General features: G+C 51.9%; 43 protein-coding genes (2 of these 43 running past the window's edge). 32 read left to right on the forward strand and 11 right to left on the reverse strand.

The features are described 5' to 3' along the window. The 6 genes in view from JHJ32_RS08935 to JHJ32_RS08960 are tightly spaced (at most 30 nt apart) and all read left to right on the forward strand, a layout consistent with a single transcriptional unit that may run on beyond the window. Positions 1-804, forward strand: the 3' portion of a protein-coding gene (locus JHJ32_RS08935) for an FAD-dependent oxidoreductase (RefSeq protein ID WP_200120751.1). It extends 996 nt beyond the left edge of the window; only the last 804 of its 1,800 coding nucleotides appear in the window; the start codon falls outside the window, past its left edge; it ends in the stop codon at positions 802-804. Positions 805-834: 30 nt separating this feature from the next. Then, the gene (locus tag JHJ32_RS08940; RefSeq protein ID WP_200120752.1) at positions 835-3,093 is read left to right on the forward strand and encodes a TIM-barrel domain-containing protein; all 2,259 of its coding nucleotides are present in this window, start codon (positions 835-837) and stop codon (positions 3,091-3,093) included. After that, positions 3,093-5,693, forward strand: a complete 2,601-nt coding sequence (locus JHJ32_RS08945) for a beta-L-arabinofuranosidase domain-containing protein (protein ID WP_233632570.1) — start codon at positions 3,093-3,095, stop codon at positions 5,691-5,693. Before JHJ32_RS08940 ends, JHJ32_RS08945 begins: the two co-directional genes overlap by 1 nt. Positions 5,694-5,710: 17 nt before the next feature. Beyond that, positions 5,711-7,750, forward strand: coding sequence for a glycoside hydrolase family 2 protein (locus tag JHJ32_RS08950; RefSeq protein WP_200120754.1), 2,040 nt, complete (start codon positions 5,711-5,713; stop codon positions 7,748-7,750). A gap of 21 nt (positions 7,751-7,771) precedes the next feature. Next, positions 7,772-10,063 (forward strand): FAD-dependent oxidoreductase, encoded by a 2,292-nt coding sequence (locus JHJ32_RS08955; protein WP_200120755.1) that lies wholly within the window; start codon positions 7,772-7,774, stop codon positions 10,061-10,063. After that, positions 10,060-11,709, forward strand: a complete 1,650-nt coding sequence (locus JHJ32_RS08960) for a sodium:solute symporter family protein (RefSeq protein WP_200120756.1) — start codon at positions 10,060-10,062, stop codon at positions 11,707-11,709. The genes JHJ32_RS08955 and JHJ32_RS08960 overlap by 4 nt, the downstream gene beginning before the upstream one ends. A 16-nt stretch (positions 11,710-11,725) precedes the next feature. Here JHJ32_RS08960 and JHJ32_RS08965 read toward each other — a convergent pair whose 3' ends face one another. After that, positions 11,726-12,106: a co-chaperone GroES family protein gene (locus JHJ32_RS08965; RefSeq protein WP_200120757.1), complete on the reverse strand. Its 381-nt coding sequence runs from the start codon at positions 12,104-12,106 to the stop codon at positions 11,726-11,728. Between the two features lie 107 nt (positions 12,107-12,213). Here JHJ32_RS08965 and JHJ32_RS23170 point away from each other — a divergent pair, with 107 nt between their 5' ends. The 10 genes from JHJ32_RS23170 (at position 12,214) to JHJ32_RS09015 (ending at position 26,382) form a co-directional block, all read left to right on the forward strand. Continuing rightward, positions 12,214-12,372, forward strand: coding sequence for an Rpn family recombination-promoting nuclease/putative transposase (locus JHJ32_RS23170; protein ID WP_370584493.1), 159 nt, complete (start codon positions 12,214-12,216; stop codon positions 12,370-12,372). 61 nt (positions 12,373-12,433) lie between these two features. Further along, positions 12,434-12,988, forward strand: coding sequence for a sigma-70 family RNA polymerase sigma factor (locus tag JHJ32_RS08975; protein WP_079715238.1), 555 nt, complete (start codon positions 12,434-12,436; stop codon positions 12,986-12,988). A 122-nt stretch (positions 12,989-13,110) separates the two neighbouring features. Next, positions 13,111-14,295: a FecR family protein gene (locus JHJ32_RS08980; RefSeq protein ID WP_200120758.1), complete on the forward strand. Its 1,185-nt coding sequence runs from the start codon at positions 13,111-13,113 to the stop codon at positions 14,293-14,295. Between the two features lie 198 nt (positions 14,296-14,493). Continuing rightward, positions 14,494-17,844, forward strand: a complete 3,351-nt coding sequence (locus JHJ32_RS08985) for a TonB-dependent receptor (RefSeq protein ID WP_200120759.1) — start codon at positions 14,494-14,496, stop codon at positions 17,842-17,844. A gap of 88 nt (positions 17,845-17,932) precedes the next feature. Next, positions 17,933-19,357 (forward strand): RagB/SusD family nutrient uptake outer membrane protein, encoded by a 1,425-nt coding sequence (locus tag JHJ32_RS08990; RefSeq protein ID WP_200120760.1) that lies wholly within the window; start codon positions 17,933-17,935, stop codon positions 19,355-19,357. Between the two features lie 63 nt (positions 19,358-19,420). Then, on the forward strand, positions 19,421-22,105 hold the full coding sequence (locus tag JHJ32_RS08995; protein ID WP_233632571.1) for a c-type cytochrome: 2,685 nt from the start codon (positions 19,421-19,423) through the stop codon (positions 22,103-22,105). An 8-nt stretch (positions 22,106-22,113) separates the two neighbouring features. Next, positions 22,114-23,184 carry an aldose 1-epimerase family protein gene (locus JHJ32_RS09000; RefSeq protein WP_200120762.1) on the forward strand — a complete coding sequence of 357 codons (1,071 nt, stop codon included), beginning with the start codon at positions 22,114-22,116 and terminating at the stop codon, positions 23,182-23,184. A 20-nt stretch (positions 23,185-23,204) separates the two neighbouring features. Beyond that, entirely contained in the window at positions 23,205-24,422 is a 1,218-nt protein-coding gene (locus JHJ32_RS09005; protein ID WP_200120763.1) for a hypothetical protein, read from the forward strand. A gap of 22 nt (positions 24,423-24,444) precedes the next feature. Continuing rightward, positions 24,445-25,485 carry a ThuA domain-containing protein gene (locus JHJ32_RS09010; protein ID WP_200120764.1) on the forward strand — a complete coding sequence of 347 codons (1,041 nt, stop codon included), beginning with the start codon at positions 24,445-24,447 and terminating at the stop codon, positions 25,483-25,485. Between the two features lie 48 nt (positions 25,486-25,533). Further along, entirely contained in the window at positions 25,534-26,382 is an 849-nt protein-coding gene (locus tag JHJ32_RS09015) for a sugar phosphate isomerase/epimerase (protein ID WP_200120765.1), read from the forward strand. An 81-nt stretch (positions 26,383-26,463) separates the two neighbouring features. Here JHJ32_RS09015 and JHJ32_RS09020 read toward each other — a convergent pair whose 3' ends face one another. Then, positions 26,464-29,658 (reverse strand): PVC-type heme-binding CxxCH protein, encoded by a 3,195-nt coding sequence (locus tag JHJ32_RS09020; protein ID WP_079715247.1) that lies wholly within the window; start codon positions 29,656-29,658, stop codon positions 26,464-26,466. Between the two features lie 498 nt (positions 29,659-30,156). Between JHJ32_RS09020 and JHJ32_RS09025 the strand changes: the two genes are divergently transcribed. The 14 genes from JHJ32_RS09025 to JHJ32_RS09090 all read left to right on the forward strand — a co-directional run bounded on the left by JHJ32_RS09025 (position 30,157) and on the right by JHJ32_RS09090 (position 47,649). Continuing rightward, positions 30,157-31,422, forward strand: coding sequence for a sugar MFS transporter (locus tag JHJ32_RS09025; RefSeq protein ID WP_079715248.1), 1,266 nt, complete (start codon positions 30,157-30,159; stop codon positions 31,420-31,422). A 256-nt stretch (positions 31,423-31,678) separates the two neighbouring features. Beyond that, positions 31,679-34,825 carry a TonB-dependent receptor gene (locus tag JHJ32_RS09030; protein WP_200120766.1) on the forward strand — a complete coding sequence of 1,049 codons (3,147 nt, stop codon included), beginning with the start codon at positions 31,679-31,681 and terminating at the stop codon, positions 34,823-34,825. A gap of 33 nt (positions 34,826-34,858) precedes the next feature. Next, entirely contained in the window at positions 34,859-36,364 is a 1,506-nt protein-coding gene (locus JHJ32_RS09035) for a RagB/SusD family nutrient uptake outer membrane protein (RefSeq protein ID WP_200120767.1), read from the forward strand. 149 nt (positions 36,365-36,513) lie between these two features. After that, on the forward strand, positions 36,514-37,548 hold the full coding sequence (locus JHJ32_RS09040) for a sugar phosphate isomerase/epimerase (RefSeq protein ID WP_200120768.1): 1,035 nt from the start codon (positions 36,514-36,516) through the stop codon (positions 37,546-37,548). Positions 37,549-37,576: 28 nt separating this feature from the next. Further along, positions 37,577-38,737, forward strand: coding sequence for a Gfo/Idh/MocA family protein (locus JHJ32_RS09045; protein ID WP_079715252.1), 1,161 nt, complete (start codon positions 37,577-37,579; stop codon positions 38,735-38,737). Between the two features lie 27 nt (positions 38,738-38,764). Then, complete coding sequence (locus JHJ32_RS09050) at positions 38,765-39,550, forward strand: DUF1080 domain-containing protein (protein ID WP_200120769.1); 786 nt, start codon at positions 38,765-38,767, stop codon at positions 39,548-39,550. Positions 39,551-39,568: 18 nt separating this feature from the next. Next, positions 39,569-40,477, forward strand: coding sequence for an EboA domain-containing protein (locus JHJ32_RS09055; RefSeq protein WP_200120770.1), 909 nt, complete (start codon positions 39,569-39,571; stop codon positions 40,475-40,477). 5 nt (positions 40,478-40,482) lie between these two features. Continuing rightward, positions 40,483-41,463 carry a TatD family hydrolase gene (locus JHJ32_RS09060; RefSeq protein WP_200120771.1) on the forward strand — a complete coding sequence of 327 codons (981 nt, stop codon included), beginning with the start codon at positions 40,483-40,485 and terminating at the stop codon, positions 41,461-41,463. Between the two features lie 8 nt (positions 41,464-41,471). Next, positions 41,472-42,365, forward strand: a complete 894-nt coding sequence (eboC, locus tag JHJ32_RS09065) for a UbiA-like protein EboC (protein ID WP_200120772.1) — start codon at positions 41,472-41,474, stop codon at positions 42,363-42,365. A gap of 96 nt (positions 42,366-42,461) precedes the next feature. Next, positions 42,462-43,625, forward strand: a complete 1,164-nt coding sequence (locus tag JHJ32_RS09070; protein WP_200120773.1) for a 3-dehydroquinate synthase — start codon at positions 42,462-42,464, stop codon at positions 43,623-43,625. 4 nt (positions 43,626-43,629) lie between these two features. Continuing rightward, a complete protein-coding gene (gene eboE, locus JHJ32_RS09075) occupies positions 43,630-44,838 on the forward strand; it encodes a metabolite traffic protein EboE (protein ID WP_200120774.1) in 1,209 nt (402 codons plus the stop codon). Between the two features lie 5 nt (positions 44,839-44,843). Further along, a complete protein-coding gene (locus JHJ32_RS09080) occupies positions 44,844-46,196 on the forward strand; it encodes an alkaline phosphatase family protein (protein WP_200120775.1) in 1,353 nt (450 codons plus the stop codon). A 164-nt stretch (positions 46,197-46,360) separates the two neighbouring features. Further along, positions 46,361-46,552 (forward strand): hypothetical protein, encoded by a 192-nt coding sequence (locus tag JHJ32_RS09085; RefSeq protein ID WP_200120776.1) that lies wholly within the window; start codon positions 46,361-46,363, stop codon positions 46,550-46,552. A gap of 65 nt (positions 46,553-46,617) precedes the next feature. Further along, on the forward strand, positions 46,618-47,649 hold the full coding sequence (locus tag JHJ32_RS09090; RefSeq protein WP_079715259.1) for a GntR family transcriptional regulator: 1,032 nt from the start codon (positions 46,618-46,620) through the stop codon (positions 47,647-47,649). Positions 47,650-47,672: 23 nt separating this feature from the next. Here the strand turns inward: JHJ32_RS09090 and JHJ32_RS09095 are convergent, their stop codons facing one another. The 3 genes from JHJ32_RS09095 to JHJ32_RS09105 form a co-directional block, all read right to left on the reverse strand. Continuing rightward, a complete protein-coding gene (locus JHJ32_RS09095; protein WP_200120777.1) occupies positions 47,673-48,257 on the reverse strand; it encodes a DUF4136 domain-containing protein in 585 nt (194 codons plus the stop codon). Between the two features lie 140 nt (positions 48,258-48,397). Beyond that, positions 48,398-50,041 (reverse strand): NAD+ synthase, encoded by a 1,644-nt coding sequence (locus JHJ32_RS09100; protein ID WP_200120778.1) that lies wholly within the window; start codon positions 50,039-50,041, stop codon positions 48,398-48,400. Positions 50,042-50,063: 22 nt separating this feature from the next. Continuing rightward, positions 50,064-50,729, reverse strand: a complete 666-nt coding sequence (locus JHJ32_RS09105; protein ID WP_200120779.1) for a porin family protein — start codon at positions 50,727-50,729, stop codon at positions 50,064-50,066. A 54-nt stretch (positions 50,730-50,783) separates the two neighbouring features. Between JHJ32_RS09105 and JHJ32_RS09110 the strand changes: the two genes are divergently transcribed. Further along, entirely contained in the window at positions 50,784-51,710 is a 927-nt protein-coding gene (locus JHJ32_RS09110) for a gliding motility lipoprotein GldB (RefSeq protein ID WP_370584488.1), read from the forward strand. A gap of 242 nt (positions 51,711-51,952) precedes the next feature. On the opposite strand, the gene JHJ32_RS09115 is transcribed toward JHJ32_RS09110, so the two are convergent. Beyond that, the gene (locus JHJ32_RS09115) at positions 51,953-52,354 is read right to left on the reverse strand and encodes a PIN domain-containing protein (RefSeq protein WP_370584489.1); all 402 of its coding nucleotides are present in this window, start codon (positions 52,352-52,354) and stop codon (positions 51,953-51,955) included. Continuing rightward, positions 52,329-52,565, reverse strand: a complete 237-nt coding sequence (locus JHJ32_RS09120; RefSeq protein ID WP_079715264.1) for a hypothetical protein — start codon at positions 52,563-52,565, stop codon at positions 52,329-52,331. Before JHJ32_RS09120 ends, JHJ32_RS09115 begins: the two co-directional genes overlap by 26 nt. A gap of 155 nt (positions 52,566-52,720) precedes the next feature. On the opposite strand from JHJ32_RS09120, the gene JHJ32_RS09125 reads away from it, so the two are divergent. Continuing rightward, positions 52,721-52,945 (forward strand): hypothetical protein, encoded by a 225-nt coding sequence (locus JHJ32_RS09125; protein ID WP_200120781.1) that lies wholly within the window; start codon positions 52,721-52,723, stop codon positions 52,943-52,945. A gap of 162 nt (positions 52,946-53,107) precedes the next feature. Here JHJ32_RS09125 and JHJ32_RS09130 read toward each other — a convergent pair whose 3' ends face one another. From JHJ32_RS09130 to JHJ32_RS09145, 4 genes are all read right to left on the reverse strand, one after another. Beyond that, positions 53,108-54,034: an FKBP-type peptidyl-prolyl cis-trans isomerase gene (locus JHJ32_RS09130; RefSeq protein WP_200120782.1), complete on the reverse strand. Its 927-nt coding sequence runs from the start codon at positions 54,032-54,034 to the stop codon at positions 53,108-53,110. A gap of 36 nt (positions 54,035-54,070) precedes the next feature. Beyond that, positions 54,071-54,703 (reverse strand): FKBP-type peptidyl-prolyl cis-trans isomerase, encoded by a 633-nt coding sequence (locus JHJ32_RS09135; protein WP_200120783.1) that lies wholly within the window; start codon positions 54,701-54,703, stop codon positions 54,071-54,073. A gap of 203 nt (positions 54,704-54,906) precedes the next feature. After that, entirely contained in the window at positions 54,907-55,479 is a 573-nt protein-coding gene (locus JHJ32_RS09140; protein WP_200120784.1) for a CAP domain-containing protein, read from the reverse strand. Between the two features lie 88 nt (positions 55,480-55,567). Then, a protein-coding gene (locus JHJ32_RS09145) for a TonB-dependent receptor (protein ID WP_200120785.1) crosses the window boundary here: on the reverse strand, positions 55,568-57,671 show its 3' portion. The gene runs 188 nt beyond the window's last position; only the last 2,104 of its 2,292 coding nucleotides appear in the window; the start codon falls outside the window, past its right edge; the stop codon is at positions 55,568-55,570.

Here is a 57,671-nt window from a genome sequence, read left to right on the forward strand (position 1 = left end):
GTGGGCTACCTTGCGGGTGCAGACTACCGCATGGGACGGGAAAGCCGGGCCGAAACGGGGGAATCACTGGCTCCGGAAAAGGCCGATGATTTTACCTTGGGCACGTCAAACCTCTGGGCTTCGCTGCCCGTGGATTCGGTGACAAGCTTTCCCGAAACCCCGTGGGCCTTGCCGTTTTCAGATGAATACCACATTGATGAGGAACGGTCCGACTGGCAGTGGGAGACGGGCTTCGGCAACATGAACACCATTACCGAGGCCGAGAAAATCCGTGACCATAACCTCCGTGCGGTTTACGGCAACTGGTCATACCTGAAGAATAACAAGACCGAGAAATACGGCAAGCGTGAGCTGGCCTGGGTGGCATACATTGGCGGTAAACGGGAATCCCGGCGCTTGCTGGGCGATCATGTGCTGACCCAAATGGACATACAGGAGGGCAAGATGTATCCGGACGCCACGGTGACGGCCACATGGACCATTGACCTGCATTTTCCGCAGAAAGAAAACAGCCTTTATTTCCCGGGGGAAGAGTTTTTTGCCGGTACTGAACACATCCGGGTGGCGCCTTATACAATACCTTATCGTTGCCTGTATAGCCGCAATATTCCCAACCTGTTTATGGCCGGCCGCAACATCAGTACCACGCATGTGGCTTTTGGAAGTACCCGCGTAATGCGGACCTGCGGGATGATGGGTGAGGTGGTCGGGATGGCCGCATCCATTGCCAAGGCGCACAATACAACGCCAAGGGGTGTCTATGAAGATCATTTGGACGAACTTGTGGCAATGATCAAGGACTAGGAAGGCGTGGTGTTGATAGTGCAAAAGATTTTGATTGCGCTGTGCTTGCTCCTGGGAGCGGCGGCGGCGTATGCGCAAGGCCAAGCAACCATCGCGCTTGCTCGGGCTGGTTATACGCTTTATGTCGATACCACCACCATGGCCATGTGGGCGGAAAGTGCGCAAAAGCACATGCCTCGGCATGCGCTGGGAAATCCGGTCTTTTCCCATGTGACGGACACAGGCATGCACGGCATCCGTGAGGGGCGTGTGCTGCAATACGGTGGCGACTCGCTCATCGCCCGTGTGACCAGCACGGCCGGCTTGACGGCCAAAATACGCCTCCGGCTTGGTGATGATTTCTTTTCGATGACGCTGACACCTGAGGGGGACGCCGCTGTACCGGAGCAGCTGTACCGTATCGACTTCCGGGCGGCACCGCTCAGCCCGGCATATGGGCTGGGAGACCACGGTGGCTTCGGTGCGAGTACCGATGTGACGGGATTCAGGGACGATGATTTCGGAAACCGTAACAACGAGCATCGGTTTATCTCCACGTTTACCGTTTTCCCGGCCCACAACTTTGCGCAGGTACTGTTCAGCGAGCGGACCAAGCGGGTGGCCATCACCCCAACGGAAAACAGGCTTGGCGTTGCCGCAGCGAAGGCCGCGACGATTTACTATTTTTTCGGTATGCCCAAGCAGATTTACCAGGCCTATAAACAGGTGAAGGCAGCGGAAGGTTATCCGGATCTGAAGCCGAAGTACCGGTTTTTCCAGTTGGGCTACGAGGCTTTCGGTTCGTTGGGATGGAACACTTACCAGTCTTCCGTGGAGCAGGACATTGCGGCTTATCTGGAGCGCGGGTATCCGCTGAAATGGGCGGTGGTGGGATCGGGATTCTGGAAGGGTGAGCGGCGCAAACCCACAGAAGGCGCTACCACGAGTTTCGGTATCTGGGATGACGCGGCTACCGCTGGCAGGAAGGATGGCCTGCCGAACCCGCGCTATCCGGATCCGCAGGCGTTCAAGGATTTTTTCAGGGCCCGGGATATCAGCCTCTTGCTGGGCTTGCGCATAAACTTCAAGGCCCCCGAGGGGTATGGGGGCTTCTATACACCGGAGAACGACGGGAAATATATGCAGGAAGGTCTTGCGAAGAACTATTTTATCGGCGGCGGAAAGCCTGAAACCTACCGGGTGAATTTTCCGCAGGGAAAGGTGTTCCTGCTGGATGGTAAAAAGCCGGGGGCCGTGGATTGGTACTTGGCCGGGGCAGACCGGTGGGGAGTGGATGGGTTTAAGGAAGGCCTGATGCTCTTTGATGGCAAGAAACTCGATAACGATGCCAAGCTGAACAAGGTGAATGAAGCGCTGATGGAGCGTGGCTACTTGGTCATGGCCAGAAACAGTGCTTATTCGGTAGCGGGCGACATCCTTAGGCTGGAAGACACGAAGCACGGGTTTGACCAGGACCGACCGCTGATCAATGGCCTTAATTACGCGGCGAGCGGCGTTTCGGCGGTTTACCTGGATATTGTAGCTGGCAAGTATCTGGAGAAGCCCTTGACCGATGATCAGAAGCTGTATTTCGTGCGCAATGCGATGACCGTGGCCGTAAGCCCGGTAATGGCCATGGGATATGGGCCCTGGCACCTGGAATCGCCGGCCTACGAGAATGCCGTGAAGAAGGCGGCGCACTGGCATGCGGCGCATGCCGCTTATTTATACAGCGAAGCCGTCAAAGGTTATCACACCGGCTTTCCGTATGCCATGACACCGCTGCCGCTGGCATTTCCTCATGATTCAGCCACGTACCGCTTAGCGGGAACGCAACGGCGCCAATATGCATGGATGCTGGGGGAGTCCTTGCTGGCAACGCCGCTGTATGGCAATGACTATGCTACGGCCAAGACCCGGGATGTTTACCTTCCTGCGGGCAGATGGATGGACTATGAAAGCAAACAATGGTTCGAGGGCCCTACAACGCTGGAGAGCTATGCTTTTCCCCTGGATAAGATACCCGTATTCGTAGGCGGCAAAGGTGTAGTCATTGAACAAACCGGCCAGCGTTACCACGCCCGGGTTTACCCGACTCGGGATGAGCCGTTTACCTACCGCTTTTATTTTCCGGACGGCGAGCGTACGGCCGTCATCCACAAATCGTTCGCCGGCTGGAAACCGGGGAAATACCGCATTGAAAACCGCGCAGCGGGCCAGGAACAGGTCATCGGGTTGGATGACCTGCAATCGTCGTTTTCCTTCCCGATAGAACCCGCTATGGAATATCACTTAACCCGCCTTGATTGATGACTATGAGACGTTGCGAAAAACAATCCTTTACATCGGTGTTATTGCTATTGGCACACCTGGTGCCGGCCTGCTTGTTTGCCCAGCAAAACGTGGTGCTGGAAAACGGGCACCTGCGCTTGAAATGGGTACCCACTGCCGGCGGGTATGTACTGCGGGAAATCGTTCTGAATCCCGGTGCAGATTCCCTCGCTCTGGATGCTCCGGAGGGTAGCTATGTGGGGCTATATACGGCCGGCAAGCCCGATACCGCCATAAACACCGGGCTGCTTGCCGAAGCGAAAGGCCATGTCTTTGACGAATATAAATACATTGTTAGCCGGTGGCGGGATTGTTTCCGTCCGGTGCCGCTGAATACGGCGGGCGAGGCGGTTTCGTTTTTTCCGTCAAGCGCCAGATCCTCGGCCCACGGGGTAGAATTTATGCACCAAACGGATCGGTTTACCGCGCAGATCACCTGGTCGCTGGATCGCCTTTATGGCCATGATGTGCTCGTGGAAATGCGTGTGACGGCCAGGCAGGCTGGTTATTTTTCATTTGCGACGCCCACACTTTTCAACACCGAGCCGGGTGATCTGGAATGGGCCATGCTGCCCGGTTATTTCCAGGGCCGTGCCATCCAGCCGGACCTGCTGCGGGCCTATGCCTACGGGCAGGGCATCCCCAGCCTCCCGGTGGTGGTGCGCGAACGTACGGCAAGCACGCTGGCACCTTTCATCCAAAACAAACAGGGCGTGACGTTGGCCGTAATCCCCGAACCGGGCACGGCCGCTGATCCCTGGGCGGACAGCAGGGATTCGCGCGACCAATGGCGGCTCGGCCTGTCGCTGATGAACCGCGGGGGTGGGCTTTCTCCCACACTGTACCATCCGGTGCTGGGTGAGGTGGATTCCTACCTGAATGCGGGTGAAGAGCGCGTCTTCCGGTTCAGGTATTCGCTGCAACGCGCCGACTGGTTTGAGGTATACAGACACGCCATCTATGACGTCTATGACTTTGATGAAGCCGTGCGGCTCAAGAATACGCGGCAGTCACTGACCGACCGCGTGCGCTCAATGCTGGACTACCTGAAGGATGACTCGACATCGCTATGGAACGTCCATAACTACCAGGGGCTGCAGATAGGGGCGCAATCGTATCTTGGAGGAGTAGTGGGTGCCGATAAAGACGCGATGAAAAATGCGGATTACGGAGCCATGTGGATGCTGGCCCGCATTACGCAGGATGCCGTGCTGAACGAAACCCGGCTACAGCCGGCGCGGAACTTTAAACTGACACAGCAGCAGACCGCAGATGGGTTTTTCCAGGGCGCAGCGGTTGGACAGTATTATTTATGGAAAAGCAAGCGGTTTACCGAAGAGTGGGGCGATTATGTGGAACCCATTGCCCTGACGTACTATACGCTGCTGGACATTGGCAACATTCTGCTTTTCGAGCCGGACGACAAGGAACTGAAAGACCGCCTGAGGCGGGGAGCAGACAAGCTGCTGGAATGGCAGCGGCCCGATGGAAGCTGGCAGGTGGCGTACGACCGGCATACCGAGCAGCCTGCATTTACCGACCAGCTGGATTTGCGCCCTACGTTTTATGGGCTCCTGGTGGCCCACCGCCTGCTGGGCGATAAAAAATACCTTCAGGGCGCTATCCGGGGTGCCGACTGGTACGTGCGTGAGGCCGTAAACAAGGGGCATTTCCTGGGGGTATGCGGCGATGTGCGCTTTGTACCGGACTTTGCGACAGGACAAAGCGCCCAGGCGTTGCTGGACCTCTATGAGCAGACGGGCGATACCGTATACCGCCAGGCTGCCATTGATGCGGCGAGGATTTACACCGCCTCGGTGTATACCCATCCGACACCCTCGCAACGGGTCAAGGAAGTAAAAGGAAAGCGAAAGGAAGATTGGGAAATTTCGCAGGTAGGCCTTAGTTTTGAGCATGGAGGAACACTGGGCTCGGCAAACGGTGGCGGCCCGATCCTGCTGGCCAGCCATGCCGGCCTGTTTGTACGGATGGCGGGCCTGACGGGTGAGCGCCTGTTTTTGGATATGGCGCGCGCCGCTGCCTGGGGGCGCGACGCCTTCGTGGATCCGGCCACCCGCGTGGCTTCCTACTACTGGGCGCGAATGGATGCGGGGTCAGGCCCGTTTCCCCATCACGCGTGGTGGCAGGTGGGGTGGATCACGGATTACCTGATTGCGGAAATCGCTCTACGCTCCGACGGACAGATCAGTTTTCCCAAAGGCTTCATCACGCCGAAGGTAGGGCCGCACCAGCCGTATGGTTTTGCCGACGGACAGATTTTCGGTGCTCCGGCAACGCTGTATCTCCCGGTAGGGGCGGTAACCGTTGAAAACCCCCGGGTGGATTTCATGGCAGCGAAAGCAACCCGTGGAACCGCTATGTACCTGATGCTATTGAACAACAGCACGGCGGCGCAGCGCAGTTCGGTATCGCTCCAAGGGCTTGCGCTGCCGGCATATTCCACAGCCGTTTTATTGGATGAAAAGGGCGAGAAACTCGAGGACGTGCGGGTGGAAGAAGGGCGTTTCGCGGTAGATTTACCGCCATTGGGGCTGAAGGTGATCAAATTAACGAACTAGACTTAACTTGTATTGAAATGAACGGAATTAAACGATTGATCCTGCTGGTTTTGGCCTGTGGTTTTACGGGTGACGTATTGGCCCAATACCATATCCGGCATCCCAACGCCATCACGCTGCACGGCGAATGGACATTTGCGCTTGATCTGGCCGATCAGGGCATAAGCGGTCAATGGTACCTTGATGGCATAACTCGGACCAATAGACAGGACATCGTGACGGTGCCACACTGTTTTTCTTCCGATCCGCGTTACCTGTTTTACACGGGCACAGCATGGTACCGCAAATCATTTGCGTGGAAGCCCACGTCTGGCGAGCGTGTGATCCTGCATTTTGATGCGGCCTATTACCTCACAAGGGTATGGCTGAACGGGCAAGAGGTAGGTACGCATGAAGGGGGGTACACGCCTTTTCATTTTGATATAACCGATTACCTGAAGGACGGTGATAACCTGCTGGCTGTGTCTGTAAGCAACGACACTTGGAAGCTGAATACCGTGCCGGCGGTGAAGGATAATTATGATATCAACGGTTCGTATCCGGCCTGGATCAACTACGGTGGACTGATCCGGCCGGTGTACCTGACCGTGGAACCCGAGGTCTACATCGAAAACCTGAAGGTGGAGGCGACGCCTGACCTGGACAAAGGCGATGCTGTACTGAAGACAAAAGTCCGCATACGCAATGCGTCAAAGCAGGCGGTTTCGCCCAAAGCCGATTTCACCGTGCGCCTTGGCGAGCAGACCGTTCCGCTGCGGTGGCAAACCGGCGCCGTGCGCATACCAGCAGGCGAAACGCTCACACTGGAATCCAGCAGCAAGCTTTCTGCCGCCCAAACCGAGCTGTGGGACGTCAATTCGCCCACATTGTATAACCTCGCGGCAGCGGTGGGCAACGATACCCTGGCGACAAACTTCGGGATCCGCAAAGTGGAGGTCCGCGATGCGCAGCTGCTGCTGAACGGCCGGCCTGTGCGGTTGGGTGGGGGCAACCGCGTGCTGGATTATCCGGGCTTAGGCTCACTGGAACCTGACTGGCTCATTGAGCGGGATTTCCGGCTTATGAAGGAAGCGGGCATGGAGTTTCAGCGCCTGACGCATTATACACCGGCGGAATATTTCTACGACCTGGCAGACCGGTACGGCATGCTGATCATTACTGAAGCCGGCAACTGGCAGCTTACGCCGAAGCAACTGGACAACGACACCATCCGCACGAAGTTCAAACAGCAATTCCGTGAGATGGTTGAACGCGACTGGAATCATCCGAGCGTAATTGCGTACAGTGTAGGCAATGAGTACCTGTCAGACGAGCCAGAGGGCCAGCGCTGGACCAAAGATATGATCGCCTACGCGAAGGAACTGGACGCCACAAGGCTGTATACCTTTGCCACCATGCGGCTGAATAGCCTGCCGGAAAAACCGGAGGACGAAGCAAGCCAGTATGTGGACTTTATAAGCGCCAATATCTATGGCAACCACGCCAAGGCGCTGGATCACATCCACCGGCTTTATCCGGATAAGCCGGTCCTGATCAGTGAATGGGGCGTGCGGGCAGACAACGCAAAAGGTGAAGCCGGGCAGGTACAGCACATCAATGAGGTGATGGGTGAACTCCGGAAGCGCCCTTACGTGGCCGGTGGGGCATGGTGGACCTACAACGATTACCAAAGCCGCTACTACGGCAGCAATGCCAACGGCTACCGGCCGTGGGGGCTGGTGGGGCCGGATCGCTCGGCCCGGCCGGCTTATCAGGTTTACCAACAGCAAATGGCTCCACTGACCGTGGAAAAAACGGGTTTTCAGTCCGGGGGTAAGGGTGTGCATGAGCTGCGGCTGAAAATAAGTGCACGGGCCGATTTCCCGGCCTACAGGGTACAGGGCTATGTGCTGGAAACGCCACATACCCGGGTGAGCTTACCGGACCTGGAACCGGGCGAAAGCGCGGAGATCACCTTGCCTGTGACCGGATTCCAGGAGGATATTTTGCTGAAAGTCGTCAAGCCCACAGGTTATGTAGCCTTGCAGCAAACCATGACGTTGAAGGAAAAGAATTGATTTTACAGTACCTATAAAGACATGATTCAAGAAGCGGAAATTGATAGAAGATATTCCCGGAAGGTCACCTTGTCAGCAGACTTGGTGATTACAGGCGGGGGTCTGTCCGGCACGTGTGCAGCCATCACCGCGGCAAGGCAGGGGTTGAAGGTGGTGCTGGTGCAGGACCGGCCGGTATTGGGCGGCAACGCCTCGAGTGAGGTACGCCTTTGGATATTGGGGGCTACCTCGCACATGGGTAACAACAATCGCTGGAGCAGGGAAGGGGGTGTCATAGACGAGTTGCTGGTGGAAAACATGTACCAGAACCCCGAAGGCAATCCCATCATCCTGGACATGATTCTGCTCGACAAGGTGATTCAGGAAGCGAATATTACGCTGCTGCTCAATACGGCGGTATATGAGTTGGAAAAGGCCGACCCCGATACTATCCGGAGTCTGAAGGCCTTTTGCAGCCAGAATTCGACCACCTACCACCTGGAAGCACCCTTGTTTTGCGACGCTTCCGGCGATGGTATCATAGGCTTTTTAGCCGGAGCAGCGTTCCGCATGGGCGCTGAAGCGCGGGAGGCGTTTGATGAGCCCATGGCGCCGGATGCCGACTATGGCGAGCTACTCGGGCATTCACTGTATTTCTACAGCAAGGATACCGGGAAACCGGTGAAGTTTACAGCGCCCTCCTTTGCCATAGATGTGTCTAAGGAGATTCCGCGGTTCAGGAATTTCAAGGCCAATGAGCACGGCTGCCAGCTCTGGTGGGTAGAGCACGGAGGACGTCTGGATACGGTACATGATACCGAGCGTATCAAGTGGGAGCTGTGGCGCGTGGTGTACGGCATCTGGGATTATATTAAAAACTCCGGTAAGTTTCCGGAAGCCGAGACCATGACGCTGGAATGGGTAGGGATGATCCCGGGCAAGCGTGAGAGCCGCCGTTTCGAGGGCGACTACATGCTGAGCCAGCGTGACCTGATCGAGCAGCGCACACATCCCGATGCGGTGGCCTACGGTGGATGGTCCATTGATCTGCATCCCGCCGACGGGGTGTTCAGCGAAAGGCAGCCTTGCAATCAATGGCATAGCAAGGGCGTTTTCCAGATTCCGTATCGGTGCCTGTACAGCCGTAACATCAAAAACCTGTTCTTTGCCGGCCGGATCATCAGCGTGAGCCACGTGGCGTTCGGCGCCACGCGTGTGATGGCCACCAGTGCCTACGTGGGGCAGGCGGTAGCTGTGGCGGCAGCATTGTGCAAACGGCAGGGTGTGCTTCCACGCGCACTTTACGAACAGGGGCACATGGTCCAATTGCAGCGCGAATTGATGAAGACGGGGCAGTATATTCCCGGTCTTGTGCTGACCGACGATGCAGACCTGGTCGCGCGTGCGCGGCTGACGGCTTCGAGTACCCTGGCTTTTTCTGGATTCCGGCGTGAAAATTTGCGTTGGAAATCGCTTGACATCGGCGCTGCCCAGTTGGTGCCGCTAAATGCCGGCGCCGTGCCGGTGTTTTCCCTACCCGTTCGGGCCAGTGGCAATACCGCGCTGGTGGTGGAACTGCGGGTGAGCAGCCGGAAAGGGGGATTTACGCCGGACACGGTGCTGGCAACGGAGTCCGTTGCGCTCGCGCCTGGGATGACCGACCTGGAGCTTGATTTCAAGGCGGTGCTGGAGGAGGCACAATATGTCTTCCTGACTTTCCTTGGAAACCCAGAGGTGCAGCTCCCATACACCGACCAGCGGATAACAGGGCTGCTTTCGGTGTTTAATGGCGTAAACAAGAAAGTGTCAAACAATGGCTACCAGCAGCCGCCCGTCGGATCGGGGGTGGATGAGTTTGAGTTCTGGTGTCCGCAACGCCGCCCGGAAGGGCAGAACATCGCCATCGCACTGGCTGATCCACAGCTGGCATTCGAACCCGATAATATCCGGAATGGCGTGGACCGGCCCGTTACCGGGCCAAACGCCTGGGTGGCTGACCCCAAAGACGCTGATCCGTATGTATCATTGGAATGGGATACGCCTGAAACGATCAGCCGCATCGTGCTGGTGTTTGACACGGATGCAGACCATGCGATGGAGTCTGTGCTGATGACTCATCCTGAACGGGTGATGCCGTTTTGTGTGCGGAATTACAGGATAGCAGATGCGGCCGGGAACGTGATCTACCAAAAGACGAATAACTACCAAACAAGGAATATCATTGTCCTGGATGAGCCGGTGACGACCGATAAGCTGATGATCCATGTCGGACATCCGTCCGATGATGTTCCCGCTGCCCTGTTTGCCATCAGATGTTACGGGGGGGTGCAATGACGACACTGGACTATTGGGTAATCGTGATTTTTTCCATCGGCATATTGGTTGCCGGACTTTCCATGAGCGACCGCAAAGCGGACATGCAGTCTTATTTCGGCGCAAGCGGAGCCTTGCCCTGGTGGATGAGCGGTCTGTCCCTGTACATGGGGTTTTTCTCTGCGGGCACTTTTGTGGTATGGGGTGCCATTGCCTATGAACAGGGATGGGTGGCTATTACCATACAATGGATGATGGCCATTGCCGGATTCCTGATTGGTCGTTTCATCGCACCGCGATGGCGGCAAACCGGTGTGCTTACCGCAGCCGAATTTGTGCAACAGCGATTCGGAAGCGGTGTCCATAAGTTTTATACGTATGTTTTTCTCCTGATGAGCTTTGCCTACAACGGGGCCTTCCTGTATCCGGTAGCGAAATTGGTGAACGTGTCAACCGGCCTGCCTTCCCATTATGCAATCATGCTTTTCGGTCTGATGGCCGTGCTCTATACGACTTCCGGCGGGTTATGGGCAGTTATTGTGACCAATGTGCTGCAATTCGTGGTGCTTACCGCTGCGGTGATGATCGTCGTGCCGCTGGCATTCGAGCGGGTAGGTGGCATACCTGCTTTCGTAAGCGCGGCTCCCGAAGGATTTTTTAACCTTACCGGCGGTGAATACACCCCATGGTTTGTCGCCGCTTTCGGACTTTATAACATGGTGTTCATTGGCGGCAACTGGGCTTATGTACAACGGTACACGAGTGTGCCCACCAAACGGGAAGCGAAGAAAGTGGGTTACCTGTTCGGCTGGCTGTATCTGATTAGTCCGGTCGTGTGGATGCTGCCGCCGATGCTTTATCGGATGGTTGACGGCAACCTCGCCGGACTGGAAAACGAGGGGGCCTATCTGATGATGTGTAAGGAGGTGCTGCCGGCGGGCCTCATGGGCCTGATGATTACGGGAATGATTTTTGCCACCACCGATTCAGTGAATGCATCGCTCAATGTATCGTCTGCGGTGTTTACCAATGATGTCTATAAACGGATAAACCCCGGCGCTACCAACCGGTCGTTGATGTGGGTGGCCCGTTTGTCCACGCTTGCGTTTGGAATGATTACCGTGTTGGTGGCCCTGATGGTACCCGCAATGGGCGGCATTGTCGAGGTAGTGCTTAGCATCGGTGCACTTACTGGCGTGCCGCTCTATGGCCCCGCCATTTGGGCATTATTTTCCCGCAGGCAAACTGCCTTTTCCGTCCTCTTTACTACCCTGGTGAGTTTAGCCATCAATGTGTTTTTCAAATTCGGCGCGCCGCCCCTGCTCAATGTCATGTTGGACCGGATGCAAGAAACGGTCTTGGGCGTGTCCTTGCCCATCATGCTGCTGGCCATCTTCGAGGTTGTTTACAGGCGTCGGCCTTACCGGATAGCAACATCAGCCGACGCTGCTGCCGATGGAGCCGAGGTGGCTTCCCATGGGAAGCAGCAAAGTGCATTGGCGATTAAAACTGTTGCCTTGGCGTTGTTAGGCGTTGGATTGATGATAATGGTATTGGGCCTGCTCGCTGCAAGCGGACGGCCCGCTGTATTGACCATTGCCTTTATGATTGTTGCGTTAGGCACCTGCTTGCTACGCATGGCTTACCGAAAACGGACTATTTCATAGCGTCCCGAGACAGTGCTCACAACTCCTCTTCCCGCTCCAGCATGAGGATGGCACTCTGCGGTACGATGAAATATTTTTCACCTTGATACTGTATTTCGGTGGACGCACCCATGTGAAAAATAGCTAAATCGCCTTCTTTGGCTTGTAACGGAATATACTTTACCCGCTCTTCCTGGGGTTTCCAAGCGTCATCGTCTTCTGCAGGCACGGGTATGGCGTATCCCGGACCGGTTTTTAGCACATATCCCCATTGTACTTTTTCTTTTTCCTGCACCCCTGGAGGGAGGTATAATCCGCTTTCGGTTCGTTCATTGGGCTTGGTTGGCTTAATCAACACACGGTCGCCCACAACAATCAGTTTTTTCAGCTTATTATCCTGTGTCAATTGGATGGTCATAACAAATCAATTTTTGCGATTGTTAGCAAAAGCCGTGCAGCAATGGCATTTCGTGCCAATATGGCATTTTTGATGGTAGCTGCCTGTTTTCTGGTTACCACCAACAGATCAGGCAAAGAAGGAGGCAATTGACACCTATCATCCCAATCCTGTTCTACCACGGGAGGAAGCAGTGGGAATATGGATTTCCAATAGGACATATTTTTGCCGATTATTGGGTAGTGTTTTGGTGCATAAACAGGACAGCACAGGTTGCCTCTTTGTAAGAAAGGTGTTAGTATTGCAGTATACCAGTTATGACAATTTGGGTTTACCTATCTCCAAATTATGGCATTAAAGAGACTAAACAATGAAGCAGCGGTATTGAAGCTTATTGCCAATGGCGATGAAAAGGCGTTTGCCAGACTGTTTTATGCATACTACAATCAGATTGGTGCATATGTACAGGGACTTACTCAAGATACCGAAGTCACCGGGGAAATCATACAGGAGGTATTTGCCAAAATCTGGATCGACCGTGAGTCGCTTCCGCAAGTTAAAAAGTTTGACGCCTTCCTATTTATCATCTGCCGCAACCATACGCTCAACCACATCCGCCGCATGGTGGCCGAGCGGGGCAATAAGGAGGCTTACCGCTTAGAACTCGACGCTGTACACGAGGAAGAGGGTGTAACAAGCTTGGCTGATCAGTACGAGCTGATAGACCGTGCGATCAGCTTATTGCCTCCACAGCAAAAAAAGGTGTTCGTGCTGAGGCGGCAAGGGTTGAAAAATCCGGAGATTTCCAGACGGATGAACTTATCGATTGAGTCCGTAAAAAAATACCAGCATCTCGCCGTTAAATTTATTAGCGAATTTGTAAAAGGCGAAGCATTGGCTTAACCATGGTCAAACAGCGGCTAACACCGGCCTTTTAAAAAAAATCAATTTTTCCGTATCCACTTTTTGAAAATCCGGTGTCTTTATATCAAAGACCAATAAAACTTATTTGTTAATCGTAATCAATGGATAGGGCTACACTTCTGTTACTGATAGACCGCGCGCTAAACGGCACGATTAGCCCCCAGGAGCAGAAGGAGTTGCAGGAACTGCTGGCCGATCTGTCGAATAAGGACGCCGTCAGGCAGGCACTTCAGGATAAATGGGAAACGTTTGAAGCAAACGATACTGTATTTTCTGATGAACAGGGTGAAGCGATGTTGCGAAAAATACTTAACGGCAAGAGATCTGATTTTTCGGATAATGTAATCCGCCCGTTATTTCCATGGTTTAAGGTTGTGGCCGTTGTTTTTCTTGCAACGGTCGCTTGGGCTATCCTTGATTTCTATTCCAGTGACTGCGATGGGGCCGAATTGACCATGGAACAGGCGGTATCCCAATACGGCATTGAACCGGGTAGCGACAAGGCCATGATCATCCTGGCCAATGGCAGCACAGTAGTATTGGATAACTCCAATACGGGCTTGCTCACCGAGGAGGGGGGAGTTTACATCCGCAACTTGGGCGACGGCATGGTCAGGTACGAGGCGGGTGCCCATGCAATGGGGCATGTGCTGTACAACACCATTAAAATTCCTAAAGGGGGGCACTATCACGTGGTGTTGGAAGATGGAACGAAAATCCACTTAAATGCCGAGTCGTCTCTTCGTTACCCGGTCCGGTTTGCCGGAGCAGCACGCGAGGTTCAACTGGTGGGCGAGGGCTTTTTTGAAGTAGCTCCCGACGTGACCAGGCCATTCCTTGTAAACACATCACTGCAAACCATCCGGGTATTGGGTACCGTATTTAACATTCGCGCCTACCCGAATCTGAAGGCGAAGACCACATTGGTGGAAGGCCAAGTGGCGGTAAATGGGGCTGGTAATACGGTGATACTCACGCCCGGCGAGACTGCCGAAAGTGAATTGGGGAAAAGTGGCATTAAGATCAAGAAGAGCGATATTAATCAAGATCTTGCTTGGCACAACGGTTATTTCATCTTTGATAACGAGCATATCACCAGCATCATGGAACGGGTAGGAAGATGGTATGACGTGGATGTGGATTATAAAGGAAGTATGGAAAACATCAATTTGGGAGGCGTCTTCCAACGGTCAAAGAGCATCGTACAATTGTTGGAGAGCTTTAAAACAACAGGGTTGGTAAATTTCAACATCAAAGGAAGGAGGATCACCGTGATAGGAAACTAATAACGAAAGGTCACCAAGCGTTAAAAAAACCGAGGCGTTGGCCCGCACTCGGTTCCTGTCTGTTCAGACGATTAGGGTGACCAAAAAACTGATTGCATAACCAATTATTAATCACAAACCCAGCTTCAAATGTACAAAAAATTTTATGTAAGGCATTGCCATGAACCAATTTTTAAACCGGTTAACGTTTTGGTCTTGATGAAACTCATCATTTCGCTGACCGTAGTATTTGTTCAATTCGCAGTAGCTGGCCATGGACAGCACGTGAATATTCGTGTAAAAAATTTGCCGGCTGCGCATGTGCTGTACCAACTGTCGCAGCAGAGCGGCTATGATTTTGTCTACGACGCTAACCTATTGTCTACGATGAAACCGATATCCGTGGATATCCGGAATCAGCCTCTTGAAAAGGCACTGGAAACATGTTTTGCCGGCCAACCGTTTGAGTTTGTCTTCACCGGGGATAAGACGGTAGTCATCAAACGGCAGCAATCACAGCCGGTGCAAAAAAACGGCGATGTGAGCCAGGATCAAGTCACCGGCGTGGTCAGAGATGCTTCCGGCAACCCATTGGAAGGGGTTTCGGTACTGGTCAGGGGTACCTCCCGTGGCGGAGCGACCGATGCGAGTGGGCGCTTTCAGATTGAAGCGAAAAGCGGCGAAGTCTTGGTATTTCGCAATGTCGGCTATTTGGCACGGGAAATAACCGTTGGCGGCCAGCCGTCTATCGACGTGGTTTTGGAAGAGGAAACCGCCGATCTGCAAGAAGTTGTCGTAGTCGGATATGGTAGCCAACAGAAGAAGGATGTGACGGGGTCAATTGCACCAATCAGCATGTCCAATGTAAGGGGGCAGTCCATTGCCAGCCTTGACCAGGGGCTTTCCGGCCAGGTATCAGGTGTTAATGTAAGTACGTCAAACGGTACACCGGGCGGTGGCCCCCGGATACAGGTCCGGGGCATTGGTGCAATCGGTGCGGGCAGTGAGCCGCTTTATGTAATTGATGGTTTTCCAGTGCCTTCATCGTCGGGGCAGCAGTCCAATCCGATGAGTTCGCTCAATCCGCAAGACATCGAATCCATGACCGTCTTGAAGGACGCTTCGGCTACAGCCATTTATGGATCCCGCGGTGCGAATGGCGTGGTGATGATTACCACCAGACGAGGGAGCACCGGCAAACCGCAAATACAAGTGACGGCAAGCTCTGGCTTGCAAGAAGTGCCACAAAAGGGTAGACCCGATCTGATGAACGGCCGGGAGTTTGCCCGGTTCAGAAAGGAGGCCATCGAAGATCGAATCCGGTTTGAAGAGGGCCGTGAACCCACATTGGAGGATATCCCCGAGGTTTATAGAAACCCCGACTTGATTGGCGAAGGCACAGACTGGTACGATGCGGTGACCCGCGTGGCGCCGATGTCGGATATCGGTGTAAGCATCAGCGGGGGAACTGATAAGATACGGACCTTTGTCTCTGCTGGATTTTTCAACCAAGAAGGGGTGATGTTGAATACCAAGTTCGACCGGTTTTCACTTCGGGCCAATATGGATGCTGATATCACCGATCGGTTTAAGGTCGGTGTCAACCTGGCGCCTTCCATGACATTCCTGAGAGGGGGAGTAAGGGGGCAGGGCAGGGACGAGGGATTTGAAATTGCCAACCCCATCCCGCCGGCATACAATCCGGATGGCAGTTACAATGACTTTATTGAATCTCCGGGAACCTTCGGCATACCCAACCCCATTATGGTGCTGAATGAGACGGTAAACAAAGCCAGCCGGACACGGATTCTGATGAATACGTTTGGCGAATATGAAATTGTCAAGAACCTGAAATTCAAATCTTCGTTTAACGTCGATTTTGAAGATGGCGACTCCCAATATTTCCGGCCTTCTACTTTGGGAAACCAAAACGCCCGCCCGCCATCGGTGCCTTCGGGCAACTACGGTAGTGTAAAATACCTGAACTGGCTGAATGAAAATACGCTGACGTATGACTACAATTCGGACACAGGGCACTCACTTTCGGGATTGATAGGCTATACGGTGCAGTCGCAAAAGGTCCACAATAATACTTTCAACGGCGAACAGTTTCCCGATGATGATATTGAGTCGTTGAACGCAGCGGCACGGATAACCATGGGGGGGATTGACATAAGCGATTGGGCCTTGATTTCCTACCTGGCCAGGGTCAATTACTCTTTCGCCAGTAAGTATTTGATCACCGCTACGGTGCGGACGGATGGTTCCTCGCGTTTCGGCGCAAACAACCGGTGGGGCACCTTCCCTTCTTTTGCACTCGGATGGCGGCTGTCCGAAGAAAACTTTTTGAAAAACAGTACATGGATAGACGAATTGAAATTGCGTGCGTCATACGGATTTACCGGCAACTTCAACATCGGGAACTACTCCTACATGAGCAACATCGGTACGCGGGACTATGTATTTAACGGTACGTTGGGCAGCGGCCGCGTGATGACGACTTTGGCCAATCCTAATCTGGGCTGGGAGCGGATGCGTGAGCTTAACTTGGGCATTGACTTCAATTTTCTCGACAACCGGGTAAACTTGACGGCGGACTTCTACAACAGGAATACACAAGACTTGCTGCTCAATGTCGAGATCCCGCAATCATCCGGCTTCGGTACGGTAACCGAAAACCGGGGCGACGTGCGAAACCGGGGCGTTGAACTGGGGGTGCTTTCGCACAATATCGTTTCCAATAATTTCGATTGGTCGACCAATTTCAATATTTCGTTCAACCGCAATAAGGTCATCGCATTGGGACGAAGCGACGATCCCATCTATTCCGGTCAAAGCAGTGAAGGGAATCCGACAAACATTACGCGGATTGGAAGCCCTGTGGGCATGATTATCGGCTATGTGTACGAAGGAATTTATCAAAACGAAGCAGACCTTCAAAACTATCCGGCATTTCCCGGGGCTATTCCCGGAAATATGCGGTTCCGGGATGTCAACGGCGATGGAGAGATCACGCCGTTCCAGGATTTCGATGTCATTGGAAACCCTTATCCGGATTTCAATTGGGGAATCACCAATACCTTCCGGTATAAAAACCTCGATTTGCGGGTGCTTGTCGTAGGCGCTGTAGGGGCCGAGATGTTACGGGCCACGAATTTCTACACCGGAAATATTGACGGCGTGTTTAACGTAAACCGCAATGTGATGGATCGGTGGCGGTCACCGGAGCAGCCCGGCAACGGACTGGTGCCTACCACGAATGGTACGGGCCGCGGACGGGTAATGTACCGCGATACCCATAGTCTATGGATAGAAAAGACCGACTATGCGTGGATAAAGAACATCACGCTTGGTTATAACCTTCCGGCCGGCATGATGGGAAACCGCTGGATAAACAGCTTGAGGGTATATGCCACCGTCCAGAATGCCTTGTTGTTTACAGGCTATAGCGGCAACCCTGAAGGTACAAATTATAACAGGCCGGATACAGGTGCACTCGTACCCGGTATTGACTATTCCAATTATCCCGTACCGCGTATCTATACACTGGGTGTCAATTTCAGTTTTTAGTTAGTCATTTAGAAAGAACGAATCGATGAAACACCAAAAATATTCAATCCTATTGTTATCCTTGTTTGCATTAGGATCATGTCATCATATGCTGGATGTAGAACCCCACACGTTTTCGAGTGACGCCAGTTATTACCAAAATGAAGGCCAGTTTCTAAGGGCTGTCAATGGGGCGTACGGCTCGTTACAGGAACTTTATACGGTGGATCACTTCTGGCCAATGACCGAAATGGTAGCCGACAATACCAACTACCAGTTCGATGCGTCCGATCGAGGTGCTCAACAACGGGAAGAAATCGATGAATTTCTGATCACCTCGACAAACAACTACGTCAACAACACCTGGAATATGCTTTACCGGAATATTCAGCAGACAAACGTCATCTTGGGCCGTATCGAGCCCGTGGAGTTTTCGGATGAAGCCAAGAAGGCACAGTATAAAGGCGAAGCACAATTCTTGCGCGCATTGCAATACTTCCATCTGGTGCGGCTTTTCGGGCCGGTACCGCTCATCATAGACGAGGTTGAAGATCCGGAAAGTGCTTTTTCGGAAGGCCGGGCCAGTGTCGAAGAAGTGTATAATCAAATTTTGGCCGATGTCAGCGGGGCGATAGAAAACTTGCCGGTCTCCTACACCGGATCCAATATCGGCCGTGCGACAAAAGGTGCTGCGCTGACCTTACTTGGCGAAATACAAATGACACTGCATAATTTTGATGAAGCGGCTACCGCCTTTCAACAGGTGTTGGATATGGGTTATAGTTTATTGCCCAATTACGCGGACAATTTCAATCCGGCATTCAAGAACAATGCGGAGTCGGTATTTGCTATCCAGTTCGATGCCGGGCTGCAAACGGAGGCGAGCAACTTTATTTTCATGTTTGGCCCCCGAAATGCAAAGAACCAACTGATCGGCTTTCCTGGGAATCTTGGCGGTAGCAACATCCCCACTCCCAGCATCTACCGGGCCTACGAGGAGGGCGATGTTCGCCGAGACGCGTCTATAGCCCTGTTCAGCGACCCTTCCAACGCCAATTTTGAGGAGTCGCGGGCTTTCGGCGGCGACATTCCGTTTATTCGAAAGTATTACCATCCGCCATTTCTGGAAGATGGACGCGCTGATGAGAATTGGCCGGTTTACCGGTATGCACATGTGCTGCTGATGCTTGCGGAAGCATTGAACGAGACTGGTGCGGGCGATCCATACCCTTACATCAATGCTGTGCGGGAGCGCGCTGGACTGGATCCATTGGCTGGTCTTGGCCAAGATGCATTCCGGGAGGCGGTCGCCCATGAGCAACGGGTTGAGCTCGCCTTTGAAAATCATCGGTGGTACCAATTGCTGAGGACCGGTAAGGCGATAGAAGTCATGACCCAGCACGGCATTGAGGAGAAGGAAAGGTTGACCAGGCTGAGCAACGCTGCGTACAACATCCAACCGCATAAGTTGTTGTTCCCCATTCCAGAACGGGAAATCCGCTTGAACGGCTTCGAACAGAATCCAGGATGGTAATGCTTGTCAGAATCCTTACATTCGCATAAACAATTGTACTAACAGATATATATGCAAACTTTCATGAAAAAAAACCGCGGTTTAGTAGCAGCACTCCAGGTGTTGCTGCTGGCCTCGGCATGTCAGACCGAAAAAGAGGATGAATCGGTTAAAGTTGACACGGGTCCAAAAGTGGAGAAGATCACCGCCGCACCGGATTTTGTGGTGGAGCACCTTTACAGCCCATCCGAAAATAAGGAGGGTTCATGGGTAGCGATGACGTTTGATGACAAAGGGCGGATGATCGTGTCGGACCAATTCGGCTCGCTGTACCGGATCGAGCTGCCGGAATTAGGTATGGATACACTGGCGGCTAAACCGCAGCGGCTCGCATTTCCAGGTGACGAGTGGAAGGACGATACCACGCAGACCAAAGTGGGGATGGGATATGCGCAAGGCTTACTCTGGGCATTCAACAGCCTCTATGTGATGGTCAATCACCGAGGCGATACGACATTCGAAAGGAGCAGCGGGCTGTACCGGCTGAAGGACAACGACAATGATGACCAGTTCGACGAAATCACCTTGCTGAAATCATTCGAAGGAGATGGTGAGCACGGTCCACATAGCATTATCCTCGGGCCTGACGGGCAGTCGATATACCTTGTATGTGGCAATCATACCGATGTGCCAAAAATGGATAGTTACCTGCTTCCGTCCAACTGGGATGAAGACAACATCTTCCAATCGATCAAAGATCCGCGCGGACATGCCACGGATCGCATGGCTCCCGGGGGGTGGATAGCAAAAACCGATTCGCTGGGAAAACACTGGCAATTAGTGGCCGCTGGGTTCCGTAACACGTTTGATATTGCGTTTAACGACGATGACGAGTTATTTGCGTATGATTCGGATATGGAATGGGATTTCGGGATGCCCTGGTATCGGCCCACCCGTTTGCTGCATGTAACCAAGGGTGCGGAGTTCGGCTGGCGCACGGGTAATTCCAAGTGGGCTACCTATTATCCGGATAACCTGCCATCCTTGCTTAACATCGGGCAAGGGTCGCCTACCAATCTTGTTTTTGCAGGTAATGCTAAGTTTCCTGACAAATACCGCAATAGCTTATTGGCTTTTGACTGGAGCTTCGGCATTATATACGCGGTGCAATTGGAGCAAGAAGGGGCAACCTATCGTGCATCAGCGGAAGAGTTTCTTTCCGGGGCTCCCTTACCGCTTACCGATGGAGAAATCGGTCCGGATGGTGCACTGTATTTCCTTACTGGGGGGCGGAAACTGGATTCCGACCTCTACCGGGTCTATTATAAAGACCATAACAACGTGAAGGACAAACTGAACCGGGGCGACAACCTTTCGGAGGAGATGGCGATACGTAGACAGTTGGAAAGCTACTACGAGCACCCGGCCGACTCCAACGTGGTTAATGAAGTGTGGCCGTATCTGAACCATGACGATCGGCATGTGCGGTATGCAGCGACCGTAGCGTTGATGCACCAGCCTATCAAACTGTGGGGAAAGAAGGTGTTCCGTGAGCGGAATATCCGTACGGTGACACACGCCGTGGTGGCCATGGCGAAAACGGGTCATCCGGCATTGCAATCGGTTATGCTGCGCAAGCTGATGACCGTGGATATCAACCGGATATCCAAGGAAAATAAGATAGATCTGCTGCGCGCCTTTGAGCTGGTCCTCTATCGTATGGGAGAGCCCGAGCCGGAAATTGGGCAGCGGCTAATCGGTTATTTTGCCAATGCGTATCCTACTACGGATAACGCGTTGAACCGAGAGTTCAGTAAACTACTCATACAGCTTCGTGCACCATATGCGATAGAAAGAACGTTGTCCCTGCTGGAAAGTGCCAAAGACGACTCAACGACGCTGGAGCCGATATTGACCAGTTCATCCGACCTGATCATGCGGAACCCGCAATACGGGCTGGATATCGCCAACACCTTGGCGAAGACCCCCCCGGCTCAACAGATTTATTATGCTACGGCATTAAGCAAGGCGACGGAGGGATGGACTCCTGAGTTGTATGAACGCTATTTCAAGTGGTTCTATGGCGCATTCGGCTATAAAGGCGGTAACAGCTTCATTGGCTTTCTCGATGCGGCCCGGAAGCTGGCGTTGGAAAACGTGCCGAAAGAGCAATTTGCCCATTATAATACCATATCCGGAGATTCGCTCCTTGCTGAGTCTGGTAAAGCGTTATTCGAGAACGTTGAACCACCCAAAGGACCGGGCAGGAACTGGAAGATCGAGGATGCATTGAAATCCGTTGAGGAAGATAAAGGGAAAAGGAATTTTGAACGGGGTAAGGAGTTGTTTGTCGCGATACGCTGTGCGTCGTGCCATACCATGCGTGGAGAAGGAGGAGCAATTGGTCCCGACCTTACGCAATTAGGTACGCGATTTTCTGTTCGCGATATGCTGGAGGCAATTATTGACCCCAATATCGTGATTTCGGATCAATATGAGTCTAAAGTGCTGGTACTGAACGACGGGTCTTCAGTGATGGGTAGATTGGTCAGCGAAGACGAGAACGTTTATTCGGTGTCACAAAACCCGTATGCCCCGCAGGTGCTGAAGGAGATACCGAAACGCGACGTGCGGGAAGTGCGGGTGTCGAAGGTATCCATCATGCCTCCCGGTACATTAAATGTATTGAATGAAGAGGAGTTGAAAGATTTAATGGCCTATCTGATGGCTGGCGGCAATGAAGACAGCCCCACGTATAAGGGTAAATAGCTGAAAGCATGGCAAACTGGATAGATAAAGTATCGAACCCACTGCAGGTAGGCGGTATCGAGACAGCTGTCCTGGACGATGGCCCGGGGAGGGGTACCCGTGTTGCATGGATAAATACAGGTGCCGGACTCCGATATAAAGTGGTCATCGATCGGGGGCTTGATATCGCCGAGGCATTTTACAATGCCTATGGTTTGGCTTGGATAAGCCACTTGGGGGTGACGGCGCCCCCGTCCGGCGGATACCGCGGCATCGAATGGTTGAACGCATTCGGGGGTGGTTTACTGACCACCTGCGGGTTGGACCATGTGGGTGGCCCCGAGGCCGATGAATACGGCGAGCGGGGGCTTCACAGCCAATACAGCGGCTTGCCCGCCACTATTGAGTCGATCGTCCAGCCGGATCCGTTGGCTGGGCGGTTGGATATGCACATCACAGGTACTGTCAAACAGTCACAGCCCTTGGGTGCGCAACTGGTACTGAAACGTACTATTTCCGGTAGGCTGGGCGATCCGGCGATTCATATTCGGGACGAAGTCATCAACCATGGGAATACACCTGCGCCCCATATGCTGCTTTATCATATGAATTTAGGTTGGCCCTTGGTGGACGAGGGATCAGATATTTGCTGGAAAGGTAGCTGGACGTCGCGGGAGGGTGAAGATAACGCCCGCATCTTTCGCAAGGGGATGCCCTTCCGGAAGGGAAAGCCACCATTGGAAGAACACGCAGGCAGCGGGGAGGAGGCAGCATTCATTGACGTGGAGGCCGATGTTGAGGGGAAATGCCTGTGCGGAATCCATAACCCCGAACTTGGCATTGCGCTGTCCATTACGTTTGAGAAAAAGCAGTTGCCCTGGTTGACCAACTGGCAGCACTGGGGGCCGGGGGAGTATGTCGTGGGGTTGGAGCCGGGCACCCATCCCCCCATTGGACAGTCGCGTGCGCGGAGCGACGGCTCGCTTATTTTACTGCAGCCGAAGGAGCGGCGAAGTTATGGCATGACAATCCGGATATTGGACAGGCCGGAGGATATTATTGCATTTTTACAGGCTGCCGGACAAACCGAAAGCTACTAATTTATAAACTTAAATAAGATATGAATACACATCAATTAGCAAAGCAAGCGTTATCATCGGGGGAAGGGATATTGCGTTTGGCCCCGACATGGGTGCCGCGTTCGTTCTGTGTTCCGGGTCGTCGGATCAAGCTTCATCCGGACGATTATTATGTGCTTGGGGGCGTACGAGGAGGTATAGACGAGCGGTGGCTGTCATCGACTACCCCGGCGAAGAACGGTCCCTTGACGGGCGAGGATGAGGGGCTGAGCAAGGTGGTTTTTGAGGACGGCGGGCGGGTTCACCAGTTGCTGCTGAAGGAAGCGGTGGATGTATTGCAGGGCGACCTGATCGGCGGGCGGCTGTGGTCTGCCTACGGGGGATGGCCCATGTATTCGAAGTTTTTCGACAATATGGGGCCGCTGCCGCACCATGTGCATCACAACGATGAAAAGGCCGCGCTTATTGGCCAGCAAGGGAAGCCGGAGGCGTATTATTTTCCTCCGCAACTGAATAACCACGGCGGGGATTTCCCGTATACGTTCATCGGGTTGGCTCCGGGGACGACCAAGGCTCAAATCCGGGAGTGCCTGGTCAACTTCACGAAGGGCGACAACAAGATAACGAACTATTCACAGGCGTACCGCCTGGAACCCGGTACGGGCTGGGATGTGCCGCCGGGGCTGCTGCATGCACCGGGGAGCCTGTGCACGTATGAGCCTCAGAAGGCGTCAGACGTATTTGCGATGTACCAGTCGCTGGTAAACGAGGCGGTGATACCGGAGGAACTGCTGTGGAACGGTACACCAAAGGACCGTATCGGGGACTACGATGAGCTGATAGCGGTGCTTGACTGGGAGCTGAACGTTGATCCGAACACGATGCAGAACCGTTTCATGGCGCCATTGCCGGTCCGGGAGGAAGCGGAGATGCTGGAGTCCGGGTATTCGGAAAAATGGGTATGTTACAAGTCTGATGCGTTCAGCGCGAAGGAGCTGACCGTGCTGCCCGGTGCGACGGTCACCATCCGAGATGCCGCGGCGTATGGAATGATTATGATGCAGGGCCGTGGACGTATGGGCGTATGGGACATCGAGACACCAGCGCTCATCCGTTACGGCCAGCTGACGTATGATGAGTATTTTGTGAGCGAGGGCGCGGCTCAGGCAGGCGTACGGATTGAGAACCTGTCGAAGACAGATCCCATTGTGATGCTGAAGCATTTCGGCCCGGGCAATCCGGACTTGGTATTAGCATAGTCAACAGCATAATGATAGCAATATGAAGAAGACAAATCGTGCATGGTCGTCACTCCTCCTACTGGTTGCACTGATGGGATTTATCCGATGCTCGGCAGGAGAACGGCCGGAGATATCGGAAGACCAATGGATCACTTACACCGGCTACGAAGGGCCGGGTGCCGGCAAACATATTGTGCTGATCAGTGGCGATGAAGAGTATCGCTCTGAAGAGGCTCTGCCCATGCTGGCGCAGATACTGGCCAAAAAATTTGGCTTTACCTGCACGGTGCTTTTTTCCATTGATCCATCGACGGGCGAAATCGATGCTAATCAACAGGCCAACATACCGGGCCTGGCTAACCTGGAATCTGCTGACCTGATGGTGATTTTTACCCGATTTCGTGAACTGCCGCCTGACCAGATGCGCCACATCGATGACTACTTAAAAGCAGGAAAACCAGTAGTCGGTTTGCGCACGGCCACCCATGCGTTCCATTACGCAAAAAAGCCGGATGACCCGTTCGCTCGCTATGATTTTCAGAGCACCGTATCCGGCTGGGAGGGTGGTTTTGGAAAACTGGTCCTGGGGGAAACCTGGATAAGCCATCATGGTGATCATGGCAAAGAAGGAACGCGCGGCGTTGTCAACGAAGAAAATGCTGCCAGTCCTATATTGAACGGTGTACAGGATATCTGGGGGCCCACCGATGTTTATACCGTAGGCCGATTGGCCGGGGCGGATATACTGATGTACGGGCAATCCACCAGTGGGATGACCGCAGACGCTCCCGTAAACAGGGACAAGCCTGCATTGCCTGTTGCCTGGACGAAGCGCTATAAACTTCCAGATGGCAAATCAGGGAAAGCGTTTACAACGACCATGGGTGCATCAGTCGACCTGTTGAATGAAGATTTAAGAAGGCTGCTCGTAAATGCGTGCTTTTGGGCGGTGGGTCTTGAAAATCAAATCCCTGAAAAAGCTGACGTCGCATTCGTCACACCTTACCAGCCCACCATGTTTGGTTTCGATAGTTTCATAAAAGGCAAACGTCCGGCAGACTATCGGCTGCAGGAAGATTAACGGGCGATCAGCAATAAGTACATCATCAATAATCAAGTTAGAAAAACTATGTTAAAAATCGGCGTCAATACCTTCTTACTTACCTCTCCGTTTACCAACGAACGCATCGACATCATCCGGCAATTCAAAGCCTGGGGCTGCGACGCGGTGGAAATTGCGCTTGAGGATGCCGCGCATATCGATGCGCATTTGATTAAACAGGCATTGGACGATAATGGTATGGTTTGCTCTTCAATTTGTGCTGCTATGGGGCCTGGCCGAGATCTCAGGGGCACATCGGCTGAGCAACAAAACGCTATAGCCTATATTACTGAAGTATTGGATGCGATGGTTGTATTGGACTGCCCGGTGATGGTCGGACCACTTTATTCAACTGTCGGACGTGCGGAGCAGACGCCCGAGGATGAATACAAGAAGCAGTGGGATATGGTGGTGAGCCGCCTGAAACCGTTGGGCGCGCGGGCAGCGGATCTGGGAAAAAAGCTGGCTATAGAACCGTTGAACCGTTATGAAACAGACTTTATCAATACATGTGAACAGGCCCTGGCACTGGTCGATGCGGTCGGCAACGATGCGGTGGGCATACTGCTGGATACCTATCATATGAACATTGAGGAAAAAGATTCCCCCGCGGCTATCCGTAAAGCAGGTAAACGCCTGTTGCATGTCCATGCCTGTGGCTGCGATCGCGGCGCGCCCGGAGGCGACCATATCAACTGGGACGGCATTCGTGATGCCTTGAAAGCCATCGACTACTCCGGCAGTTTGGTCATCGAGTCATTCACGCCGGAGGTCAAGGTTGTGGCCAAGGCGGCATCCATCTGGCGTAGTTTCGAGCCGTCCTTGGAAGCCATTGCCGTCAAAGGGATTCCTTTCTTACGTTCCCATTTTGCTTGATAAGCGTTTCAATAAAAAAACCGGAGTGCCATCAATTGGCACTCCGGCTTTTTTATGGTCGGTTTCCATCTCGCCTGATTATTATCTTGGTAGCGGATGCTCCTTCAGCAGTTCTTCGGGCGTATAAAAGCTTTTTTTATCCGCAATAACGGCGCGGATGGCTTTTACTTGTTCGGGATCGATGGCCGTTCCCTTGTTGCCGAACGAATTTCTGACATAGGTAAGCACAGCAGCGACTTCCTTGTCATCCAACAAGCCGCCAAACGGTGTCATGGGCACTTGCCCGGGATACGATTTGCCAAGTACCTCTATTGGGCCCTGCAGTCCTTTCAGTGTAAGTTTAATAAGGCGTGCCTCATCACCTGTAACCCATTCCGTGCCGGCTAAAGGCGGGAAACCAGCGGCCTCCAGCCCTTTCCCGTCCGCTTGGTGGCAGGTGATGCAAAAGCCATCCTGCTCATAAATCAGTTTTCCTTGTTTATACAGTGCCAAATCGGTGCCTGTTAGGTCGGTGTTTACGATTTCTTCTTTTTTGGTCTCTTCGACATGCCCTTCAACGCGCGCCAGCGCTGCACGGTACGCATCCGTCATCCAGTCATCGAGCGGGTGCTTTGCAGCCTCTTCCAAAACAGGCAGTGCCTGTCCTTCGTCCAGCCACGAGGCGGCAACCAACGCTTCTAAGCGGACACGCCCGTGCACGTCGGCTGCGGCCTGTTTGAGCAATTCTGCTTGATCCGTTACTTGGTGGCCCGTATAGCGCAGTACCCGCACCGCGGCGGCTCTGGCGCGGTAATCTTTTGCCTGCAGCAGTCGTCGAAGCAACGATTGATCAACCTGGTTGAGTCCCCAACTCACCCATAGACCTTCCAATAGGTGGTGTTCATAGCGCGGATCCCGGGCATCAAGATTGTTCACCCAGGTTTTAAGGTGCTTAAGCACCTCTCCTGCGTCGCGCCCCCGAAGTTCGCGGCGGGTGCGATAGCGGGTGCGGTATTCCGGTAATTTCAGGTTATCCAACAGCGTGTCAATGCTTGCGCCAGCGATCTTTGCAGGCTTGACCAGGGGCCGTGAAGGGTAAGTGATGCGGTAAACACGGCCATGTGTATGGTCGCGGAGCGGATCGCGTTGGTTATGTTGCATGTGGCCGATCAGAATGTTGTGCCAGTCAATCAGGTACAGCGAGCCGTCCGGCGCAAATTCCATGTCGACCGGCCGAAAATTGGGGTCTACCGACCAAATCAGGTCCTGGCGGTGCTGACTTTTGTAACCCGTGCCATCATCAGTCATCGTATGCTGCTTCATGCCCAGAAAGCCGATGGTATTGTTGATGAGCATATCCCCTTGCACATCGTCGGGGAAGTGGCGGCTTGAAACAAATTCAAGCCCCGAGGTGGGCCGTACTTTATGTTTGTCTTCGATCAGGTTTCTCGATTTTGGCGTAAACTTGCCATATGTAGGTCTGACGGATCCCGGCATCATCCAGCTGACATCCGGTCCGGACGTTTCGGCGTAAAAATTCTGTCCCCATTCATCGAACGCGATTCCCCATGGATTGGGGATGGATAGCTGTGCTGTAAATTCGAGCTTTCGCCTATTGGGGTCGTAGCGGAAGAAGCCACCGTTGGTGCCACGTACGGGGCCGTAGGCCGTTTCGATATCACTTAGCAGGAATACACCTTGCCCCATGTAGATAGCGCCGGACGGATCGGCCGTATACGCATGGTGCGCATGGTGGGTGTCGTGGTCATCAAAACCACTTAGTAGCACCTCCTTCGTATCGGCTTTGCCATCGCCGTCGGTGTCCTTAAGCAGTACCATGTCCATACCCTGGGATACGTAGACACCCTCTGGTGCGATTTCGAATCCCATGGGTAAATGTAGTTTGTCAGCAAACACGGTTTGTTTATCCGCCTTGCCGTCGTTGTCGGTATCTTCCAGGATAATGATTTTATCATCAGGCTTGGGGTCTCCCGGCCTCCAGTGCGGATATGATGGCATGGTCGCAATCCAAAGCCGGCCTTGATTGTCAAACGTCAGCTGAACAGGTTTTTTTAGGTCAGGGAATTCTTCCTCGGAAGCAAAAAGCGCAATTTCGTAGCCAGGAGCCGTTCGCAACTGCCTTACCGCTTCGGCGCCGTAAAGATAAGTAGGGTTGCCATTTTTGTTGCTTGGGCGATAATTGGTTTTGACTTCGGGAAGCGGTAACGTCCGCCCGTCCGCGCTGTCCAGGTTCATTTTCTCTCCTTTTACGGCCTTCCAGATGGCTTCATCTCTCAAGGCCGTCATCTCCCTGATTTTTGCGATCTCGGCAGGGTAATTGTCTGGCCCGAATGGATCATAGCGACGCCCGAAAGCTTGCACGCCATTAGGCATCTTGATGTCCTTGTGCCACACCCAGTTCTTTTCCATTACGGCGGCATGTACCAGCTCGCGATGGGTTTCATCTGTCGGTTTTACATTGCCGAATACGTTGTCAGCCAGCTGTATCGCAAACTTGGCATAGCCTGTTTTGTTGAGCTGTGAGCCATCAATAGTCAACGGCTCATCATTTTTGACAAACCAGCCATTTTTGTTGAACCACTTTTTGGATGGCGTATACATATCGACGAAGTGGACATTGTTGTTGCGTGCAACCTCTTTCATCGCTTGGGTGTACATTGACAGGTTTCTGTTTTCTTTTTTGCCGTCCGGCAAGTCATGCTTGCCAGACAAATCCTCAAAAGCAATGGGCGACACGATTGCAAGCTGCGGTGCTGAAACTCCGTTGTAATGTTGTTGCAGGGTGTGTTTGATGAATGCATCAAGTTCGTCTTTGTAGCGCCGCAGCCCTTCTTCGCCTTGGAAGGATTCGACGTAGCCGAAGAAAGCGATAATGATATCTGCGCGATGCCGTGTAAGCCACTCATCCGGTGTTTCCCAGTGTCCTTGATTATTGGGGTCGTTGGTCAGCTCCCTTTGGAATTGTTCGGCACCGGGAAATGCCCAGGGGGACGGCCGGCCCGAATGCGGCCTGAATCCCGGGGTGTTGCCCGGATCGCACATATTCCGGATGTACAACAGGCTGTCCGGGTACCGAAGCTGCATTTCTGTTTCGAAAAACCCGTAATTCATCATCCTCGACCCCAGGTTGTTGCCAATTAAAATAATGCGTGAGCCCTTTTTTATTTTGAGTGTATTCGGATTTGAAGTACACTGTAAAGCAGATATCAAGGCTAATGTTGCTCCGAATAAGGTAATTAAACGAATGATATTCATGCGTGGATGTCTCTTCTTCATATAAGTCTACTAAAATACCCGGCCATACCTTCGGCGATGCTTTTACAACGATGTGGCAGTCAACCGTTTTATGGACGCTCGGTGCATTTGCTGTTGTGACAGTTATTAGGTTATAACATAATTGGTGTTATAAAAAACTGGAGCCAATGTTACTTATTGTTCTTCAATTAACCGTCATGGTCTGTCCTTATCTGTCCTTGGTGATCTGCGGTTCCACCATGGTGGTAAGTGCCGTTTCTTTTCAAAAAAGGCCTTTTTTAATCCCTGAATTTTTTCTTATTTTGGGCTGCCATGAAAGTTCAGGATAGGACAGGATAGCATTACATAGCTGATACGGTATCTTTGTGTACGTTCCAGGGAATGATGTTGCGAATGACATGAAGGGACAATCAGCGTTTGGATATCCGAAATTGTTTTATCAATCGGCTTTTTGGCGGGGTAAATTAAAACAATAGATACAAATAGCTAATTTATTAGACCAGTTAAAACCTTTTTAATATGAACGAAAACATTAACAGGACCGCTTTGTTCAATGGGTCATGCTTCGCACTCATCACTACCGCTTTTACATTTGCCATCCGCGCAGGGATTTTGCCGCAGCTTGGCCAAGAATTTAATTTAAGTGCCGAACAGCTTGGATTTATCAATTCGATGTGGTTTTTAGGCTTTCCCATCTCCATGATTATTGGTGGTCTGGTGTATCACTCTTTTGGAGCTGCAAACATCATGAGGGTGGCTTTCGTAGCGCATACCTTAGGCATTTTGCTTACCATCTATTCCGGTGGATATGCCGGTTTATTGATTTCCACCTTGTTTATCGGGTTTGGTAACGGCTGTACCGAAGCCGCATGCAATCCGATGATTGCAGACATGTACTCCGATAATCACATCAAAATGAATAAAATGCTCAACAGGTTTCATATGTGGTTTCCTGGGGGTATTCTTTTGGGAGCGCTCATTTCCAAATTTATGACTGATTTTGGTGGGGTTCTTCAGCAATGGCAAACACAGATGTGGATATTGATGATTCCTACCATCATCTATGCCATATTGTTCTATGGAAAAACATTTCCTCGGCCCAAGGTTGAAGGTGCAACCTCGCTCGCACAGAACTTTAAAGCAATGGGTACGCCTACCTTCATTTTTTTGTTTTGCTGTATGGCGCTCACAGCCATTAGCGAATTTGGCCCGCAGCAATGGGTGTCTATTGTCATGAGCCATAGCGGAGCGGACAGCATGCTTATCTTGGCCCTTACAACGGGTTTGATGGCGGTGGGGCGCTTTTTTGCGGGGCCCGTTGTCCGTGTATTAGGGCAGACAGGCGTACTGTTGGGCGGCGCGATATTCGCAACCCTCGGTATCTATTTATTCAGCGTCGTCACCGGACCAATGGCCTATTTCGCAGCGGTGGTATTTGCTTTGGGGGTTTGTTATTTCTGGCCGGTGATGGTGGGCTCGGCCGCTCAACGTGTTCCGCTCAGTGGTGCGTTGGGAATGTCTGTAATTGGAGGAGTGGGCATGTTTTCCACGGCTATTTTCCAGCCCATTATCGGCAGCTGGATAGACGGAGCCCGGGAAAAAAATGCCTCCGCTGGACTAACCGATTCGGCCCTGGAGCTTGCTACCGGCCAGGATGCTTTGGCTAAAATGGTTTCATTCCCCGCTATTTTGATTGTTTTGTTCATCATTTTCTTCTTCTGGCAAAAAAGTTTGAAAGGCAAGGCTGCATCAATTACTGCAGCAACACAGCCGCCAATACATTAATGGCGCCCGATTTCATTCAAAAGGCATCGCCGAGGGTAAGTAGCAAACAGCTGCCCCCCTGTGGCGTGCCTGATGAACAGTGGACTGCCAAGAAATAAATCTGACGTCGATAACTATTAAAAACGAATAGAATCACCGGGGGCACTAGCACTATCGTGATTCAATGGAATTGCTATGCCTATTGTTAAACGCTAAAAATATTCATAATATGCTGAAAGCCAATTAGATTTAACTTAACCAATTAAATTAACCAATTATGAACAAGTGTAATGACAATCCAATCAACCGGCACCGCCATGCCGAAAAGCGATGGCAGCCTTGGCGCGTGAACGCCTCGTGTTTGCTTGCAATACTGACGATGGCTGTGGTCCACGCCGCATGGGCAGAACCGGAGCATCAGCAAACAGTGCGTGGTCGGGTGACCGATGCTGGCCAGGTGCCCATCAGCGGCGTTACCGTTCTTGAGCAGGGTACCAGCAACAGTACCAGTACCAATGATCAGGGCGAATACACGATAACGTTAGAACATGGCGAAGGAGCGCTATTGGTGTTTAGTGGCGTTGGTTACGACTCGCAGGAAATACGCGTCACGGGAGCACAGCTTAATGTGGTCATGGAACAAAGTCAAACCGATCTCGATGAAGTCGTTGTGGTGGGTTACGGTACACAGCGCAAATCCGACCTGACCGGAGCGGTGGGCACGGTACGTGCGGAAGCTCTCCAAGAACGGCCCGCCTCGTCTTTGAACCAGGGCTTGGCCGGAAGGGTGACGGGGGTAAACGTATCGTCCAATTCGGGGCGGCCTGGGGGGAGAACCAATGTCCGCATCCGTGGGGCCAGCTCAATCAGTGTATCCAATAATCCCCTGTATGTGATTGATGGTGTGATTTTAAATACATCCGGGCTGCAAAATGGCAGCACACCCATCGACTATATCAACCCCAATGATATCGCTTCCATCGAAGTGCTGAAGGATGCGTCTTCGACGGCCATCTATGGCGCCCGGGGTGCCAACGGGGTTATCTTGGTAACGACCAAACGGGGCACATCCGGCGGAGGAGCACTGACCTATGATGCAGACTTCGGACTGGGCGTGGCCCCCAAGCTGCTACCCGTTTTAAACGCAAGGGAATTCCTGGAGGTAGAAGAAATCGCCTATGCTAACGCCCAAAAATATGACCCCGTCGGCTGGGCAACGGGCACCAAATATACAGACCCTCGTACTAAGCGGATCAACCCGCTGCTTTTCGATGCGCAGGGAAACCCATTGTATGATATCAACTGGCAGAAGGAAGCGTTCCGGGAGGCCTTTACACAAAATCATCAGCTGGGTTTCACCAATGGCAATGAAAAGGGAACTTATGGGGCATTCCTGAACTACCGCAATGAAAACGGGGTGGTGTACGGCTCATGGCAAAAACGGTATGCCGGCCGCTTCGTGTTCGATACGGAGATTAAGGATTGGCTGAAAGTAGGCGGGTCACTGAGCTATAATGACCAAGATGAAAAGCAGGTAGACCAGTTGGACGGCGGCGGCATCACCATGGTCCGGCAGATTCTGGAGGCGTTGCCTATCGTGCCGGTTCGGTATGCCGATGGTTCATGGGCAAGCAACCGCGATTATCCAGGCATGGAAGGAGGGGATAACCCGATACGCGTCGCAGACGAACGGTTGTATTTCCTCCGTACCCAAACCATGCTGGGAAATATGTATGCCAACATCCGGTTGGCGGAAAATCTTGAACTCCGCTCCACACTCGGTACCAATATCATCAATCAGCGTACCGACTATTTTGCTGCGGCAGGGCTGCAATACATCTCCACCAACGGCAATGCATATGTAGGTAACAATCGGCTTAATTCGTGGCAGTTTGAAAACTACCTGACTTATAAAAAAGACGTTGGCCGTATCCACTCGTTGAATGCGATGTTGGGCCTTTCATGGCAGCACGTCAACAGTTTCAGCAGCCAGGCGAACGCCGAGGGCTTTTCGGATGCGTACTTCCAGTTCAACAACCTGGGCGCGGGTGCCACTGCACTGGCTCCGAGCTCTGGGGCGTCGGCCTATGGACTGAATTCTTATTTTACACGGTTAAACTATTCGTTGCTCGGAAAATACCTGGTGACCTTTACCGGCCGCATCGACGGTTCGTCGAAATTTGGGGAGCAAAACCAATATGCGTTTTTCCCATCGGCGGCGTTGGCATGGCGGATCAGTGACGAAGATTTCATGCAGGCTATGCCTGCTATCTCAAACCTGAAGCTCCGTACGAGCTATGGGGCTACAGGCAACTCCGAGATTCCTTCCTATCGGGCGTTAGCTGGCATGAGCAATTATGCTGTGATCTTTGGCGGTGCCCGTGAAATAGGGATTGGGACCGGGCGGATGGCTAATCCGGCGCTTCAGTGGGAAAAAACCCATCAGGTGGACATCGGGTTGGAGCTGGGGCTTTTCGCCAATCGGGTAAACCTTGAAGTTGATCTTTATCGCCGGAAGGTAAACGACATGTTGCTGGATGCGCCGCTGCCCCTGAGTAGCGGATATGGAAGCATCTACACCAATGTTGGCAGCATGGAAAATAGGGGGATTGAGATTGGCCTGAATACAACCAACCTACGGTCAGACCACTTCTCTTGGCATACCACATTCAACATTTCCATTAATCAGAACAAAGTTCTGGCGCTGTCCGGTGGCAGCGACATTTTTCCCGGCGCAGCCACCATCGTGCGGGTCGGCCAACCCGTGGGGTCGTTTTTTGGACGGGTGCACCTGGGCACATGGTCTACCGATGAGGCCGAAGAGGCAGCACGGTACAATATGCGGCCGGGAGATGTCAAATATCTCGACCTCAATAACGATGGCATCATCAATGACAACGACCGTGCAATTATCGGTAAGGGTATTCCCGACGGATTCGGAACCTTGCTGAACACCTTCCAATACAAGGCGTGGTCATTAACGGTCGACCTGCAATTCATGTACGGCAATGATGTGCTGGACCGAAGCATCCATTCGGCTGAAGACAGGCAAGGTATTGCCAACAGCTACAAGACGGTATTGAATGCGTGGACCGAAACGAACCAAAACACTCCGATAGCGCAAATACGGCCGATTAACGCCTATTATACCACCAATGACGACAGCCACAAGGTGTCGGATGCCTCTTTTATTAGGGGCCGGAACCTGCTGTTGGCTTATGTTTTTCCGGCGCAACTCGCGTCGCGGCTGAAACTGCAGCGTATGCGGCTATTTGGATCGGTACAGAATTTTTTTGTAGCCACCAAGTACAGTGGTTACGATCCTGAAGTTTCCAATTCTAGCTCGGCTTTCGGTCAAGGGTACGGTCTGTATGATTATCCACGGCCAAGGGTATTTATGTTGGGCGTGAACATCGGACTATAGCCATAACAAAGGCAATATCAAAACGAAGAAGCGATGAAAACCATATCAATAAAAAAATACATCACAATGGCCTTCACTGGTGGCGCATTGGCATTGAGCAGCTGCTCCGAATTTTTGAACGAGTCGGATCCGAGCAACTTTACCGTGGAGAATTATTTTACCAAGCCGGAGCATGCCCGGAGTTCGGTAAATGCTATTTATGCGAGTATGCGCGATCCGCTGTCAAGCGGTTTCGGCGGAGGGGCTTGGATGATGACCGAATTTGCGACCGGGTTGGCGGCCACGGATTTGGGGCAGGCCGTCAACAGTTATTTCGTCAAGGATTTGAATAACACATCTGACAACGGTTATGGCCAAACTATCTGGGCATCTTACTACCGAGGAATTGGGAATGCCAACCTTTCCATTGCTAAAATTCCGGAAATCACGATGGATAGCAACGAGGCGACCAGACTGTTGGGCGAAGCACATTTTTTGCGGGCTTGGTATTATTTCGAACTGATCCGTATGTTTGGCCACATTCCCTTGGTCACCGAACCCATTTCATTGCAGTCAGAGCAGCTAAGGCCGCTACAAGCCGATCCCGAAGCTGTCTACAATTTGATTATAGCCGATCTGGCGGTTGCGGAGGAAGCAGGGTTGCCTTGGAGAGATCCTTCGGGAAGGGTTAGCTTGGGTGCAGTGAAGTCGTTGCTCGCGGAGGTGTACCTGACGATGGCAGGTTATCCATTGCAAAAGGGGGAAGCTTATTACAGGCTCGCAGCCGAAAAGGCTGAAGAGGTCATCAACTCGGGAACATTTGAGCTATTTGATGATTATGCCTCGCTGCATGATCCAAGCATGAAAAATATTATCGAGAATATTTTCATGATCCAGTTCAAGACGCAGATAATCGTGCCCAACTGGCAGGTATCCATCATTCCCTACAACAAAAACATTTCACAGTATGCCGATGAGACCGGAGGCATCTATGCAACGGCGGATTTCGCTGAATCCTATGAGCCGGGTGATTTGCGGGCGCAGGAAAAGCAATTTTTCTTTACCCAATTTACCCACGAATCCAACCGAAACCAAGTGGTCGATCTCGGTGGATATTTCATCTGGAAGCTATTCGATGAGGTAGCGCAGACCACCACGGCAAACAGTGACCTGAATTGGTCCGTGATACGCTATGCAAATGTACTATTGACGTTTGCCGAGGCATCTAACGAGGTCAACGGCCCTACCGCTGCGGCATACGACGCGGTCAACGCCATTCGGTCACGGGCTGAACTGGACGATCTCGAGAACTTGTCAAAGGAGAATCTGCGGGAAGCCATTTGGAAAGAACGGTGGTATGAATTGTGTTTCGAAAACAAAACGTGGTATGACATGGTGCGTTTGCGCAAGGCGTACAACGTCAGGACTAAGCAATTCGAAGATTTTGTAGGGCATCGGTTTACGTATGGGCCGGTGTTGAGAGAGCGGGAACTGCTATTCCCGATACCGACCAGCGAGGTGCGGAACAACACCAACTTGGTGCAAAACAGTGGCTATTAGTCGGGTGATTTACCACGTTTTAAGGATTAATTGTTTAAATTTGGAAGTCATAACCCAATAATAAATCAATCAATATCATATGGAAACAGGCAAGCTGTCAAAGCAGGCGTTATCATTAATCAATAATTGTAACAATAAAAAATAGCGATATGAGTACAACGAATAATTTCCCCAAACTACACAATGCCACTTGGCCCGGAATTGTTGGCAAGGGCCCGGATTCGGAACCGGTAATCCCCTTTGACGACCTGCTGGCTTACACGGCCGCAGCAGAAGTCAACGGTATAAAATTCGACGGCGTAGACATCGGCTTGCTCGATCCGCATGTCGATATCAACGGCGGACGGGATGAGGCCAATCGGCTGGCAGACAAGGTGGCGGCGCATAATCTCAAGATCGGATCGTTGGTAGCCCCCATTTGGGCAGGTTCGGCAATGGGGAGTAAGGAGAGCCGGACGGTATTTGTAGATATGGTGCGCAAGGCCTGTCAGTTTGCCCAGCGTCTAAACGAATTGGGTATACGCCCTTACGGGGTAATCCGAATCGACTCCTCCTGTACACCTGCCGATTGGGCGGCCGATCCGGCAGGCAACACCAAGATTATCGCGGAAACGTTTCGCGAAGCCTGTGACGTGGCCGCCGATTATGGGGAGCGGCTAGCTGCTGAAGGGGAGATCTGCTGGGGCGGAATGCACAGCTGGAAAACCATGATCGATACATTGGAAGCGGTAGACCGGCCGAACATTGGCTTTCAAGCAGATATGTCCCATACGTTTCTCTACCTACTGGGCTATAATAGGCCTGAAGACCGTATACTCCCTGAAAATTTTCAATGGGATGATCGGGAAGCACTCACCGAAGGGCTACGGGAGCTTACGCATGCATTGCGCCCATGGACGATAGATTTCCATGTGGCGCAAAATGACGGGACGGTCTTCGGATCCGGCTCGCATGATAAGACCGGAAGGCATTGCTTGCCTAATGATCCGAATGGTAAGCTGGACATCGCCAAGGATGCGGGCCACTGGCTGCGCGACGAGCAGGGGCGGCTAACCAAGGCGTTCAACCATATCTGCTGGGATGGTTGTATGTTTCCCAATGCCGTGTTGAATCAGCAACAGACCTGGAACGATATTCTGGCAGCATTGATAAGTGTTCGCGAAGCACATGGGTGGCAAGCATAGTGATTGATTAACAACAAAAACAAGAAATATGAGCGACAACAAGAAAAAATTGAGAATAGGATTAATCGGTTGCGGCTTCATGGGCCGTACGCATGCCAATGGTTACAACCGGGTGCCCAACTTTTTCCCTGAATTGCAGTACCAACCGGTTTTACAGGCGGTATGTTCAAGACGGGAGGAAAAAGTAAAAGCCTTTGCCAATCAATGGGGGGTTGCTTCGTATGAAACGGACTGGCGGCAGCTCATCGCGCGTGACGATATCGATGCTGTTGATATTTGTACGCCCAATCACCTGCACGCCGAAATTGCTGTGGCAGCTGCCGAGGCAGGAAAAATGGTGCTTACGGAAAAGCCATTGGCCAGAAACCTGGAAGAAGCTAAGAGCATGGTAGATGCCGTCTCAAAAGCCGGTGTGCCCAATACCGTTTGGTATAATTACCGGCGTCTGCCCGCCGTGACCCTGGCGAAAAAAATCGTCGCCTCCGGCAAGCTCGGTAAAATTTTCCATTACCGCGCGAACTTCCTGCAAGACTGGACGATCAATGCCGACCTTCCGCAAGGTGGAGATGCCGCATGGCGGATGGATGTCGATGTAGCCGGGTCGGGGGTGACAGGCGATCTGCTTGCCCATTGCATCGATACGGCGATGTGGTTGAACGGTGGAATTACGGAAGTTTCGGCCGTTACCGAAACGTTTGTAAAGCAGCGCGTCCATCTGGATACGGGCAAATTGCAAGAGGTGGGAATAGACGATGCCTGTATCTTCCATTGTCGCTTTGCGAACGGGTCGCTGGGCTTATTCGAATCGACCCGGTATGCCCGGGGGCATAAAGCCCTTTATACCTTCGAGATCAATGGTGAGCATGCTTCGATTCGCTGGGATTTGCACGATTTGAACCGGCTGGAGTACTTCGATAACGCGGTCGATTCGGATGTCAAAGGGTGGAGCTCCATCCATGTGACGAATGGCGACCACCCTTACATGGAAAAATGGTGGGTGCCCGGTTTGGGTATCGGTTATGAACATAGTTTCGTTCATCAGGTTGCCGATTTCCTGAAAAGCCTGGAGACGGGCGAGCCCTGCCAGCCCGACTTCAAAAATGCGTATGAAACGCAAAAAGTTTGTGAGGCAGTTATCGAGTCTGCCAAGTCACGCAGTTGGAAGGGGACGGAGGTGGAAATTGGCTAGCGTTTGTTTTATCATAATCGACATAAGATGTTAAAATCATGGAGTTACCTCCGGGGCTATATAAGCGCCGGAGGATTTGTGTTGTGTGCGTTGGCGTTGGCAAGTTGTACTTCGGGCGGCAAACAGCAGACTGAACAGCCGGGTAATCAGGACGAATTTGCAGTGCTATTTGACGGGGTCAGTTTGGCCGGATGGCGCGGCGACTCTGCGCTTTGGCGGGTAGAAGATGGCGCCATCGTCGGTGAAATTACGCCGGACAGGAAATTGGAACGGAATTCATTTATCATCTGGGAAGGCGGCCGGCCGGCAGACTTTGAGCTGATCGCCGAATATCGGCTGACCGGTCAGGGAAACAGCGGTTTTAATTACCGCAGTGAGGAATTGCCGGACGTTCCTTTTGCTTTGCGGGGCTACCAAGCCGATATCGACGCGGCTAATACCTACACGGGGCAAAATTATGAGGAGCGCGGCCGAACAATCCTGGCCTTCCCAGGGCAGCAAATGCACCTCCCGCCGGTGGAAGGCGAGATAGGCGACTATGCCAAGGGGAATGTTTGGACCGCAGGAGTCGAAACAGGCTCCCTGGGCGACCGCGATTCATTGAAAGCGCATATCAAACATGAAGACTGGAATGAGCTCCGCATTGTGGCCAAAGGAAACCGCTTGCAGCATTACATCAACGGGATATTAATGAGTGAGGTGGTTGACGATGACGAGAAAAATCGTAAATTTGAAGGCTTGATGGGATTTCAGGTGCATGTTGGCCCACCAATGAAAATTGCTTTCAGGAATATACGATTGAAGAACCTTTAATAGGAGTTTCTTAACCTTATGAATGATGTAAACGCTGGCTTTTCCGCCGAACGCATGGTGTTTCAGGAGTGGGTTGCTCATCAAATAGCGCCCCATGTCGCTGAGGGGGAATGGCAAGCCTTGCTCGACCAGGTCGGCCGTTTGCGTGCCGACCCGCAGCCACACTTCTTGGCAAAGATTTTTACGACTATTCCCAGGGTCCTTAAGTCGGTCGGTAAAGATGAGCGGATTACCTTGGCGGACGCCGATAAGCGCACGGGGCGGCTGCCATTGGTGGTAACGGACTGGCCCTTGATGCGGTTGATTAGGGTGTGGGTACTGATGAATATCCCGGCATTGGACGAAACGGCCTACGTATCGCTGATAGAACGGCTGTTCAAATACGGCGAAGTGGAAGAGCTGGCCGCGCTTTATGCAGCGTTGCCTGTATATGACTATCCCGCGGCATGGCGACTTCGTTGCACGGAAGGCATCAGAAGTAATATGGCACCCGTGAGGCAAGCCGTTATGGTGAACAACGACTATCCAAGTCGGTTTTTGGATGAAGGGGCATGGAACCAACTGGTGTTGAAGGCGTTTTTTACGGACGAAGATATCCCGCACATTATCGGTCTGAAACAGCGCAACAACGCACGGTTGGCGGAAGCATTGGTAGACTATGCCTATGAGCTTCACGCCGCCAAAAGAACCATCAATCCCATGCTGTGGATATTGGTAGCGCCATTTGTGGATGAAAGAGCATACCGGCTGATGGAACAAATCATACTGAAAAGTCAGCAGCTGCACGAGCGGAAAGCGATTGCTTATGCTTTCCAAATGAGCAGCTACCGTCCGGCAACGGACTTTATGACAGGAAATAGCGAATTAACAGATTTATTGGATACGGCCGACACGCCCTGGGTCGGCTGGCCGGAACAAACGAATTAAGGGTTATGTGTAATTATAACGAACGCGATCGGGCATCGATGGGGCAGCGCGTCGCGCTGGAATTGGATTTGGTGAAGGGATTTCGATTTTTCGACCCGCATATCCACATGGTTTCAAGGACGACAGATGACTACCAGGCCATGGCCGATGCTGGCGTGGTCGCCGTCATCGAACCAGCCTTCTGGGTAGGGCAGCCCCGTACCGGAATAGATACGTTCAGGGACTACTACAGCAGCTTAATCGGCTGGGAGCGGTTTAGGGCGTCGCAATTCGGGATAAAACACTTCTGCACCATCGGATTAAATTCCCGAGAAGCCAATAACGAGGCGTTGGCAGAAGAAGTGATGGAACTGCTGCCCTTCTTTATTTATAAAGAAGGGGTGGTCGGTGTCGGTGAAATTGGCTTTGACGACCAAACCGCTGCGGAAGAAAAATATTACCGGCTACAGCTGGAACTTGCCAAGGAAGCGGGCCTTCCCGTACAGGTGCATACGCCGCACCGTGATAAAACCAAAGGAACCTCCCGTAGCATGGACATTGCCCTGGAGCATGGATTGGATCCGGGAATGGTCATTATTGACCACAACACCGAAGAAACGGTCAAGGAAGTCTTGGACAAAGGATTTTGGGCTGCCTTTACGATATATCCCTTTACCAAGATGGGGAATGAGCGCATGGTCGAGATTGTCAAACAGTACGGGCCGGAACGTATCTTGGTCAATTCCGCGGCAGATTGGGGCATCAGCGATCCGCTGGCAGTACCTAAAACCGCCGCATTGATGGTCAAAAGCGGACTCCCTAAAGCGACCATTGAACAAGTGTGTTATCAGAATGCGGTGGCTGCTTTTTCTCAAAGCGGACAGCTTGATGAGGCCATGCTGAATGAAAAGGCCAGCATCGACCAAGGTAAAAAATTTGCCGGCAATTCGGTGTTGAGAGGGGGGCAACAGCCCCGCAGGGATGCTGATTCCATCATCATTTCCTAGGCAATCGGATGAGTATCGTGTGGAAAGCGTATATGCAGCTGATGCGGCCGGCGAATATTGTCACGGCCATATCTGACGTCATGGCGGGAGCCGCCATCGCAACGCTGCACGTTGCCGATAGCCCCGGCGATCGCCCCCTGATTTACTGGGTATTGATGGCGCTATCCACAATGGGGCTGTATGGCGGCGGGGTGGTATTCAACGACGTGTTTGATGCCCGGTTAGATGCCGTAGAACGGCCGGAGCGTCCTATCCCCAGCGGAAGAGTGCCGGTAAGGCATGCCGTCTGGCTAGGTGCAGCCCTGTTTGCATTGGGTGCCTTGACGGCAAGTTTCTTGGGCGGCACCTCCTTGTTTATCGCCATTTCCATTGTGTTGATGTGCTTGCTGTATGACAAATGGGCGAAGCACCATGCCGTGGCCGGCCCGTTGGCCATGGGACTATGCAGGGGATTGAACCTTCTTTTAGGAATTAGCTTATTCCCCGCGGCACTGCCCGCGGTTTGGCTATTGGCCGGAATACCGGTCATCTATATAGCAGCAGTTACCACTATCAGTCGGGGAGAAGTGCATGGCGGCAAACGAAGCCCGTTGCTTTTTTCGGCCCTGTTATATGGTGTTGTGATTGGGCTTATCGCCTATCATGGTGCCCTGAAAAGCGAGACGTGGTTTAGTATGATCGTTTTATTGGTTTTTGCCACGATCATCTATAGTCCACTTCTCAAAGCGGTCCGTACACTGGCACCGCCGGATATTCGAAAATCCGTGAAATATGGCGTACTCGCGCTGATTTTTATGAATACGGCATGGGTAGCCGCCGCTGGCCTGTGGGAGCTGGCCGTCTTTGTTTTGTCACTTTTTCCGATATCCATTTGGTTGTCAAAAATGTTTTCGGTTACTTAACAAGCTTTTTGATCAGCTGTGATTCCTATCGTTGCATGTGCGATGTCGAATGCGGTGGGATGAAGGATCGCGAATGAAGTGTTTAGATCACGAAATATGATTAAGGAATCAATTAAACAATCGTTTACGGTGACCTACCGATATCAGGTTCATTTTACGGAGGATTTATTTGCAGCGAGCAATCCGGTACTCGCACGTTTTTTTGCAAGTCATGCTTCGGATACCGTGGCTAAAGCGCTGGTGGTTGTTGACGACGGCGTAGCAACCCACCATCCCGAACTTTTGCCCCAGGTCCGTGCCTATTTTGCCGCTTTGTCGGGGATTTTACTGGTTGACGATCTCATTGTCGTAAATGGCGGTGAGTATGCAAAAAATGACCATGCGGTTGTCGACAAGATTATAGCCGCCGTAGATCAGTACGGCATAGACCGGCATTCTTATATCATTTGCATTGGTGGCGGCGCCGTCCTGGATGCGGTAGGTTACGCGTCTGCCATTGCACACCGAGGAATCCGGCATATCCGCGTTCCGACAACCGTTTTGTCACAAAACGACTCAGGGATAGGCGTGAAAAACGGTATCAATTACTTGGGTAAAAAGAACTTCATCGGTACGTTCAGCCCACCGTTTGCCGTCTTTAATGATTTTTCGTTTTTACAGACCCTGTCTGACCGGGCGTGGCGTTCAGGGATATCCGAGGCGGTCAAAGTGGCCTTGATTAAGGATGCCGTTTTTTTTGAGTGGATTGCGGCACATGCCGATGCGCTGTATCACCGCGATGCCGATGCGATGGCATACCTGATCTACCGATGCGCTGAATTGCATTTACAGCATATCGCCGGTGCAGACCCGTTTGAGTTCGGCTCGTCTCGGCCATTGGACTTTGGCCATTGGAGTGCGCATAAACTGGAGCAGCTTTCGGGCTTCAACGTAATGCATGGCGAAGCAGTAGCCATCGGTATTGCACTGGATAGCATGTACTCCCACCTGAGGGGATATTTATCTTATGCGGATGCGCAGCGCGTTATCCACCTACTGCAAGCCCTTGGGTTGCCCATTTCCCACACGTTGCTGCATACAACGGCATCAGACCATCCGTTGCTTATCGGGCTGGAAGAATTTCGCGAACATCTTGGGGGAAGGCTCACCATTATGTTGTTGCAGGGCATCGGTACCGGGGTGGAGGTCCATCATATGGATACGGACCACGTGCTAGCTGCGGCCGCCGTGCTGCAAAATGATTTTGAAATTCAACTGTGAAGTTATGCTGACAAAATACGGGCACCTTACCTATTGCACCAATATCCATGGCGGTGAAAGCTGGCAGGACCATTTCGACATCCTGAAGGCGACATTTCCAATGATCAAAGCGCAGGTATCGGGAGACGCTCCGCTGGGAATCGGTCTCCGGTTGTCGGATATCGCAAGTCGGGATTTGCAAGATCCTGCACGGTTGCAAGCATTCAAAGACTGGCTGTCGGAGCAGGGTGCTTACGTATTTACGATGAATGGGTTTCCTTTTGGCGCCTTTCACGACGATGTGGTGAAAGCACATGTGCACACACCTGATTGGACGACCGCCGAGCGCTTGCATTACACCTTGCGGTTGTTTGATATACTGGTACAGCTGGTTCCGGAGGGGATGGACGGCGGGATTTCGACATCGCCATTGGGGTATCGCCATTGGTATAACGGCTCGGCAAGCCAATGGACCAGCATGCGGAAACGAGCTACGGAGCAGCTCATCGATGTCGCTGCTTACTTGATTGGCCTACAACGCAGTTCTGGTAAGACATTGCATATCGATATCGAGCCCGAGCCTGATGGTGTGCTGGAGACCGGCCCTGAATTTATCGACTGGTTTACGCAGGAGCTGGTCCCCGCGGGGGTGGCCGGCCTGACAGACCGGCTGGGCATGACGCCTGCCGAGGCCGAGGATGCATTAAAACGTCATGTTCGGCTCTGCTATGATGTCTGCCATTTTGCACTGGGATATGAGCATCATCCAGCGGTTATTGAAGAACTTAACCGTCATGGAATAAAAATAGGCAAATTTCAAATCAGTGCGGCCGTTAAGGCGCAGTTACCTGTTGATCAGGCTGGTCGTCTTGCAGTCGGTGAAGCGTTCATGGCCTTTGACGAACCGACCTACTTGCACCAGGTACTTGCGAAGCACCGCAATGGCGATGTGCGCCGATTTAAAGACCTGCCCGAAGCACAGGATGCCCTTTATGACAGGGACGCTGTGGAATGGCGGTCGCATTTTCATGTCCCGGTATTTTTGGAAGATCTTGGCATGCTCAAGTCTACCCAGTCAGACATCATTGAAGTATTGAGGCTACAACGCGATCGACGGTTGACAGCCCACCTGGAAGTGGAGACCTATACCTGGGGCGTATTGCCCCGGGATTTGCAGTTGCCCATCGCAGACTCCATATCGCGGGAACTACTATGGGTGCTCAACGAATTTTAAACGACATGAGGAAAACGGTTGTTCTGGATGTTGTGGGATTGTCATCCGCCTTAATTGGCGACAAGACGCCTTTTTTGACATCCTATCTGACGCAAAACCAGTTGACGAAGATAAAACCGATGCTACCGGCCGTTACCACGGCCGTGCAATCGACGTATCTGACCGGCCATTGGCCATCAGCGCACGGCATTGTCGGCAACGGCTGGTACGATCGCGTGGACTGCGAGATAAAGTTCTGGAAGCAGTCCAACAAGCTTGTTCAGCGAGAATCCGTGTGGGACACCGCAAAGCGGCTCGATCCCAATTTTACCTGCGCCCAACTCTTCTGGTGGTACAACATGTATTGCGGAGCGGATTATTCCGTTACACCCCGACCAAATTATTTGGCTGATGGCAGAAAGATTCCCGACTGCTATGCATACCCGGCGTCGTTGCGGGATGAACTGCAAGCAAAATTCGGTCAGTTTCCCCTGTTCAATTTCTGGGGCCCGGGGGCGAATATCGCATCCTCCCAATGGATTGCGGATGCCGCCATGTATGTGGAGGAAAAATACAGTCCAACGTTAAGTCTTGTTTATTTGCCCCACTTAGATTACTGCCAGCAAAAATTCGGTCCTGACCTGGCGAATATCGGCAAAGAAGTAATGGAGATTGATGCGTTATTGAAGCAGTTGGTCGAGTTTTACGAACAGCGGGGCGCAAACATCATCCTGCTGTCAGAATATGGCATCGTGCCGGTATCGCGCCCCATACATATCAATCGAATATTGCGCGAAGAGGGGCTTCTTGGCATCCGTGTGGAGCGGGGTTTGGAATTGCTTGATGCAGGTGCCTCCCAAGCGTTTGCCGTGGCAGACCATCAAGTTGCCCACATCTATACCCAAAACGATGAGGTGGAAAAGCGGGTCATGGCGAGATTGGAGCAAGTGGAGGGAATTGAGCGGTTGCTGGATGATGCCGCGAAAAAGGAAGCACATATCGACCATGAACGGGCGGGCGACTTAATCGCCGTCGCCAAGCCGGATAGTTGGTTTACCTATTATTTCTGGCTGGATGACCGGGTGGCCCCCGATTATGCGCGGATGGTAGATATCCATAAGAAGCCAGGTTACGACCCCGTGGAAATGTTCATGACCTCTAAACTACGTGCAGGCTATAAGCTGCTACGCAAAAAGTTGGGGTTTCGCTACGTGCTGGATGTGATTCCGTTGGATGCCACGTTGGTCAAAGGCTCACATGGCGCAATCGATATTCCGGAAGCGTATTATCCCGTACTGATTACTAAAGAACGGCAAGAAACGGACAAGCTGGAGCCAACCGCTGTCAGGGATATCATCCTGGCTAGCCTTACCTCCTGAAGCCAGTCCAGTATCCTTTCAAGAAAGCAGGAGTTTAGCTTTGTATATCATTACCTGGTAAATCACCAAGCTGCCGCAGTAGACGCCTACATCCCACTGCTTGAAGCCAGCAATGGCACCGCGCTGCTACTGGATCCCCAGAGCGGAGCCTTCGGCAAAACACCGTGCGCATTGAAGTAGCCAACCTCATGGCCAACCGCATACGGGATATGGACAGGAAGGGAATGGAGTGGCGGCACTACCATGAGATTAACTTTGTAAATATCGACTATCAACCGTTCAACGCGGCCGGATGGCCTGTCCAGCCATCCGGCTTAACAGGCCGAACAATGATTGTCCGTTATAAAAACGAATAAATTGACGTAAATATCAGGTAAACCCCCTATATTGATGCGCTAAAATCCAAAAAGGGGGTTGACATATGAAGCCAGTATCCATGTTTGAGTATATCCACATCAATGAATATTCCGCTACGCCGAAATACCTGCAGCTTGCTAATGCAGTTATCGGTGCGGTTGAAGCCGGAAAAATACAGAAAGGCGACATGCTGCCATCGATCAATGAGCTGAGCTATGTGCTGGAAATATCGCGTGATACGGCAGAAAAGGGGTATAAGCATTTGAAGCAATTGGGCGTATTGGGGTCAGTACCGGGCAAAGGGTATTACATTACCAACGCCGACTTCAAGCAGAAATTGCAAATCGTGCTGTTTTTCAACAAGCTGAGCGCGCATAAGAAGATTGTGTATGATTCGTTCGTGCAAGCTATCGGAAGCGATGCCGCCGTCGACTTTTATATTTATAACAATGACTTATCGCTTTTCAGGAAGCTGCTCCAGAACCTCAAGCAGGAATATACACATTACGTCATCATCCCGCACTTTATCGAAGGACGCGACAAAGCTGCAGACATTATTAATACGATCCCGAAGGACAAACTGGTGCTGTTGGACAAAATAGTACCCGAGGTCGAAGGTGAATACGCCGCAGTATATGAAGATTTCGAGCGCGATATCTATGAGGCGCTGGAGCAAGCCAGGGAACAGCTGGGCAAATACCACACTCTGAAACTGATCTTTCCCGACAAGAGCTATTTCCCGAAGGGCATTATCAAGGGATTCTATCGGTTTTGCCAACAATATGCATTTAATCATCTGCTGGTAAGCGACATTTTGGAGGAACCCATATCGGAAGGCGAGGTTTACATTAACCTCATGGAAGATGATTTGGTAAAGTTACTTGACCGGGTGATATCCTTGAAGCTGCAAATCGGCAAACAGGTGGGGGTTATCTCGTATAATGAAACCCCCTTGAAAAAATTTATTTTAAATGGCATCACCACCATCTCCACGGACTTCAAGCGCATGGGCGAAGCCGCGGCGATGCTCATCCTGGAAAATACAAAACGCCACGAGAAGGTGCCTTTTTATCTGACCCTCAGGCCTTCGGTTTAGCGATCGGCGACCACCGACCGCTGTCACCGGCTACTGGTCACCGGCAGAGGAAGCTGCTCGATAACCCCCGTCACCACTTCGGGCAATTTATTGATAGCCTGTTCGGGATTTCTTACTTCCCCGGTACCGCGTGCCTGCCAGATCACCCTGTTCGTTCGCCTATCTTTGGCCTCGATAATGATGTGGCCAGCACGATAACGTTCCTGGCCGATAGGCCGGTTCCACCCGTAGCCCCAGCCCAAGCCCCAGCCCGGACCCCACATCCACGGATTGTAGCCCCAAAAACCCCATGGTCCAAAAGGATAACCGCCATATATCGGCCGGTTTTTGTTGTTTACAATAGCGACGTACCGGAAGAGCAAATCCGGATTGTCCTTGCTATAGGTCAATCCCCGTGCTTCCAATTCCCGATTTGCGGTTTCCATAATGTTGGCTTGTGCGATGTCGTTGTCAAAATACGATTTGGACAGCGAGTCAACCGGAGGGAGCCAGCCGTACGTGCGGTATTGCGAAAAATCAGTTCCCTCGATTTTCGTCGTGTGGTATTTGTAAGACGAACATGACGCCAAAAGCAATAAAGGTGCAATATATAACAATAACCGTTTCATGGTTACAATCTCCTATAATCAGTTTATTATGTTAGACTGTAGAGGGACGTAATGGTTTAATCGTGATGCGCATGATGCGGCATGCCATGCACCTCAACAGGGCATGGCATCTTCTTTCTTCCGACCGTTGCGCCACGGGATTACAGTGGATAACGGGCTACGAGCGGCATTGATCGGCCCGCGCCGAAGGCTTTGCTGCTTACGCGCAATATCGGAGGCGCTTGGAAACGCTTGAATTCAGCTTTGTCTACCAGGCTGATGACCCGATGCACCAAATCCTCATCAAAACCCAGGGCGATAATTTGTGCAGCGCTTTTTTCATTTTCGATGTATTGGAAGAGCACCGCATCCAGTAGTTCATATTCCGGGAGCGAGTCGCTGTCCTTTTGTCCGGGTCTCAATTCGGCGGAAGGGGGTTTAATGATCGTATGTTCGGGTATCACCAGCCGTTCGCGGTTGATATACCCCGCAAGCTTATAAACCTGTGTTTTATAAACATCGCCGATGACCCCCAAGGCCCCGGCCATGTCACCATATAAGGTTCCGTAGCCAACGGCGGCCTCGCTTTTGTTGGACGTATTGAGCAGGATGTATCCCCGTTTATTGGCAAACGCCATCAGCAACGTCCCGCGGATACGGGCTTGGATATTTTCTTCTGTCAAATCGGGCGCTAATCCGCTGAATGATCTTTCAAGACTTTGGTTAAACGCGTCTGCCATCGGTTGGATGGGGATAATCTCATGATGGCAACCTGTATTGTGCACCAAATCCAGCGCGTCGGTAACCGAGTGGTCACTCGAATATACCGAAGGCATGAGCACCGCCATGACATTTTCAGGGCCAAGGGCTTCACAGGCCAATGCGGCCACCACGGCCGAGTCAATCCCACCGGACAGGCCGACAACCGCTTTTTTAAAGCCTGACTTGCTGAAGTAATCGCGGATACCCAATAGCAGCGCTTGGTGAATGAGTGGAGTGTCGAGCGGAGGCTGCACGGCAGGTGTTTCGTGCAGGGGCGTGACGGTGCCATCTTTCAGTTCATAGCATTTCAGGTCTTCTTCAAAGGACGCCATCATGTCGACGCATTCACCAGCCGCATCCAGCACAATGGAGCGGCCATCGAAGATGATGTCGGCATGTGCACCAACATGATTGAGGTATAAAAGCGGAGCCTGCGTTTGACGCGCATGGGCAACCAGCACAGCCATGCGCTCACGCAGGTGGTTGTACGAAAACGGCGAGGCCGCAATGTTGATGATAATATCCGGATTCTCTTCGCGCAGTGCATCCATCGGATTCCTGCGGTACAGTTTTGGCGTGGCGATGTTCCACAGATCCTCGCAAATGGTGAGGGCGATGGTCTGCTCCTTGTAGCGGATGCATCCAAACGTCTCGGCCGGCTGGAAGTACCGGTATTCATCGAATACGTCATAGTCAGGCAGTAAGCCTTTATGCACCACACGTTGCACCTTGCCTTCGGCGATGAATAACGCCGCATTGAACAGCGGCTTCCCCTTGCCCGTGGTGTTGCGTACAGGAGTCCCGATGATGCAGGCAATGTCCTGGCACTGCTTGGCGATTTCCACAACGGCAGCTTCGCATTGATCCAGAAAAGCTCCGGATCGCAACAGGTCTTTTGCCGGATAGCCGCCGATGGCAAGCTCGGCGAAGATAACCATGTCAGCACCGCGGTTTTTCGCTTCCTGTATCGCCCAGGTAATGGCTGACTGATTACATCCAAAATTACCGATATGGTAGTTGAGCTGAGCTAAAGCGATGATCATCCGTTTTGGGGTTTGGTAATGACTAAAATAAGATCCCGAAATTGAAGGCCACATACGAGTTGCGGCCATCGCCATGATTAACGGCGGTTGTAAATCCGTTATTGAAGCTCAACCCCGTCATCATGACCAGGTTGTGATCGAGCTGCCATTCCACGCCGCCGCCGATTTGCAGCGCCAGGCGGAAAAATTTAGCGCCGTCCAGCTTGGTACGATTGTCCGCCTCGGCCAGCTTTTCTTTGGCATTCAACCGAAAGCCCGACGTGAAGCCGAATTGCCCATAGTAACTTCGGAAATACCGCATGGTACTCTTCAGCTTGAGGGATAGCGGAATCTCCGCATATTGCAGGCGATATGTGGTACGTAAGCTCGTATTGGGAGCACTGGATACCGGATCGGGGAAGGTGATCTCGCTGTTCATGGTATTGATGAGCAAACCGGTGGAAAAATAGTAGTTTTCCGTAAAAGCGAAATCCGCAAGCAAGCCGTAAGCGTATCCGAATTTCGGGCTGCTTTCATAACCGTCGTTATCACCGTAGCGCATCCACCCCATATTGGGTGAAAAGGTTATACCCAACGATATGGGCTTGTATTGATAAGTAGAACTGTAATAGTCCTGGGCAATGCCGGGTCGCAGGATAAGCGCGAATAGGAGGATTAGCAGGGGGATTCGTATCGTTTTCTTTTGCATGGTATAAGGTGCTCCGTCAAATTTCTTAACTTCGTTGCCGGCTAACGAACAAAAATGATGCTCAAAAACCGTGCACCGCAAATTTATTGCTTTTTTTTGATTGTCGCGCTGTTTTCGTGCAGTAGGCGTGAGCGCATAGACGTCAGTCACATCGATGTTGAGATCCGTATCGAACGCTTTGATAAAGCATTGGATAGCCTGGCACCGGGCAATATCCTACAGAAAAACCAGGAGTGGCTCGACCGGTATGGCGCCTTTTATAGCGATTACATGCGGTACATGCTTGAGGCTGGTAATCCCCTGGACAGTGGTCAGTTGGCATCCGTGTTGGAGCGGGTCATTGCAACGGATGATTTCAAGGCATTGAAAACCAGTGTGTATGAGACTTACCCAGATTTGACGGCCCAGGAAGCCGGATTGACCGACGCATTCAAGCACCTCAAGTATTACTTTCCTGAAATCAGTATCCCGCGGTTCATCGCTTTTTTTTCGGGATTTGCGGTGCAGACGCCCATTGGGTCAGACTACATCGGTATCGGACTGGATATGTTTCTTGGGGTTGATTCAAAGTTTTATCCGGCCCTGCGGGAAAGCATTCCCTACTACCTGTCCCGGCGGTTTACCCCTGAGAACATCGTGCCAAGGGTTACGGAGAGCTATATACGCGAAGAGCTGTATCCGCAGGATGAGCTGGACGTTACGCTGCTGCAGCACATGGTTTACCAAGGAAAGGTACTGTACGTGATGGAGCGGGTGATGCCCGATGTGGCAGACAGTCTGAAAATCGGGTACACCGGCCAGCAGTGGGCATGGGCCAATCGTTTTGAGCGGGATATCTGGGCTTGGTTCTTGCAGGAAAATCTACTTTATGAGGCGGATTACAATCGCATCCAGAAGTATTTGGGCGAGGCTCCATTTACACCCGAGCTGGGTGAACAAAACGAATCGGCACCCAAGCTGGGTGTCTTTATCGGTTGGTAGAAGGTAAGAAAATACATGGATCGTTATCCGGAAACGGCGTTGATGGAATTGCTGCGCATTACCGATGCGCAGACTATTCTTGACGGATCGAAGTATCGCGGGCGATGAAATAAAACTGTCTTGTACTTGGACTTTTGAAGTTCCTTAAAAATTTATTTTCATTGATGCCCAACTGTTTCTCCAAATTTTTGATTTGGTGGGTGGAGCAGACTGAATTACTCATAGAAATGGATTAATGATCCTTAATCTCTTTTCAACCAGCATATTGTGCTGCATGTCTTCAGAATATAATAAGGAGCAGTCCGCCGAAATGCATAAGCCACGACAACTGCATCAAACAATTGGAATTGGTACCTTTTAATCAGCTTCTGTGCGTGTTGGTATACTTCTTGGGAAAAACCGGTTAAAAGCGAATAAGGAAGCCACTGCATCAAAGCGTCTATCGATTCCAACTTATCCATTGAAAGCCGCCTTTGGCAGACGTTCAGATATTCGCTGACGACTTGCGGGGATACAATAGGAGTATCTACCACGAGACGTTGGGCAACAATGCGTTTGTGCGAACCGGCATCCTTTTCATGGAGATAGATAAGGATATTGGAGTCCAACGCATAGCGATCAGTCATAATCGTTTGCTTCGTCACGGTCAAATTTAAACCCTGATAAATCCATCCGGTATTTGTTCAACCCTTTTTCCAATGCTTTGATCCGCTTCTCTTTATCGGCCGTTACGGTTTCATCGACTTTCGGCGTTTCCAATTCAAAAGCCAGCACCTCCACCGTTTTCCCGACCAGATTATCGGGAAGACGGATAGTTAGGCTATTTTTTGTTGGCTTTATGATCGTTCGAACCATCTCGTTGCTCTCCTTTCTGACACAAAAATACTAAAATATTCCTCATCGTTACTCACTTTCCTTTATGCCTCGCTTTTATTAGCTTGTTATGCACCTCAAGCAGAGCATAATACTTGTCTTTCCAGTAATCTCGGTACTGTGTCATAGAGCGGGTGATGCCCGATGTGGCAGACAGTCTGAAAATCGGGTACACCGGCCAGCAGTGGGCATGGGCCAATCGTTTTGAGCGGGATATCTGGGCTTGGTTCTTGCAGGAAAATCTACTTTATGAGGCGGATTACAATCGCATCCAGAAGTATTTGGGCGAGGCTCCATTTACACCCGAGCTGGGTGAACAAAACGAATCGGCACCCAAGCTGGGTGTCTTTATCGGTTGGTAGAAGGTAAGAAAATACATGGATCGTTATCCGGAAACGGCGTTGATGGAATTGCTGCGCATTACCGATGCGCAGACTATTCTTGACGGATCGAAGTATCGCGGGCGATGAATAAAAAAGCCCACAGCAGATTGTTGCGGGCTTTTCAATACTCAACTTCTTACTTTATTTATCTATCACCTCCACCTCAAAATCAAGGGAGAAAAATTGGGGAAGACTGACATTTCCATATTGATCGCGTCTCCCACTGATGCCATATGCCTCGGAACTCGGTACAAAAAATCTGATTTTGCCCCCTTTGTTGACTAAGGGGATGATTTTAGTCCAAGCCGATATGGTGCCGCCGGCCAGATTTAATTCTACATCCGTGCCGGATTCCCTTACACTACCGTCGGGGTTCCGTAATGTGTAATTGGCATTTACCGTAGAATCAGCCGTGATCACATCTCCATTGCCCTGTTCTGCAATGTGGTAATAAATATTATCCGCCGTCTTCGTAAAATCGTCTATATTGAGCCCGGCGCTGGAAATCATACGCTGAATAACACCATCCTCGTAATCCTCAAAATTATCATGCACGGTTACCACGTAATCCAACGAAGCGTTTGGTGGGATGCCCTGGCTGGGTGAGCCGTTGCGTCCATACATGATGCGGGAAGGCACGATGATGCGGATTTTACCGTTTGTCTTTTGCAGCACTTCGCGGATCACCTCCTTGAAGTCGCCCGTACGCTCCACCGTGGGGGTGCCGGCTGCCGACGAACCAAAGGGAAAGTACCCGAAATAATCGGCATAGCGGTTGTTAAAGCTCAACGTATCGCCGGAATTATAGGCCCCATCCAAGCTTCTCACGGTATACACCACCGGATAGGTCTTCGTGTAATCAATCGGATTGCCGGTACCTTCCTCCAATACCTGATAGAACAAATCCGTTTCCTTGTATTGGCTGACGTTGAGGTTATTTCGCTGAATATACTCACGGATATTGGCGTTGTCCAGTTCTTCGAACGATTGGTATTCTTGCTTTCCACATCCCGCCAGCAATGCGACAATCGCGATACCTGCCGCTATACAAGAAGTTGATTTGATCATCGGTATATAAAGATAGCTAATTTAGTTGCAAATGATTTATGGATTGTTGTTGGAGCTTGGCTCGTCAATTTCGACAATTTCAATGTCGTAGAATAAGGGCGAATTGGCGGGGATATTGCCACTGCTACCATTCCTGTAGGCGAAATACGAGGGCGTGACGATACGGATCCGGCCACCCCGTTTCAAGCCGTTTGTGGTGATGCCACCAAATTCCACAGGCTCATCCAACAGCTCGCCGTCTTCATCGTACCGGATTTCACGCGGAAAAAGGGCTGCCTGCCATATATCAGGTTCGTTATTCCAAGCAAGTTCCTCACCCTCATCATCATCTACGGACCGGACCACAGCATCGGATTGCACCAATCGGGTGGTGTATCTGACATGCACCTCAGGTGCTTCGATCATGTATCCACCGGGGGCATTCGGATTTGATATCACTTTGTATTGGTAAGAGGCATCATCACCCGGTGCTATGACCTCGTACCATATGCGCATACCCAGAATCTCGTGATATTGCGGATTCGCCAGGTTTTCCCTCGCATACGCCTCAATGATGGGCCTTTCGATTTCATATTGCGCCGCATGGTCAAATGGCTCTTCGTCATCAATGCATGACGAAAAGCCAAAAGCCGTTACCAAACCCAACAATAGTACATTTATTTTTTTCATAATACTACACGTTCAACCTTGCGAGTTGCAAAGTTATTTAAATAAATCAATTAATTAGTTCCTTAACACTATTTAACAAATCATGAAAACAAAGGTTTGGCTAACCTGCTGGAAACCAATGGTCCATAATGTGTGTGCCTTATTAAACGGAAAAGCGCTGCCGATTGCTACACGCCTATGGAAAATTTCGGCGGTTTATCATGTTATTCGCGCTGGGCGCCGAAAACCTGTACCCAGTAATTGCCGTCATGGGCGATAGCCATTTCTTTATACGAATCGCGCATGATGTTGGCACAATGACTCGGACTCTCAAGCCACTTTTGAATGGCAGTCTCCAGATCGAACTTGCCGAAAGCAATGTTTTCGCCGTAAGTAAGAACTGCGCTGGCCGTGGAGATATACCCCGCTTTGATAAGCCGATGGTATATATTTTCGCCCGAGGGGCTTGTGTGGCTGAAATAACTATTGAGGTGCATGTCTTTCGCGTGGGCCAGGGCAGCTGCGTAAAGGTTGGTATTCCACGTTACGCTGGACGTAGCCGGCATCGGCTGGTTACCGCAATCACAGCCTTTTTGCCGCAATGCATTGACTTTGGCTAATGCTAAAATAATCGTCGAGTCAGTCTCTATCGAAGCATCTGGTGGGTTACTGCCGTTACCGGACGGAATATCCGTGGGCGTTGTTGGGACAGGCTCCAACGATTCATTGACGTTCGGCTCACAGGCAGACAGCACAATGAACAAGCAGAGCACCACTTGCGTTGAATATTTTAACATAGGTAGCTGTTAAATTTCCTGCAAGCTAATAAATTACTGTGAAAAAGTGCAAATTTTTCTTGCACTTTTTCACAGTCCCCCGAACGGGTTAAAATCGGTAACCCAAGGCCAGACCGATGTTTCTGCCCGGATTGGGGATCGAAAATGCCCGGAGAATCGACAGGTGGTCCACGTAGGAAACGTCAAATGCGTTGTTCACATTGAGCGCCGCAGATAATTTTCCCCCAGTGAAGGCAAATTCATGCTGGACCCCCGCGTTTACCAGCGTATAACCCGGTGTCCGTTGTTCGTTGAAGCCAAACCTGTTTTGTGCAGCGGTGTGCTGTACCGCCGCGAACAGCCGCGTGCCGGTGGAGAACCGGGGCTCATGGGCGATTTGAAACGTATAGTTATCAGCCGGAACGAAAGTAAGGTGCTCGTCGCTTTCCCGCAGATTTCCCCGCACCAGGGCGCCCTTGGCCGTGAGTTCCAACCGTTTGTCGAGCAATGGCCGGTAAGCAAGTTCCCATTCTGTACCGTACAGCACGGCGTCCTGTTGCTGGAAGGCCCAGATTTCCAGTCCGTCTTCCGGGCGGATGTTTCCGGTGGCTACAAAAAAGATGTAGTTCGACACGGCGTTGCTGTACACCGAGGCGCCGATGTCGACTGCCGGGGAGCTGAACGAATAGCTCAGGTCTGTCTGTATGCTTTGCTCCCGTTTGAAGTCGACACTTCCCATTTCAAACCGGTTGGTGCCCGGGTGTGGCCCATTGGAAAACAGTTCGGCAAGGTCGGGCGCCCGGAAACCGGTGGATAGATTGACCTTGAACTGGTGCTGGGCGGCCAGCATGTAACTCGCGCCGAGTGAACCCGAAAATCCCGAGAAATCGACGCTCAGCTTCCGGTCCGCGGGATCACCGGGAAGGGTAAAGCCATGGTCAACGAGGTGCTGTGCGCTGGCATCGGCGTTGACCTTCCGGTAATCAAAGCGCGCACCTCCCTGAAAATAGAAGTTTTTCCAATCGAAGCTGCCCAGGTAATAGACGCCTACGTCGGACGTGTTGGCGTCGGGAATGAGGACTTCTGCTGCAGCCACCTTATTGGAGGTCGATATGAAACCACCCTGCACGCCCAGCGTATGCGAAAGGTCGCGGTCGGGGTGCAACGTAATCCGGCCGGAATAAAACGTGTTGCGCTGCATCAGCCCGAGATCGAGCTGGTCAAACGATTCTTCTATTTCGTTGCGGTCGTTGTAATGGTGCGACAGGTGCAGGTACGTTTCGAAGTGCTCATGCTTGGTCTCCTGGTTGTAAGAGGCCAGGTAATCCCGGATTTGCTGGAAGGGGAGCTGCAAGCTGCGGTCGTTCCGGGTGGTCACCAGCGACTGTCCCTCTTCCAGTTCGTCGTCTTCGATGATACCCAGGTCCTGGCTATGGTACGTAAAGGAAAGTTTGTTTTTGAATCGGTCTTTGTCTACCCCCGCATGTGCACGCAGCGTATGGTTATTGAACCGGCTGTTGCCGATGAGCAATCCGTCGCCAGCCTTATAGTCGGCGTGGTTTTCATAAGCCGCGTCTACATTGAGGAAAAACCCGTTCTGAAAGCGGTTGCCGATCGACCCGAATGTGCGGGTGCCGTTCGAGTTGCTGTTGAATACCGAGCCGAGCGAGCCGCTTACCTTGCCGGAGGTGAGGTAGCTTTCGTCGTCCTTGACCATCAGCACACCGCCGAGCGCACCCGATCCGTATAAGATGGAAGCCGGCCCTTTGATGACATCGACGCTCCTTACCCCGGCATTATTCAGGCCCAGACCGTGGTCTTGGCCCCACTGGTGATTTTCCAGCTTATTGCCCTGGTAAAGGGTGACTACACGGGAGAACCCAAGGCCGCGTATGAACGGTTTGACGATTCCCGGCCCCATGCCAGCGCCGCTCACCCCGGGAATTTCCCGCAGAGCGCCGGCAATACCACCGGGATTGCCGCTTTTCGAAAGGCTTTGCATTTCGACACCGGAAACGGCATAAGGCGTGCGCCTGGTCAATCCGGTCTGACGATCAAGGACTACCTCATCAAGGGTTACACTCGATGGTTCCAGCCTGATGGACAAGTGGACGGAGTCATTTGCCGCCACTTGGAGGGCTTTGCTATAAGGGGCGTAGCCGAGGGCGTGCACGGCCACGGTGACGTTGCCCGCGGGTACGCTGAGCCGGAAC

The organism is Parapedobacter sp. ISTM3, from assembly GCF_016533505.1.
In the GTDB taxonomy this organism is placed as follows: domain Bacteria; phylum Bacteroidota; class Bacteroidia; order Sphingobacteriales; family Sphingobacteriaceae; genus Parapedobacter; species Parapedobacter luteus.

What these genes read in the sequence shown, in the direction of transcription:
- JHJ32_RS08945 (WP_233632570.1), top strand. Translation starts at nt 3,093, where the DNA reads ATGACTATGAGACGTTGCGAAAAACAATCCTTTACATCGGTGTTATTG.
- JHJ32_RS08950 (WP_200120754.1), top strand. Translation starts at nt 5,711, where the DNA reads ATGAACGGAATTAAACGATTGATCCTGCTGGTTTTGGCCTGTGGTTTT.
- JHJ32_RS08955 (WP_200120755.1), top strand. Translation starts at nt 7,772, where the DNA reads ATGATTCAAGAAGCGGAAATTGATAGAAGATATTCCCGGAAGGTCACC.
- JHJ32_RS08960 (WP_200120756.1), top strand. Translation starts at nt 10,060, where the DNA reads ATGACGACACTGGACTATTGGGTAATCGTGATTTTTTCCATCGGCATA.
- JHJ32_RS08965 (WP_200120757.1), bottom strand. Translation starts at nt 12,106, where the DNA reads ATGACCATCCAATTGACACAGGATAATAAGCTGAAAAAACTGATTGTT.
- JHJ32_RS08975 (WP_079715238.1), top strand. Translation starts at nt 12,434, where the DNA reads ATGGCATTAAAGAGACTAAACAATGAAGCAGCGGTATTGAAGCTTATT.
- JHJ32_RS08980 (WP_200120758.1), top strand. Translation starts at nt 13,111, where the DNA reads ATGGATAGGGCTACACTTCTGTTACTGATAGACCGCGCGCTAAACGGC.
- JHJ32_RS08985 (WP_200120759.1), top strand. Translation starts at nt 14,494, where the DNA reads ATGAAACTCATCATTTCGCTGACCGTAGTATTTGTTCAATTCGCAGTA.
- JHJ32_RS08990 (WP_200120760.1), top strand. Translation starts at nt 17,933, where the DNA reads ATGCTGGATGTAGAACCCCACACGTTTTCGAGTGACGCCAGTTATTAC.
- JHJ32_RS08995 (WP_233632571.1), top strand. Translation starts at nt 19,421, where the DNA reads ATGAAAAAAAACCGCGGTTTAGTAGCAGCACTCCAGGTGTTGCTGCTG.
- JHJ32_RS09000 (WP_200120762.1), top strand. Translation starts at nt 22,114, where the DNA reads ATGGCAAACTGGATAGATAAAGTATCGAACCCACTGCAGGTAGGCGGT.
- JHJ32_RS09005 (WP_200120763.1), top strand. Translation starts at nt 23,205, where the DNA reads ATGAATACACATCAATTAGCAAAGCAAGCGTTATCATCGGGGGAAGGG.
- JHJ32_RS09010 (WP_200120764.1), top strand. Translation starts at nt 24,445, where the DNA reads ATGAAGAAGACAAATCGTGCATGGTCGTCACTCCTCCTACTGGTTGCA.
- JHJ32_RS09015 (WP_200120765.1), top strand. Translation starts at nt 25,534, where the DNA reads ATGTTAAAAATCGGCGTCAATACCTTCTTACTTACCTCTCCGTTTACC.
- JHJ32_RS09020 (WP_079715247.1), bottom strand. Translation starts at nt 29,658, where the DNA reads ATGAAGAAGAGACATCCACGCATGAATATCATTCGTTTAATTACCTTA.
- JHJ32_RS09025 (WP_079715248.1), top strand. Translation starts at nt 30,157, where the DNA reads ATGAACGAAAACATTAACAGGACCGCTTTGTTCAATGGGTCATGCTTC.
- JHJ32_RS09030 (WP_200120766.1), top strand. Translation starts at nt 31,679, where the DNA reads ATGAACAAGTGTAATGACAATCCAATCAACCGGCACCGCCATGCCGAA.
- JHJ32_RS09035 (WP_200120767.1), top strand. Translation starts at nt 34,859, where the DNA reads ATGAAAACCATATCAATAAAAAAATACATCACAATGGCCTTCACTGGT.
- JHJ32_RS09040 (WP_200120768.1), top strand. Translation starts at nt 36,514, where the DNA reads ATGAGTACAACGAATAATTTCCCCAAACTACACAATGCCACTTGGCCC.
- JHJ32_RS09045 (WP_079715252.1), top strand. Translation starts at nt 37,577, where the DNA reads ATGAGCGACAACAAGAAAAAATTGAGAATAGGATTAATCGGTTGCGGC.
- JHJ32_RS09050 (WP_200120769.1), top strand. Translation starts at nt 38,765, where the DNA reads ATGTTAAAATCATGGAGTTACCTCCGGGGCTATATAAGCGCCGGAGGA.
- JHJ32_RS09055 (WP_200120770.1), top strand. Translation starts at nt 39,569, where the DNA reads ATGAATGATGTAAACGCTGGCTTTTCCGCCGAACGCATGGTGTTTCAG.
- JHJ32_RS09060 (WP_200120771.1), top strand. Translation starts at nt 40,483, where the DNA reads ATGTGTAATTATAACGAACGCGATCGGGCATCGATGGGGCAGCGCGTC.
- eboC (WP_200120772.1), top strand. Translation starts at nt 41,472, where the DNA reads ATGAGTATCGTGTGGAAAGCGTATATGCAGCTGATGCGGCCGGCGAAT.
- JHJ32_RS09070 (WP_200120773.1), top strand. Translation starts at nt 42,462, where the DNA reads ATGATTAAGGAATCAATTAAACAATCGTTTACGGTGACCTACCGATAT.
- eboE (WP_200120774.1), top strand. Translation starts at nt 43,630, where the DNA reads ATGCTGACAAAATACGGGCACCTTACCTATTGCACCAATATCCATGGC.
- JHJ32_RS09080 (WP_200120775.1), top strand. Translation starts at nt 44,844, where the DNA reads ATGAGGAAAACGGTTGTTCTGGATGTTGTGGGATTGTCATCCGCCTTA.
- JHJ32_RS09090 (WP_079715259.1), top strand. Translation starts at nt 46,618, where the DNA reads ATGAAGCCAGTATCCATGTTTGAGTATATCCACATCAATGAATATTCC.
- JHJ32_RS09095 (WP_200120777.1), bottom strand. Translation starts at nt 48,257, where the DNA reads ATGAAACGGTTATTGTTATATATTGCACCTTTATTGCTTTTGGCGTCA.
- JHJ32_RS09100 (WP_200120778.1), bottom strand. Translation starts at nt 50,041, where the DNA reads ATGATCATCGCTTTAGCTCAGCTCAACTACCATATCGGTAATTTTGGA.
- JHJ32_RS09105 (WP_200120779.1), bottom strand. Translation starts at nt 50,729, where the DNA reads ATGCAAAAGAAAACGATACGAATCCCCCTGCTAATCCTCCTATTCGCG.
- JHJ32_RS09110 (WP_370584488.1), top strand. Translation starts at nt 50,784, where the DNA reads ATGATGCTCAAAAACCGTGCACCGCAAATTTATTGCTTTTTTTTGATT.
- JHJ32_RS09120 (WP_079715264.1), bottom strand. Translation starts at nt 52,565, where the DNA reads ATGGTTCGAACGATCATAAAGCCAACAAAAAATAGCCTAACTATCCGT.
- JHJ32_RS09125 (WP_200120781.1), top strand. Translation starts at nt 52,721, where the DNA reads ATGCCCGATGTGGCAGACAGTCTGAAAATCGGGTACACCGGCCAGCAG.
- JHJ32_RS09130 (WP_200120782.1), bottom strand. Translation starts at nt 54,034, where the DNA reads ATGATCAAATCAACTTCTTGTATAGCGGCAGGTATCGCGATTGTCGCA.
- JHJ32_RS09135 (WP_200120783.1), bottom strand. Translation starts at nt 54,703, where the DNA reads ATGAAAAAAATAAATGTACTATTGTTGGGTTTGGTAACGGCTTTTGGC.
- JHJ32_RS09140 (WP_200120784.1), bottom strand. Translation starts at nt 55,479, where the DNA reads ATGTTAAAATATTCAACGCAAGTGGTGCTCTGCTTGTTCATTGTGCTG.